At 55.7% G+C, this 47,545-nt stretch carries 30 protein-coding genes and 1 pseudogene (1 of these 31 running past the window's edge); 6 read left to right on the top strand and 25 right to left on the bottom strand.

Annotated elements, in window-relative coordinates; all coding sequences use genetic code 11:
- Positions 1-62: 62 nt before the first annotated feature.
- Positions 63-683: pseudogene (locus KM934_RS02525) on the bottom strand (IS110 family transposase); the annotation flags it as partial.
- A 279-nt stretch (positions 684-962) separates the two neighbouring features.
- Here KM934_RS02525 and KM934_RS02520 point away from each other — a divergent pair.
- From KM934_RS02520 to KM934_RS02505, 4 genes are all read left to right on the top strand, one after another.
- Complete coding sequence (locus KM934_RS02520; RefSeq protein ID WP_215759042.1) at positions 963-1,802, top strand: radical SAM/SPASM domain-containing protein; 840 nt, start codon at positions 963-965, stop codon at positions 1,800-1,802.
- A gap of 89 nt (positions 1,803-1,891) precedes the next feature.
- Positions 1,892-3,031: a helix-turn-helix domain-containing protein gene (locus tag KM934_RS02515; RefSeq protein ID WP_215759041.1), complete on the top strand. Its 1,140-nt coding sequence runs from the start codon at positions 1,892-1,894 to the stop codon at positions 3,029-3,031.
- A 185-nt stretch (positions 3,032-3,216) separates the two neighbouring features.
- Positions 3,217-12,774 carry a LamG domain-containing protein gene (locus KM934_RS02510; RefSeq protein WP_215759040.1) on the top strand — a complete coding sequence of 3,186 codons (9,558 nt, stop codon included), beginning with the start codon at positions 3,217-3,219 and terminating at the stop codon, positions 12,772-12,774.
- Between the two features lie 1,774 nt (positions 12,775-14,548).
- Positions 14,549-15,934: an MATE family efflux transporter gene (locus tag KM934_RS02505; RefSeq protein ID WP_215759039.1), complete on the top strand. Its 1,386-nt coding sequence runs from the start codon at positions 14,549-14,551 to the stop codon at positions 15,932-15,934.
- A gap of 62 nt (positions 15,935-15,996) precedes the next feature.
- Here KM934_RS02505 and KM934_RS02500 read toward each other — a convergent pair whose 3' ends face one another.
- The 4 genes from KM934_RS02500 to KM934_RS02485 form a co-directional block, all read right to left on the bottom strand.
- The gene (locus KM934_RS02500) at positions 15,997-16,353 is read right to left on the bottom strand and encodes a hypothetical protein (RefSeq protein ID WP_215759038.1); all 357 of its coding nucleotides are present in this window, start codon (positions 16,351-16,353) and stop codon (positions 15,997-15,999) included.
- A gap of 104 nt (positions 16,354-16,457) precedes the next feature.
- Entirely contained in the window at positions 16,458-17,135 is a 678-nt protein-coding gene (locus tag KM934_RS02495) for an FKBP-type peptidyl-prolyl cis-trans isomerase (protein WP_252344856.1), read from the bottom strand.
- A gap of 126 nt (positions 17,136-17,261) precedes the next feature.
- Positions 17,262-18,821: a glycine--tRNA ligase gene (locus tag KM934_RS02490; protein ID WP_215759037.1), complete on the bottom strand. Its 1,560-nt coding sequence runs from the start codon at positions 18,819-18,821 to the stop codon at positions 17,262-17,264.
- Positions 18,822-18,989: 168 nt separating this feature from the next.
- Positions 18,990-20,645 carry a ComEC/Rec2 family competence protein gene (locus KM934_RS02485; RefSeq protein WP_215759036.1) on the bottom strand — a complete coding sequence of 552 codons (1,656 nt, stop codon included), beginning with the start codon at positions 20,643-20,645 and terminating at the stop codon, positions 18,990-18,992.
- Positions 20,646-20,714: 69 nt separating this feature from the next.
- Between KM934_RS02485 and KM934_RS02480 the strand changes: the two genes are divergently transcribed.
- Positions 20,715-22,970, top strand: coding sequence for a helix-turn-helix domain-containing protein (locus KM934_RS02480; protein WP_215759035.1), 2,256 nt, complete (start codon positions 20,715-20,717; stop codon positions 22,968-22,970).
- Between the two features lie 481 nt (positions 22,971-23,451).
- Here the strand turns inward: KM934_RS02480 and KM934_RS02475 are convergent, their stop codons facing one another.
- The 7 genes from KM934_RS02475 to KM934_RS02445 all read right to left on the bottom strand — a co-directional run bounded on the left by KM934_RS02475 (position 23,452) and on the right by KM934_RS02445 (position 34,159).
- A complete protein-coding gene (locus KM934_RS02475; RefSeq protein WP_215759034.1) occupies positions 23,452-24,756 on the bottom strand; it encodes a histidine-type phosphatase in 1,305 nt (434 codons plus the stop codon).
- A 57-nt stretch (positions 24,757-24,813) separates the two neighbouring features.
- Positions 24,814-26,949: a Tex family protein gene (locus tag KM934_RS02470; protein WP_215759033.1), complete on the bottom strand. Its 2,136-nt coding sequence runs from the start codon at positions 26,947-26,949 to the stop codon at positions 24,814-24,816.
- A gap of 71 nt (positions 26,950-27,020) precedes the next feature.
- Positions 27,021-28,082 carry a S41 family peptidase gene (locus KM934_RS02465; protein WP_215759032.1) on the bottom strand — a complete coding sequence of 354 codons (1,062 nt, stop codon included), beginning with the start codon at positions 28,080-28,082 and terminating at the stop codon, positions 27,021-27,023.
- 50 nt (positions 28,083-28,132) lie between these two features.
- The gene (locus tag KM934_RS02460; protein ID WP_252344855.1) at positions 28,133-28,900 is read right to left on the bottom strand and encodes a DUF3316 domain-containing protein; all 768 of its coding nucleotides are present in this window, start codon (positions 28,898-28,900) and stop codon (positions 28,133-28,135) included.
- A 70-nt stretch (positions 28,901-28,970) separates the two neighbouring features.
- Entirely contained in the window at positions 28,971-31,703 is a 2,733-nt protein-coding gene (locus tag KM934_RS02455; protein ID WP_215759031.1) for a DNA gyrase/topoisomerase IV subunit A, read from the bottom strand.
- A 787-nt stretch (positions 31,704-32,490) separates the two neighbouring features.
- Positions 32,491-33,768, bottom strand: a complete 1,278-nt coding sequence (dacB, locus tag KM934_RS02450) for a D-alanyl-D-alanine carboxypeptidase/D-alanyl-D-alanine endopeptidase (RefSeq protein WP_215759030.1) — start codon at positions 33,766-33,768, stop codon at positions 32,491-32,493.
- Positions 33,755-34,159 (bottom strand): PH domain-containing protein, encoded by a 405-nt coding sequence (locus KM934_RS02445; RefSeq protein WP_252344854.1) that lies wholly within the window; start codon positions 34,157-34,159, stop codon positions 33,755-33,757. The genes dacB and KM934_RS02445 overlap by 14 nt, the downstream gene beginning before the upstream one ends.
- A gap of 93 nt (positions 34,160-34,252) precedes the next feature.
- Here KM934_RS02445 and nadB point away from each other — a divergent pair, with 93 nt between their 5' ends.
- Entirely contained in the window at positions 34,253-35,836 is a 1,584-nt protein-coding gene (gene nadB, locus KM934_RS02440) for an L-aspartate oxidase (RefSeq protein ID WP_215759029.1), read from the top strand.
- 206 nt (positions 35,837-36,042) lie between these two features.
- Here the strand turns inward: nadB and buk are convergent, their stop codons facing one another.
- From buk to KM934_RS02375, 13 genes are all read right to left on the bottom strand, one after another.
- The gene (buk, locus tag KM934_RS02435) at positions 36,043-37,095 is read right to left on the bottom strand and encodes a butyrate kinase (RefSeq protein WP_215759028.1); all 1,053 of its coding nucleotides are present in this window, start codon (positions 37,093-37,095) and stop codon (positions 36,043-36,045) included.
- Positions 37,074-37,910, bottom strand: a complete 837-nt coding sequence (locus KM934_RS02430) for a phosphate acyltransferase (RefSeq protein ID WP_215759027.1) — start codon at positions 37,908-37,910, stop codon at positions 37,074-37,076. The genes buk and KM934_RS02430 overlap by 22 nt, the downstream gene beginning before the upstream one ends.
- Before the next feature lie 203 nt (positions 37,911-38,113).
- On the bottom strand, positions 38,114-38,554 hold the full coding sequence (locus KM934_RS02425; RefSeq protein ID WP_215759026.1) for a hypothetical protein: 441 nt from the start codon (positions 38,552-38,554) through the stop codon (positions 38,114-38,116).
- Between the two features lie 39 nt (positions 38,555-38,593).
- Positions 38,594-39,805 (bottom strand): L-serine ammonia-lyase, iron-sulfur-dependent, subunit alpha, encoded by a 1,212-nt coding sequence (locus tag KM934_RS02420; RefSeq protein WP_215759025.1) that lies wholly within the window; start codon positions 39,803-39,805, stop codon positions 38,594-38,596.
- 251 nt (positions 39,806-40,056) lie between these two features.
- Complete coding sequence (locus KM934_RS02415; protein WP_215759024.1) at positions 40,057-40,842, bottom strand: carboxylesterase family protein; 786 nt, start codon at positions 40,840-40,842, stop codon at positions 40,057-40,059.
- Between the two features lie 118 nt (positions 40,843-40,960).
- Positions 40,961-41,428, bottom strand: coding sequence for a hypothetical protein (locus KM934_RS02410; RefSeq protein ID WP_215759023.1), 468 nt, complete (start codon positions 41,426-41,428; stop codon positions 40,961-40,963).
- 22 nt (positions 41,429-41,450) lie between these two features.
- Complete coding sequence (locus KM934_RS02405; protein WP_215759022.1) at positions 41,451-41,792, bottom strand: hypothetical protein; 342 nt, start codon at positions 41,790-41,792, stop codon at positions 41,451-41,453.
- Positions 41,793-41,797: 5 nt separating this feature from the next.
- Positions 41,798-42,334: an RNA polymerase sigma factor gene (locus tag KM934_RS02400; protein ID WP_215759021.1), complete on the bottom strand. Its 537-nt coding sequence runs from the start codon at positions 42,332-42,334 to the stop codon at positions 41,798-41,800.
- 135 nt (positions 42,335-42,469) lie between these two features.
- Positions 42,470-44,200, bottom strand: coding sequence for an acyl-CoA dehydrogenase family protein (locus KM934_RS02395; RefSeq protein ID WP_215759020.1), 1,731 nt, complete (start codon positions 44,198-44,200; stop codon positions 42,470-42,472).
- A gap of 63 nt (positions 44,201-44,263) precedes the next feature.
- Positions 44,264-45,286: an electron transfer flavoprotein subunit alpha/FixB family protein gene (locus tag KM934_RS02390; protein ID WP_215759019.1), complete on the bottom strand. Its 1,023-nt coding sequence runs from the start codon at positions 45,284-45,286 to the stop codon at positions 44,264-44,266.
- A 6-nt stretch (positions 45,287-45,292) separates the two neighbouring features.
- Complete coding sequence (locus tag KM934_RS02385; protein WP_215759018.1) at positions 45,293-46,174, bottom strand: electron transfer flavoprotein subunit beta/FixA family protein; 882 nt, start codon at positions 46,172-46,174, stop codon at positions 45,293-45,295.
- A gap of 320 nt (positions 46,175-46,494) precedes the next feature.
- Complete coding sequence (locus KM934_RS02380) at positions 46,495-47,364, bottom strand: hypothetical protein (protein ID WP_215759017.1); 870 nt, start codon at positions 47,362-47,364, stop codon at positions 46,495-46,497.
- A gap of 109 nt (positions 47,365-47,473) precedes the next feature.
- Positions 47,474-47,545 carry the final stretch of a hypothetical protein gene (locus tag KM934_RS02375; protein WP_215759016.1) on the bottom strand. The gene runs 660 nt beyond the window's last position, so the window shows 72 of its 732 coding nt (coding positions 661-732); the start codon falls outside the window, past its right edge; it ends in the stop codon at positions 47,474-47,476.

Below are 47,545 nucleotides of genomic sequence, written 5' to 3'. Positions count from 1 at the left end.
ACAAACTTGTGTTGGATTAGCCTAAGCGGTTGTCTGAATATCGGGGGGTATTATACTGCAAGACTTACCACGCCTTTGAGTGATGCTGTGATGACATCGATGCCGTGGTGGTTGATGATGCGCCCATGTATTAACTTCACCAACTCTTCGGGGGCGGTAATCCCTTGTGAGATGGCTCTCACCACGGCTTTGTAGCTTTTGCTGTCAACATTGGAAACGTAGTTGCTCAGACGTATGTTGCAGCGTTGCAGCACGGCATCAAGTTTGGACAGCTTTCTTACTATCTCCTCGTTGAGGTCGAATATACGGCGGTCGTACTGACGCAGCTGTTGGATTGTCTCAGGAGGTACGAAGCTGCCGCGTATGAGTTCCTTCATCGTACACTCGGCAATCCACTGCGCATCCTTCACGTCACTCTTGCGACCAGGAAGTTGCTTGATGAAATAAGGGTTGGCAAGATTCAGCTTGAAGTGTGGAGACAACACACGCCATATGGGAATCCAGTAGACGCTGGTGCTCTCCATTGACACCTCAATAACATGGTGATGAAGCATCAGGTCACGCATTTCTTCCAACTGATAAGTTAAAACTCCGAAAACTTTTTCAATAAGTTCTCCAAACTCACTCAAAATACAAAGATAAACGCTATCTTTGTGCACGTCAAGACCGCATACTGCTTTCATAGGCTTGCATATTTGGGGTTTAAATCTTCCCAAAAATAAATATAATTTGTGACTTAGAGCACGTTGATGCAAGATTTTAGTATGTCGGTCTTGACATTTCAACGCAAGCAGCGAACACTCGGAGATATTCATTTCTGTTTTTTATCCCAACTGGCTTATAATTCGGAAATTTTATCTAAATTTGCATTGGCTTTGCAACATGTTGTTTATCAGTGGTTATAACTATTATTGCAGCCACTTGGAAGAGCCGGCAACATGTATCATTCTTAACTTTACGACATGATTACCCGATGCTATCTTGAAATAACCAATATTTGTAATCTCAACTGCGTGTTTTGCCCGAAGACGACGCGGGCGAAGCACACCCTGACGATCGATGAATTCGATACACTAACCACACGACTCATGGGCGAGGTTCGGTTTCTCTATTTCCACCTCATGGGCGAGCCTTTTCTTCACCCGTTATTGCCGCAGTTCATACTGATGGCGCGCCAGAAGGGCTTCGTTCCGGTGCTTACCACCAACGGCACCTTGCTCTCGCAACGCACCGACCTGCTCGATGCGCTTCCCCATAAGTTGCAGATATCGCTCCATTCGCACGAGGGTAACGGCAAGGACCATCTCGACCAATACATCGATGAGGTGATGGTGTTTGCCAAGGAGGCCGCCCGGCGCGGGTGTGTCGTGGTGCTGCGCCTGTGGAACGAGGGCGGCCACAACCTCATGAACGAGGCAATCCGCGACCGTATAGCGCTCCATCAGCCACGCCCTTGGGTATCGAGATACGACGGTTGGAAGCTTGGCGAGAACCTGTTTCTTGAGAACGACAACATGTTCGAATGGCCCGACCTCGATCACGACGTGTATGCCGAGGAGGAAGTGTTCTGCTATGCCTTGCGCAATCAGGTTGGCGTGCTGGTCGACGGCACGGTGGTGCCTTGCTGCTTAGACCACAATGGCGACATGAACTTGGGCAACCTGTTTGAGCATAGTTTGGAGCAAATCCTCCAATCGCCACGCGCCCAAGCCATCTACGAGGGTTTTACCCATCATTCCGCTGCCGAGCCCTTGTGTCAGCGTTGTGGCTATTCGGCCGTATCGAAGCGATTCAGAAAGTGAAAAACCTTCATGTTTTTCGAGGCAACTCGGGTGGAATTAGCACTTTTTTATTATTTTTGCACCGTGGCACATAACGCCATGGGGTTTTTATGTTGATATTTCTATATGATCTGGTAACCGTTTACATCATTCCCGGAATGATGCTTGCATTTGGTATATGCCTACTCTTCCTTTCCATTCCCGATAAGGAAGGGCTCAAGAATTATGTGTTTGCGCGCAAGGTGATGGGCGTCACGTTCCTTGTTTATTGTATGGCGCTTATCTGCGAGGCGGTGACGCGCGAGCCTCTTGTGGGCGACTTGCTCAATAGCATGATCGTCATAGCCATTGGCATTACGCAAGCCTTTCTGTTCACCTATTCGCTCATTGCGTTGCTCGACATAGGCTTCCTCACCAAGGCCACGGCGTGTCGCGAGACCTTGGTCATAGCCATCACCACATTGGCGGCGTTTGCCCTGTTCTTTCTCTGCCCACAGAGCAGCAGGGCGCTCATCTTCTATGGCTTTTCGCTTTGGTACATGTTGCTCATGGCGCGTTATGTGGCGCTTTTCCGTCGCTATTACAAACGCTACCTGCAGTTGATGGACAACTATTTTTCCGACGATGAGCGCCAGCGCTTGCATTGGGTTCCCGTGGCTTTCTATAGCGCCTTTGGCGTAGGCGTCATCGCCCTGTTGTTTGCCTTGTTGATCACTCCGTTCACGCAGTTGCTGTTCATGCTCGTCACAACGGTCTATTATTCGGTGTTTGCCATACGCTTCATCAATTATGTGGATATCTTCCCTAAGATCAAGGAGCCTTTGCGAGATACCGTTTGCGAAGCGACCGAGCCCGTAGAGGTGCCTACCGACCCTTCCTCCGACATGATGGTTGTACCGACCGACGACGACCTGCTACTCATGCAAGAGATCGAACGGTTGATGCAGGAGCAAGCCCTCTTCAAAGCGACCGACCTCTCGATAGCCAACCTTGCGGCCTTATGCGGCAAGAGCCATCGTGTGGTGTCGATGGCCATCAACCATTGTCAGGGTGTCAACTTCAAGACCTACATCAACGAGTATCGCGTGGCTGAAGCCGCAAGGCTCATTGAGACGGGATGGCTCAAGCACCACACGCTCGACGCCCTTGCCTTGGAGACCGGGTTTACCGGAAGGGTGAATCTCTATCGTGCGTTCAAGCGCAAGATGGGCGTGTCGCCAACCGATTGGGAGGCGAAGGCGAGGGTCTGAAAACCCGATGGAATGGCGGTTTTTGGTTACACTTTACGCATTGTGTAACCACCATAACGTTTTTTTCGCTTAAGATTTCTTTGTATTCGTTTAAATTTGCAAAGGGTCGAACCAGCATTGCGCTGCAAGTTGGTTGCCCCCATTGCATCAGATAATCCTAACGAAACAAATTCATCTAAGCGATTATGAAAGAAAACTATTACTCACAACCCAACTTCTCACCGCCTCAGGTGGCGAGAGGCAAGCAATGTCAGAGCACGCCGCCTTGGCGTCATAGGCTTTTGACGTTCCTCCTGCTGGTCATGGCCTTGGCCGTGCCGCGGCAGGCGTATGCCGGAGCACACTTCGGCACTGTTTATGCCGGAGACACCTACAACTCGCGCATCTCGCACCATCCCACGGTGGACGAGCCATGGATCACCGTCTATTTTTGGTTCTACGACACGTGGGGCGGCGACGGCTATTTTCTGCACGACGAAACAGAGAGGGGCCACAAAGGTCCCGCCGTTTATGTAGATGGCAAATACATCTGCTCACCCGACTGGGAGTTGGCATGGTCCTCAGGCAATGGCAACGCCTCCGGACTGGATGACCAGCGCGGTAACAACGGATGGTGGGGCAGCACCTACACCAACAGTGTTGACGGCGTGAACTATACCGTACGCTTCTGGGACCCACGAAAACAGAACGGGCAGTTCTGGGTGGAGATGGTCATCTACATGGACAAGATGGCTGTGGCTACCGAGCACGACGTAAAGATTCGCGGTATGTGGAAGCTCAACGGCGATAGTTCCAATCCAGGCGGAAGCATCCAGTTTGAGGAACGCACGTTCCGAACCCAAGCTATCAGGAACATATTTTCGGACAGCCCAAACTACGAACGTACCTATGGCTCGCTGAAGGTGACGAGAAGTTCGCTCAACACGAGCTACGGCCCAACCACCGTGGCTATGACTACCGACGGCTCGTATTACAAAGACTACGGCAACGGCAAGCGCTACTTCGACCCTTCCACAATGAACCAAGCGGTTTACAAGACCTACAGCAAGGGCTCATCCACCTATAATGGACTGACGCTTTCGTATAACGAAACGGATGGGTCTTCATTCTATCTATATAGACAAAAATCAATTACTGTAACTCCCAACGATCGACCCAGTACGATTATATTTGGCTGGCAGATGGATATGCCTTACAGGTACGACGCTCCTTGCAATGTAGATGCAACCACCGACATGTGGAAAAAACAAATATTATTGACATGGCAAGCCTCTGGTGGTCTTTGTTATGCAAATGGCACATGGAGTATCTACCGTTACCCTGACGGGCACCCAGAGGACAAAACGAAAGTAGCAAGCGACATTCCGTATAATACACGAAAATACACGGACGATGTGCCTGATTACGACCAAAAATACGTCTATCAGATTTATTTCGTACCTACCAATTCGCCTTCAGGCAAACTGCTGTCCAGCCTTATGTCCAGCAAAACGCAGTCTGTGCAGCGCTCGTTCCCGATCAACATCACCGACGTGGTGTCTGATAAGAAATCGATCACGGTGAAATGGCAATGCCCTGAGTTTAAGGGCAACGAAAGCTATGCCTTCAAGCTGCTCCGCACCGAGAGCAAGAACGGACAGCCGGGCGACGACTGGACGGAGGTGGCTACCGTCAACGTCACCGACAAGGGCAAGACGCAATACGAATATACCGACACGCGCGACCTGAAGCTCTGTCCCACCTATATATATAAGGTGCAGACCACGATGCTCGAGAACAAGCTCTTCTCAAGCGCCAACATTCTGGAGGGCCGCATCACCGGCAACTCGCAGGTTACGGCGGTCAACGCCACCAAGGGCGACTACAACGGACTGGTGAAGGTGGCATGGGAAGCCGATCAGGTAGGAGCCGACGTGACACGCTACGAGGTGGCACGCCGCGTGAAGGGCACCGACACATGGGCCACCATCTACAAGACCAGCGGCACTGCCTCGTCCTATTACTATGAGGACCAGACGGCACTGCCCGGACAGTATTACGACTACAAGGTGGTGAGCATCACCACATGCGACGGCAGCGACACACGCCTTGAGAAGAACGACGATGGATTCAGTCGCGCCACCGGCATCGTATCGGGTCGCATCACCTACGGCACCGGAACAGCCGTGGCAGGCACCCGCGTGGCATTGGTACGTGGCAACGGCACACAGCAGCAGGGCGGACAGTTCTATGCCCTCCGAGTGTCGGGAGCCGGCGATGGCGTGTTCCTTAGCAAGGACAGCGAGACGCTCAACAAGTATTTCGCCTCCAAGCCCTACACCCTGCAGATGATGATTCGCCCCGACGATTCGCAGACGGGCACCACACCCACCATTCTCGATCTCGGTGGCAAGTTGCAGCTGACCCTTGATTCTGCCGATGCCAACGGCAAGGGCTATCCGCTCACCCTCAAGAGCGCATCTGCTTCGGCGCCTACGGGCATCTATCTGAAGCCTAACGCCTTCACGTCGCTCACCCTCGCCGTTGATGCAGCTGGCGCAGCCACCGTGACGGCAGTCAACGCTGACGATTCTGTTACCGTTGTGCCACTCTCCGACAAGCTCAACGCCAAGGTGCAGTTTGCCAATGCCGACAACACCGGATTGTGTCTCGGCGGCAGCTACCAGTCGTCGGCCGACCGTGCCTTCACGGGCTACATCGACGAGATGCGCGTGTTCAGCGACAAGGCATTGAGCCTTGAGGAAATTCTCGCCAACTACAACCACACCCTCTGCGGAACGGAAGACGCCCTTGTGGCCTACTGGCCCGTCGACGAAGGTTTCAGCGGACAGACCACCGCCTACGACTACTCGAAGACGAGTGGCGTGGCAAACGGCAACCACGCACGCCTCGGCGCCGGCACATTGCCCACGGGCAGCATCATCCCCACATCGCAACAGCTCGGACTGTTTGCCCTGACCGACACACAAGGCAACTTCGTCATACGTGGCGTACCGTTCACGGGCGAAGGCACCAACTATATGGTCATCCCCGCCCTGGGCGTACACGAATTCTCGCCCACCTATTCCACACGCTACATCAGCGCCTCGTCGCTCGTGCATAGCGGAGTAGACTTCACCGACGTATCGTCGTTCCCCGTATCGGGCACCGTCTTCTACGAAGGCACCGATTATCCCGTGGAGGGATGCACGTTCTATGTAGATGGCACGATATGCAGTCGCGACGGCGAACTCATACAGTCGGCCGAGGACGGCACATTCACCATCAGCGTGCCTATTGGCGACCACTTCATCCAAGTGAAGAAGGACGGCCATGTGTTTGCATCCGCCGGACGCTACCCAGCCGACCCGAACGGAGCCGGCGTGAAGATTACGTTCGACCGCGAGATAAAGAACATGGAGTTCATCGACCAGACGCTCGTCAACTTCACGGGCCGTGTGGTAGGTGGAAGCATTGAGGGCGAGAAGCCTGTTGGGTTCGGTGCAAGCCATAACAACATCGGCATCACCGAACTCGTTCTCAGCCCCACCAACGACCGCTATCGCCTCAACGTGGTGAAGAAGGTGAACGGCACGTCGTATAGCTACGAAACCAACACCGCCAAGGCTACCGTACAGTCGGCCACCAGCACCATTGCCAGCCATTCGTGGCGCGGCGCGGGCGATGCCGCCAAGAAGATCTTTATACGCACCGACTCGCTCACGGGTGAGTTCTCTGCCATGGTTCCCCCGCTTATGTATAATGTGGAGAGCATGAAGGTCGTGGCAACCGGCATGAGCGTTGGCGACGCAACCACCGTCGACGCCACCAATCCGCTTGTGGAGTTGACCGACACCATGGTCACAGAGAATGGAGCGCGTCAGGAGTATGCCTACAACTGCAAGCTTCGTCAGACCTATCATAGCGCACCCTCGTTCACTGTCACCCAGCGTGGCCACGACGACGGAGCCTTCGGACTGTCGAAGTATGAGATTGAGGATGCCAGCGGCAAGCTCGCCATCGACGACATCTACACCATCGACACCAACGGCAAGGTGACCTACAACTATGGTGGTGCCATCTTCGAACGTGAGGAGAACTACACCTTCGACCTCAAGGGCTTCGAGGAGTATGTCAACCACGACGTGAAGAACCAGCCCGTGGCATCGCACGTGCCGCTCAGCGGCAATGTGGTGACTATCAACAACGCCCTCTCTGCCTCACAGAAGGTATATCTTGAGAACAACACGGCTGGCAAACCTGCCGGTTCGCTGGTGGAGTTGGAGAGCAACCAGTTGCAACTCGACAGTCTCGGTTGCGCCGTGTACACATGGAAGGCGGGTCTGCCCAACATCACCGCGCCCTACTCGCGCACCCTCTCCATCAGCTACGACATCGACGACCGCACCTACAACTGGGACGGCAGTGGCATGAACGGCATCATCCTCGGTTCGCTGCCTACAGGCAACAACTTCGTGACGAGCGGCCCCGACGTTGTGGAGATGATTCTGCGAGATCCTCCAGGAACCGGCTCAAGCGCCGAGTGGACCAGCGGCAGCGTCACGTCTACATCCACCAGCAGCGGCAGTGTGTGGACTTCTGATAGCGAAGCGCTGACCTCCACCAAGTTTGGTGTGGATGTAACGACGCTTAAAGGAACCTTTGGCTTCGGACTACTCAACAGTGTAGAGAGTAAGAACGAACTGAACGTGGGACTTAATGTCGTCACAGAAGGCGAGAATGCCAACACATGGAACCGCACCATAACCGCCACACGCACCATATCCACATCATCAGCTCCAGAGTATGTGGGTGCCAATGGCGACGTGTTTATCGGTTCGGCTACCAATCTCATCTATGGATTGGCACGCGATGTCAACTTCCGCCGACAAGGAACGAGCGACAAGGCGGCATTGGAACTGAAGGACATCATCACCACGGGACTCAACTTCAAGACCATGTTCAACTACACGGAGAATTACGTGGAGAACGTATTGTTGCCCAACCTGCGCACCATGCGCAACAGCCTGTTGCAGACCGTTGCCAGCACACAGGGCTACAGCAATACGACGGACCATCCCGTATACCTCACTACGCTTGCTGCCGACGACCCACGCTTCGGAAGTTCCAACCACGACAAGAAGGCATGGGGTTCGAAAGCCACCAAGCATGTATCCATCAGCGGACCGTCGTACACCATGATCGCGCCAAGCAATAGCAACCAATGCTATAGCGACTCGGTGGAATGGTGCAACTCGCAAATCCAGATTTGGGAGAATACGCTCGCCGCCAATGAGAAGGAAAAGGTACTTGCCTACGAGAATCGTGACGAAAACCTTGACCAAAACTTCTCGTTCGACTCGGGCAGCAGCATAACAATGAGCCGACAGACAGAAGAAAGCAGTGGAAGCACACACGAATGGACCGTTACTGCGGCTGCCGTATTGTCTGATTCATGGGGAATGAGTTTCGATGGAACAGGTGTGCAATGTACTATCTCTACAAGGACTGGAGGCGGATCGCATCACACTTCAGAGGATACCAAGACTGACATCTCGTCATTCAGCTATACCCTCGCTGAGGAAGGCGACGACGACGCTCTGACTGTGGACGTCTATAAGTATGGTGCTTATTCGCCCATCTTCCGCACACGCGGCGGACAGACCTCTGGTCCGTATGAGGGCGAGGTGAAGACCAAGTATTATCGTCCGGGCACCACCATCATGGAGGCCACCATGCAGATCGAGGTGCCGCAGATCACGGTGGATGTACCTGTGGTAAGCAATGTGCCTACGGGCAGTGCCGCCAACTACACGCTGCGCCTCACCAACGCCTCGGAGATTGACGAGGACGTTTACTACAAACTCCTGATGATCGACGAGAGCAATCCCGACGGTGCAAAGATCACCGTCGACGGCATGCCGCTCACCGACAACCGCATCATCAAGATTCCGGCTGGCGAGACCGTCACCAAGGCCATGCAGCTCTGGCAGACCAACACCAGCGTGCTCGACTACAAGAACATCGGCATCGTGCTCGCCTCGCAATCGCAGTACGACCCGACAAGCACATGGGACCAGATTGCCGACACCGTATACGTATCGGCGCAGTTTGTGCCCTCATCATCGGCAGTGACGATGAAGCTCGACCGCACTACGCTCAACTCGCAGACCGGCGACGACCTGAACATCTCGTTCAGCCAGTTTGACCGCGACTACCACAACCTCAAGGCGTTCCGCATACAGTATCGCAAGCAGGGCGACACCGACTGGACGCTCGTTCGCGAATACGTAATCAATGAGGCCGACAAGACCCAGAACAACGAGCTGCTGCCCGGCACAGCCACGGTGTCGTACAAGTTGCCGATGCACAACTTTAGCGACGGCAACTACACCTTCCGCATACTCTCCGTCAGCGCGTACGGCAATGAGGAGGTGTACAACACCAGTGAGGAGATTGCCCTCGTGAAGGACATGCAGCGCCCGCAACCGCTCGGCATGCCGACACCTACCAACGGCATCCTCTCGCCTGGCGACGACGTGAGCATCGAGTTTAACGAGAACTTCCTCAAGGGCGAACTCACGAAGACCGCCAACTTCATCGTCACCGGTGTGCTCAACGGCGCTGAGGTGTCGCACGCCACTGCTCTCGGCATGACCGGCACCGACAACACCGCCGCTACCGAGGCCGACATCAATTTGGCAGGCAAGAGCTTTGCCATCGACGCTTGGGTGAACCTCAAGGGCGCAGGCACATTGCTCTCACACGGAAAGGGACAGCAGAAGTTCGTAGTAGGCGTGGACGACAACCGCCACCTACAGGTGAAGATCGGCAGCAACGTCTATACGTCGAAGGCTGAGATGCCAACCGACAAGTGGGCATACCTCACGATGAACTATGCCGTTACCGCCAAGGGCTGCACGCTGAAGGCTGCCGTGGCCGAAGACGCCACCACCACCGACCTCTTCACCGACCAAGCGGTGGCGACCTACGACGGCAACGGACCGATCGCCATCGGACAACGCTTGACGGGAGCCATCCACGAGCTCACGCTATGGGATGAGGCTCACGACATGACGGCTGCGCTGATGGAGAAGAACAAGACCAAGAATCCGGCCACACGCCACTTGATTGGCTACTGGAAGATGGACGAGGGCGAAGGCACCGTCGTCACCGACTATGCCCGCAACCGACACCTCCGCCTGACGGGCGAGAACTGGTATCTCAACAACGAGAACAAGGCCATTGCGCTCGACGGCACGTCGCATCTCGACATTCCTACCGCCGACGTATCGCCGCTCGCCGCCGACAACTGCGCCATCGAACTGTGGATGCGCGCCGACAAGCAGAAAGGCGAGACCCAGCTGCTGCAGGCGGGCGAGGTGGAGCTGTGGATGAACGCCGACGGTGTGCTGCAACTCACATCTGGAGACAACACCTTCGCTGCCGGCGCCACATCGCTCCACGATAAGGCTTGGCACCACGTGGCTCTCAACATCCTTCGCAACGGCAATGTGGCCGTGTATGTGGATGGAGAGCGCACCCTGGCCACCAGCGTGGTGGGCATTGGAACAACAGCCAGCGACCGCATGATTGTGGGCGCACGCCGCACACGCACCGCCGACGGAAGCTACCAGTACGACCGTCAGCTTGTGGCTGGCATTGATGAGATCCGCTTGTGGAACGCCACCCTCACGGCCGACATCCTCAAGGCACGCCGCAAGATGCGTCTCACGGGCAAGGAGCAAGGTCTCGTGGCCTACTACCCCTTTGAGACGAAGACGCTCGACGCCTATAATCAGGTGGTGACCGTGGGCAGCGACGACGACCTGCTGCGACCCGACCACAAGGCTGTTTATGCCGATGCCCTCGCCTTCACCGACGACGCTCCCGCCCTGAGGGAGAAACCGTCAGAGACCAACGTCGACTATTCGTTCACGGCAAGCGACAACAAGATTGTCATCACCCTCAACGAGACGCCCGCCGCCATGGCCGCCTGCACGATCCACTTCACCGTGCGCGACCTGCGCGACGCCAACGGCAACCTCTCGCTGCCGGTATGCTGGAGCGCATACATCAATAACAATGAGCTGGCATGGAGCGAGAACACCATGAAGACGACGAAGCGGGTAGGCGAGAGCCACACCTTCGAGGCTACGTTCGCCAACAAGAGCGGAAAGCAGCAGATGTGGACCCTCAGCGGACTGCCGTCGTGGCTCAAGGCAAGCGCGGAGTATGGCACCATCGATCCGCTTACCTCTCAGACGATCGCTTTCGAGGTAACGGAGGCCACGCCAGTGGGCAAGTATGAGGAGACGGTGTATCTCACCGGAAACGATGGCATAGCCACACCGCTCACGCTCGCCATCACCGTTGAGGGCGACAAGCCCAATTGGACGGTCGACAACGCCAACTATGAGAGCACCATGAGCGTCATCGCTACGCTCTCTATCCTTGGCAAGCCGAGCTACGACGCCGACGATGTTGTGGGTGTGTTTGTGGGCGACGAGTGTCGCGGCATGGCCCATCCCACCTACAATGCCCGCTACGACAACAGTTTCGTGCTGCTCGATGTGTATGGCAATGCCGACGACGCTGGCACGCCGCTCACCTTCAAGGTTTACGACGCCAGCACGGGCATCATGTACCCTGTTACCACCACATCGCAACCTGTGGCCTTCAGCGCCAATGTGCTCGTGGGCAAGTATGCCGATCCGCTGCGCATTGAGGCGGCCGACAAGATCGAACAGGCCACCATGCTTGGCGCAGGGTGGAACTGGATGTCGTTCTACGCCAAGGCCGACGACATGGATGTCAGGAGCGTGTTTGCCGATGTGGCCGACGGCGTACAGACGGTCAAGACGCAAAACGTGTTTGTCAATTGCGACAATGGTACGTGGTATGGCAAGAACTTCGATGTAGATAACCGATCGATGTATAAGGTGCGAATGACCAAAGCCCGCATGCTCAAGCTCATTGGCAGTAGTGGAACGCAGGCCGACCGCACCATCACCCTTGTGCCGGGTTGGAACTGGATAGCCTACAACAATACGCAGACGGCATCGGTGGCCGACGCCCTGGCCGGCATGGATCCGCAAGACGGCGACATGATCAAGGGCCAGTATGGGTTCGCCCTCTTCGACGGCTACGAGTGGACTGGTTCGCTTAAGGCGCTCGTTCCCGGACAGGGTTACATGTTGCAGAGTGCAAGTGCGGGCACAAGGACGTTCACCTATCCCGCTTCCCTGGCGCCTTACGCCCCACAGAGGGCTGCGGCGCGCCCGCTGCTCAACTTCTCGCCCATCGACCACCACAAGTATCCGAGCAACATGACCATCACGGCTCGTGTTACGTTCAACGATGAGGTGCAGCAAGGAGCCGAGGTCGGAGTGTTCGCAGGCGACGAGTGTCGCACGGCGGAGGTTACCGATGCCGACGGGTACGCTTACTTCACCGTTCCGGGCGAGGGCAAGTGTAACCTGAGGTTCCTCATGGTCAAGAACGGCGACGTATGGCTTGCAGAGGCAACGGTCGACTTCACCGAGGACGCCATCTGCGGATCTTATAAGCAGCCGCTTGAGCTGACCTTCGGAAAGATCACCTATGTGGACGGCATAGCTGTCGACGACGACGACAACACCCGTTGGTTCGACGTTCATGGCAGGATGCTCAATGGTAAGCCCACCGCTCCCGGTGTGTATGTGCGCAGCACCTACGACGCCAGCACCGGCCTGACTACTACCCGCAAGGTCGTGGTGAGATAAGATCCCTACACCCACCGACAGGCCCAAGGCCTGCGGTGGCAACTAACCAAGGCGCACCATCCCGATAACGCAACGATATCGGGGGTGCGCCTTTTACGATGAGTAACATTTCCTTTTCATTCCACTGACCTATGCCGCCAATCCCTATAAGGGGAATGGATGATATGCAAAAAAATGGCAACAATCTATAGTCCAATCTACACCATCGCAGCGAACAATAGAGAAAATTGGCGGAAATATGCGATTCTTGCGCACTTTTTGTAACCGTCTAACATTCAGTGGTTTACGTATTTATTTCTCTGTTTTATGCCCTGATTTTAACATTCTCCCTTACGGTTAGGCATGTTTCGCACCTCGATACATGCCTAAGGACAAGACGAAACCTGCCCTTCTGTCGCACGAAAGCTTACCTTTCGCAACTCGATAGATGCCTAATGCCCCGAGCCCCGCTTTGCCATCCGTGTTTCGGCTCCATCATTTCGCTTTTTTGCGCGCTATTTGCCCCAAAATTCCGACACAACTTTTGCCCCAATTATTTTAACACAAATGGGTCATTGGGTTTCAAATCTTGTTAGTGGTTGCTTCGAGCAGGTTGCGAAAAGTGTGCTGAAGGCATAACAGGCTATGGCGAAACGCAAAGGGAAGTAAGATGCTCGAAAGAAACGCTGGAAAGAGTTGGAAAGAAACAATAACATCCTACCATTTCCCCTTTTTCGGTCTAATGAGCGATTTGGGTTTATATAAGGTTGCGATTCGGGCATGGCATTTTTGAGGCTGTTCAATCCAGAATAACCCATCCTTTAATGTCTGACAACCGGAAATGGGGTTTCTCGGTTGTCTTCCAAATAGGTTGCATACGTTGGCAGCAGCGTATCTGAAGTTGCCATAAAGTAGCGATGAAAGGAGTGTTGTTAACCTGTGTGCGCACACAACAATTTGATTTATGTCAAAAATGAGCCGTTTTTTGAGGAAAAGGGGGGTGAAAGTGTTGCGGGCTATCGAAAATGGGCTTAACTTTGCAGCGTCAATAAGACAGAAACGACACGTGAGTGCCTAGAGAGATTATAAGAGAATTTGAGAGAGAAAGAATGAGAGGAGAAAGTCATACGGTAGGATTAGTTACCCTAAGGTAAAGGATTTACTACTCAGGCATGAGTTGATCAAGGTAGAAGATTGTAGTTAAGGTGTTAGTTGAAAGGTAGAAGATTGTAGTTAAGGTGTTAGTTGAAAGGTTAGAAGATTGCAGATAACAGGTGTTAGTTGATAGGTTGAAGATTGTTGAATAGGATATAGGATAACAGGAAAGGATAACGTGAGAGTAGCTCCTGACGGGTCGTGACGACCACGTCAGGGCAGGATAACCTCCCCATGAAGGCAATGCCTTTTGGGAGAAAAACAAAACAGTAACTGAAGAAAGAGAGGTATGAAATGAGTTTAACAATGATAATGGCCATGTACGCAACGTTGTTTGCGTCATGGAAATGGTTGAACGACAATGAGGCTGGCGACTGTTGATCCAGTTGGTTCACCAAGAAGAATGAGAGAGAAAACATGCACAAAGCAGAGAAGCATAGATTTTGAGGATTTAATTGTTATATAACGAAGGGCGGTTTCCGATACGGAGGCCGCTTTTCTTTTTGTCCTTGCCGTGGGCAGAGGCGTTGCAGCAAACCTTGCCTCTGGGTGGGTGCTTGGCTATGATGCGGCGAGGCGTTAGGCGAAAAACCCTTGTTTGGCCTTTGCCGATTGTTGTTTTGTGAGTACCTTTGCACCTATGTTCAGCAGTAAGAAAAGCGATACCCTCCTGGCGAAGATCCGTAATGGCGCCCAACTGACAGGCCGCGAGAAGCTCGAGCTTATCGTGGAGTTGAGCATTCCCTCTATGCTCGCGCAAATCACCACGGTGATGATGTTTTTCATCGATGCCGCCATGGTGGGCCATTTGGGTGCGGCCGCCTCAGCGTCGATCGGCCTTGTGGAAACCACCACGTGGCTGATGGGCAGCATTCTGAGTGCCGTGTCGTTGGGGTTTTCTGTTCAGGTGGCCCATTTCATTGGTGCCAACGATTTCACACGCGCCCGGCAGGTGTTTCGCCATGCCTTGGTGTGCGGTGTGGCGTTCAGTGTGCTGATGGCTTTGGTGGGAGCGAGCATTCATCAATCCCTGCCTTATTGGTTGGGCGGCAAGGACGACATTGCCCCAATGTCGTCGGGCTATTTTCTCATTTTTAGCCTAACCTTGCCCGCTGTGCTCCTGTTCCATCTCATGAGCGCCATGCTCAAGAGTGCCGGTGAGATGCGGGTGCCCAGTTTGTTGAGCATCATGATGTGTGGATTGGACGTGGCGTTCAATTACCTTTTTATATATGTCCTCAAGTTGGGGGTGGTAGGTGCGGCTTTGGGCACCATGTCGGCCTATTTCTTCACGGTCATACCCATGGCGTGGCAGGCCATTTGCAAGAATAAGATTATCGCTTTGCGTCTCGACCGCACGCCCTTTGTTTGGATGGGCTCTTATGTGCGCAACGCCGTGAAGATTAGTTTCCCTGTGGCCGTTCAAAACATTCTCATGGGGTCGGCCCAAGTGGTGAGCACTCTCATTGTGGCGCCCTTGGGCAATGTGGCTATCGCCGCCAACTCGTTTGCCATTACCGCTGAGAGCTTGTGTTACATGCCAGGCTATGGCGTGGGCGACGCTGCCACGACGCTTGTGGGCCAAACCTATGGCGCGGGTCGGAGCGATCTCTGTAAGAATTTTGCGCATCTCACGATTGGTGTGGGCATGCTCGTCATGGCCTTCATGGGCGTGGTGATGTTTGTGTTTGCACCCGAGATGATTGGCTTCCTCTCGCCCGTCGAGGAGATTCGCCTGTTGGGCGCAATGGTGCTGCGTATCGAGGCGTTTGCCGAGCCGTTCTTTGCCGCTGCCATTGTGAGCTATGCCGTGTGTGTGGCGTCGGGCGACACGCTGAAACCCGCCGCCATGAGCCTTTTCTCTATGTGGTGTGTGCGCCTTACGTTGGCTTACGTATTGGCTCAGTCCTACGGCCTGCGAGGGGTGTGGGTGGCCATGGCCACCGAGCTCACGTTCCGTGGCACCATCTTCCTCTTGCGTATTCGAAGGGGCAGTTGGCTGAAAGGAATCAAGGCAAAGGCGTGATCGGAAAGGCTATGTTTTGCCTTCCGGCAAGCTGTTGATGGATGGCGTTGCGCTCCGTTGAATCATTTTCTTTTGCGTTGCATGCAAAGGTCGATGAGTTGTAGGGCCATGATAAACAGCCAGAACTTGTATAGGTTTGAGTCGTAGGCGTAGCTTATGATGAGGCCCAACACCGAAATGGCGAGTAGTGAAAGGGTTGTTTCCTTCTCCGTCGCGGCATATTCCTTGAGCGAAACTTTACCCATCAGCACGCAAATGATGCTTGCTATCAAAACGATGAAGCCCACGGCCCCTACGGCCAACATGATGTTTGTGTAAATGTTGGATGTGGCGGCGATGGGTTGAAAGGCGAATAGCAAGGCAATCAGCATGAATGATCTGTTGACGAGAAGGATTTTGTTGTTCGAGTGGATTTTCATGGAGTGGGTGTTGGTTTGTGTTTCGGATAATTGCTGATGATAAATAAAAAGAGGCGCGCCCATGAGGCACGCCTCTTTTTATTTGAGGTTCAATAATTGCTTAGTTACTCGAAGAACCACTTCTTGGCCTGGAAATCGGGCACGTCGGTTCCTGCGCGGTAGTAAGACACCAATTGGACGTCGAACACAAGCACCGAGTATCCAGGAATGGTGCTACCACTTCCGACGCTTCCGTAGCCAAGGTCGGAGGGCACATACACCTGCCATCGGTCTCCGATGTGCATGTGCTGCACGGCCGTGGCGAAGCCATCGGTCATTTGGCTGACGAGGAACTGGGCGGGTGCGGAGTTCTCTGCCGTGGCGCCATTGGTGAGCGACGTGTCAAATTCATAGCCGTCCTTGTAAGAGGTAGATGGCAGCAACTTACCCGTGTAGTGCACGCGGATGGAGTCGGTGTAGAGTGGGCAACCCGTTCCTGTGCCCTCGTTGAGCACGTGTACCACGATATACTGCGTGTTGGCGGTATGCAGCGTGTCGGGCAAGCTCCATTTCTTCAGGATCTTCCAACTGCTGTCGCCGGCCGCTATGCGCTGGCTGGCCTCCGAGTAGAGCGTGTTCCAATAGTCGGTGTTGGTCTTCTCCCAGTTGGGGAATTCCTCCACCTCGTCCGACTCCTCAGAGCACGATGTGGGCAAAAGCAAGAAGGCGAAGAGGAACAGGGGTAGCGCCATGAGTGCCTTGAGCCATTTCCCGCTTGCCGTTGCCATGCTTGATGTTTTCATTTTCATTCAGCCTGTTAAAGGTTTCTAAGTTTGTTCGATGGTGGGCCGCACACCCAGCGTGTAGTGCGAGGTGTGTGCCGCAGGCGCTTGGTGCCCCCGCCCATGGTAGGGTGGGGGCGTATGCGCTTATGCTTGCTTGATAACCTGGTTGAGCTTCTTCAGCACTGAGGTGATGCTCACGCGGTCCTCGATGATCTCGCGCAACTTGTCGACCGACACGCGCTCCTGGTCCATTGAGTCGCGGAAGCGCAGGGTAACCGTGTTGTCCTCCAAGGTCTGACCGTCGACGGTGACGCAGAACGGTGTGCCGATGGCGTCCTGACGGCGATAGCGCTTGCCGATAGAGTCTTTGGCCTCGATGTGTGTGGTGAAGTGGAACTTCAGGTTGTCTACAATCTCTTGTGCCTTCTCGGGCAGGCCATCCTTGTTGACCAGCGGCAGCACGGCGCACTTGATGGGTGCCAGGGGCTCCGGCAGGCTAAGCACCACGCGTGAGGTGCCATTCTCAAGCTTCTCCTCCTTGAAGGCGTGGCAAAGCACGCTGAGGAACATGCGGTCGACACCGATAGAGGTCTCTACGTCGTAAGGCACGTAACTCTCGTTGGTGTCGGGGTCGAAGTAGCGCATCTTGGTGCCTGAGAATTTCTCGTGTTGGCTCAGGTCATAGTTGGTGCGGCTGTGGATACCCTCCACCTCCTTGAAGCCGAACGGCATTTTAAACTCGATGTCGGTGGCGGCGTTGGCGTAGAAAGCCAACTTCTCGTGGTCGTGGTAGCGGTAGTTCTCGTCGCCCATGCCCAAGGCCTCGTGCCAAGCCAGGCGCACCTTCTTCCAATACTCAAACCACTTCATCTCCGTGCCGGGCTGGCAGAAGAACTGCATCTCCATCTGCTCAAACTCGCGCATGCGGAACACGAACTGGCGAGCCACAATCTCGTTGCGGAAAGCCTTACCGATCTGTGCGATACCGAACGGCAACTTCTGACGTGTGGTCTTCTGCACGTTGAGGAAGTTGACGAAGATGCCCTGTGCCGTCTCGGGACGCAGGTACACCTTGTTGGTGGCGCCGGCGGTAGAGCCAAATTCGGTAGAGAACATCAGGTTGAACTGTCTGACGTCGGTCCAGTTCTTTGTGCCGCTGATGGGATCTACGATCTCCTCGTCGATGATGATCTGCTTCAAGGCCTCAAGGTCGGGACCCTGCATGGCCTCTGTGTAACGGGCATGGAGCGCATCGCGTTTCTGCTGGTGCTCGAGCACGCGTGGGTTGGTCTCACGGAATTTGGCCTCGTCGAAGCTGTCGCCAAAACGCTTGGCGGCCTTCTTCACCTCTTTGTCGATTTTCTCCTCATACTTGGCAATCTGGTCCTCGATGAGCACATCGGCACGATAGCGCTTCTTCGAGTCGCGGTTGTCGATGAGGGGGTCGTTGAAGGCGTCGACGTGTCCGCTGGCCTTCCACACCATGGGGTTCATGAAGATGGCGGCGTCGATGCCGACAATGTTGTTGTGGAGCAGCACCATGGAGTCCCACCAATATTTCTTGATGTTGTTTTTCAGTTCTACACCGTTGGGTCCGTAGTCGTACACGGCTGCCAGTCCATCGGGATAAATGTCTGAACTTGGGAATACGAATCCGTATTCCTTACAATGACTTACAATCTTCTTAAAGTTGTCCTCTGCCATTTTCTTCTAATAATGAAATTGATATATATTTTGCAAAGGTACTGAATTCCCGTTGATAAATGGAGACTGTAGGCGTTAAAATAAAAGAAAAATCGACGTCGCGCAGAAAAAGTTTTATGAAATGCTTAGTGATGAGGCCTTTGTTTGGCCCCGATGGCCCTTTTCTGCCTACGGCCTATCATCGTAGAGCGCACCCGGGTCGTTGTCTATCAAGCCCTCCCATGATGCGTCGGACAGGCCGGCAGGATCCTCGTCGGGGTTGAATGCGTCGAGCACTTGCAAGGGTCGCAGTCGCCACGCATAGCTTACCACGACGGTAATCGACAACAGCATGACGTAGAGCGCCACCACTTGCCACAGCGTGAGGTTGATGCCTTCCACACTGGCGCCCGGCCAAGTTGACATGGTGGTCAGCACCTGGTTGAGCGCGCCTGCCTCCATGGCCAAAACCCACGCCACACCTTGTGCGACAACGGCAAACGGCAGGGTGAGCAGCAGCGCCAGGGTAGTGTAAAGAATAAAGAAGGCGGCCAGCACGACAAATAAATTGGTGAGAAGAAAATAACACGAGAACCTACCGAAATAGTAGGCCACCAATGGCGCTGTGGTGAGTTGGGCAGCCAGCGACAAGGTTGTTATTCCCCATGCCCACTGCAACCGTCGCGATGAGGGGTGCCATAGCCGATAGAAGGCGCGCTGGTAGACCAAAATGCCCAGCACGGCCAAGAACGAAAGTTGAAAGCCCACGTCCCACAGGTTCAGCGGATTGGCAATGAGCATCAGTAGGGCAGCCAAGGCGAGTGTGTTGATGGAGACGCGCCTGCGGCGCAGCAACAGGCAAACGGAGCAGACCGTGAGCATCGTGGCAGACCGCACCACACTGGTGGGAAAGCCCACCAACATCACATAGCTCCACACGGCGGTGAGCGTCAGGCCCTGTCCCACCCACAGCCGTCGCCGCCGCATGCCGAACACCCATGTCAGCAAGCCGTAGACAATGCCGAGGTGAAGGCCCGACAAAGCCAACACATGACTGGCACCGCTGATGGCATAACTGTCCTTGGTGGCTTGGCTCAGGCCACTCTTGTCGCCCAAGGCCATGGCCGCCACCACGGCATATTGCTGGTCGTCGAGCCCAAGGGCGTGGAACCGCCGCAACAGGTTCTGGCGAAAGCCCAGCAGTTTCAGACGGGCGCGTTGCATGATGCTGAGCGTGCGAATACTGACCACGGCGGGCTCCCAGTGGCTATAATAAATAAAGGTTTGGGCCTGATAGCCATGCACTTGCGCCCATCTGATATAATCGAAACGACTTCGATGGCCCATCGGTCGCAAGCGTTCAAATCGGGCGTAGGCACGTATTCCACAGCCCACATGCAGCGATTGCCAACGTGCGGTCGCCGTGTCGCGCAAGAGCGAGGCCCTGACGCTGACGGGGCGTGGCAGAGGGCGATTGCCCACACGGGTGACGAGCAGATCCATGCGCGCCGTCTTGCCCTTGGCTTGTGGCTCGCTCGACACCACGGCCTCATACTCCACAGCCTCGTTGGGAACCATTACGCTGAGCCGCTCTTGGGCGCGTCCCTGTAGCGTGGCGCCCAACAGAAATGTGGCTGCCACCAGCAGCAGGCATTGGGGCCACACCCGCCGCTCTTCGTGCAACAGGTAGGTGGATAGCAATAGCCCCACCGTTCCCGCCAAAAGCCATTGCCAACAGTTGGCCGACACACAGTGGGCCAACCCATCGGCGGCAACAATGCCAGCGATGAGCGCCCCGACCCAGCGGAGCATCGGATTGAGTTGAAGGGCCTTGCGTAATTCCATATTGCAAAAATAGGAATTTTATTCATGGGTTCATCGGCTTTATACAAATATTTATCGTATATTTGCGCTATGCAACAAAATAACGAATTACGATTGGCTTGGGACTTCGTGGAGCACACGGGAACCAGCATATTCCTTACGGGAAAGGCCGGAACGGGTAAGACCACGTTCCTGAAGGCCGTGAAAGAACATTCCTCGAAGCGCATGATTGTGGTGGCGCCGACGGGTGTGGCGGCTGTCAACGCCAATGGAATGACCATCCATTCGTTCTTCCAACTGCCCCTCTCGCCCTACATACCGGGCACAACCATACGCGACCGATACGATTTCCGTAAGGAGAAACGGCGCATCATACGCACCCTCGACATGCTCGTCATTGACGAGATATCGATGGTTCGCGCCGACCTGCTCGACGCCATCGATTTCGTGTTGCGCCGTTACCGCGACAGCACGCAGCCCTTTGGCGGTGTGCAACTGCTCATGATTGGCGACCTGCAACAGCTCACCCCTGTGGTGAAACCGCAGGAAGAGGCGCTTCTCGACAACTACTACGACACACCTTATTTCTTTGGCTCGAAGGCGTTGCAACAAATTAGCTACGTCACCATCCAACTGACGCATGTGTTCCGCCAGCAAGACGACACCTTCATCTCCATCCTCAACCACATACGCGACGGCCATCCCACGTCCGACGACATCGCCACGCTGAACACGCGCTACAAGCCTGCGTTCCTGCCCAAGGCCGAGGACGGATACATCCGTCTCACCACCCACAACCGATTGGCCGACAACTACAATGAGACGGCGCTTCTCAAGTTGAAGGGACAGCGCTTTGCGTTCGATGCGGAGGTGGGCGGCGAGTTTCCCGAGAACAACTATCCCGTGGAGGCCCAACTGGTGTTGAAGGTGGGTGCGCAAGTGATGTTTGTGAAGAACGACGCCTCGGGCGCACATCGCTATTACAACGGTCGCATCGGTCATGTGGTCAGTGTCGACGACGAGAGCATAGAGGTGAAATGTCCGGGCGACGACAGCGCCATCAAGGTGGAGCGCGACGTGTGGGAGAACACGCGCTATGTCATCAACGACCAGACCAAGACTATCGACTCGGAGGTGCTCGGCACCTTCAAGCAATATCCGCTGCGGTTGGCATGGGCCATCACCATCCACAAGAGCCAAGGCCTGACCTTCGACCGCGCCATCATCGACGCGGCCCAATCGTTCGCACCCGGACAGGTCTATGTGGCGCTGAGCCGATGCAAGAGCCTGGAAGGACTGGTGCTGGCTTCGCCCATCAATCCGCACAACATCATCAACGACACGCGCGTGGCAGCCTACATTGCCAACCAGCAACAGGCCACGGAGCAGAGCGTGGCGGCACTGCCCAACCTGAAGGAGGAGTATTATCGCTACCAACTGCTCGACATGTTCAATTTTGCGGCCTTGTGGGATGCAGAGCAACTGGTGAACCGCACGTTGGTGGAGTTTTTCCGTGGCTATCCGGAGCTGACGGCTTGTCACAAGACCGTCATTGAGGCGATGAAGGCACAGGTCATGGATGTGGCCTACAAATGGATGGGCCTCATGCGGGGAATGGCCCAGCCTGAGCTCCACAAGGACGTGTTTCTCGAACGTGTGCAGCATAGCGAACTCTATTTTCTTGAGAAGCTCAAGGACCTGATTCCCGGCTTGTTGGAGAAGACCAAGGAGGCGAAGAGCCAAAACAAAAAGGCGCTGGAACTGATGGATGATCGTTACAAGGAACTGATGGTGCAGTATTTTGCCAAGACGAAACTGTTGGAAGCCATGGCCGACGAGACCTTCACCGTGTCGGGATACATGCAGGCCAAGCAGGAGGCCATGCTCGACGCCATGGACCTTGTGATGCCCGACGGCAATCGGAAACGGCGTATACGCAAGCGCAAGACCGACGATTTCCCCGACGGTCTGGGCAGCGAGCCGAAGGCCGATAAGCCCAAAGCGGCACCCAAACCTGCCGATAAGCCCAAGCGACAGAAGGGACAGACCTTCCAAGACACCTACGCCCTTTACTGCAAGGGTATGAGCATCCAAGACATCGCCACCGCCCGCGGACTGGCCGTGAGCACCATCACAGGCCACCTGTTCCATTTTGTGAGAGAAGGCAAGATACGCCTCGAAGCGCTCATCAGTCCCTCGAAGATCAAGGCCGTGCGCCACGCCATGGCCCAGCTCGGCCCAGAGGCCACACGCACCGACATCAAGAACGCCTGCCGGGCTGACATCACATGGGAAGACATCAACCTGGTGATCAGCGCCTCGCAGCTTTCCGAACACAAAGATTGACACCATACGATAACCGAATGGCCTATTTGTGATAAATGTAAATAAGTCAAAGATCGCCGTCGCCCATTGACGGCGTGGTATCTTTGGGTTCTCGAGACCGCCGTGCGACGGATGCAAAGGTTGCAAGATTATTCCGTTGGGTCAAATGCCAACGGGCCACCTTTGAGGACATCTTTGTTTGGACGCCTATTGCGGTTATCTTGCATTAGCTTGAAAATGAGGGCGTGAAGAAAGCCGCTTGGCAGGAATAAATAGATGAGAGCCTATCATAAAAAACTCCTCAAGAAGGTTGGAGGAAAATGGAAAAGCCCGCAAGTGCTCTTATGAGAAAGACAACAGACGGGAGAAATGGTACAAAGACTCCAACACCCCAGGAACTTGAATCTCCCGCCATCTAACGCAAGAAGGGCAAGCACGCCTCGGCCGATCGCCGAGGTATGCTTGCCCTTCTTGTCTTATGGTCTACAGGGACGCTTGTCGCTTACTTGACGTAGTGCGCCTGGTAGTCGTCGAGTTGCTTCATGTAATAGCTGCGCACATCCTTCCAGTGGTAATAGGGAGCCTGGTCTGTGCCGACGGGCAACGTGGCCTCGTCCTCATTGAGCAGCACCTTCACCAACACGTTGTCGGCGTTGGGTGCCTGCTTCTTTGGCTTATAGAAGATAAACTGCACGTTGCAGGCCATGGGAAAGATCTGATAGTTGTTCCATCCGCGGTCGTCGAGGTCCTCCAGATCGTCCACAGGGTCACCATAGTGGTTGAGGTTGAGCAGGCACACCAGCGGCATGACGCACACCTCGTGGCCGAAGCGCAGCGTGGCGCCGGGATGGCTTTTGGTGATGCAGGTGTCGGCCGTGGTGAGAATGTTGCGCAACAGGTTGGCCTGCGTGTACATTCCCGCGCCGTTATTGTTCTTGTTCGGGCCGTAGTAAGAATACCATGTGGCGTTCTCCTTCTGCCAGAAGTCGTAAATCTCGTCCTCGGTGAAGATGTCCCAGAGGCTCAGTTGGTGGCGGAGCTCGGTGCTCTGCACGTTGCTTGTCAACTTGAAAAGGTGGTGCGCCAAGCTGCCAGCGTTGATGGTTTTCACATACTCAGGGTCGGAAAAGAGCACTGTCATGAGATGGCCCCAGTTGTCGTGGCGCTTGCTAAACTCGCTGTTGGCCTTCGAGGCCTCCTTGGTGTCGCGCAAACGGTTGTACGGACTGTGGCTATCGTTGAGATACCACATGTCGTGCACACTGGCGTCGTGGGCAATTTCCAGTTGAGGGTTCATGCTTGCCAACTGCTGCAACTCGTTCTCCATTGAGAGGATGCAGCGTATCACGATGGTCGATCGGGCATCGATGGCCGTCTTTCCCTTGAACACCTCGGGGAAGCGCTCATACATGCGCTTGGCTATTCCGCGGTGTTGCTGGGCGCCGAGGAGCGTCAGCTCGCCGTCGCGCAACTGGGCCTCCTCGCGAATCAGTTTCACCTTGGCCAGCACGTCCTTGCCCTTGGCGGTTAGTTTACCCAACGAGTCGGCCTTCAGCAGCATGTTGTAAGGCTTGTCATAGTCGTTGGTTCCGATGAGGTAACGTGAGCCGTGGCGACCGTAATGGCTGATGTAGTAAGCCTCATAGCCCTTGGGAGCGGCTGTGAGCGCTTTCTTTGGACCAGGGTAGGCCACATAGTTGCTGCCAGCCAATTCCACATGCTGGCGAATGTCGTGCCGTGCCTGCTGGGCGCTCAGGCTAAGCGTCAGCATCGAAGCGATGGCAATCAGGATAACGTTTCGTTTCATGATCATATTCGATTTTTGTTGTTAGTTGTCGGGATATCAGTTCTCAGACGGCTTCGCTTATTTGCGCATGGTCAGCGATATGCGGTGGCGTCGCAGGTCCACCTCAAGCACGCGCACCATGACATGTTGGTGAAGCTTCACCACATCGTTGGGGTCCTTCACGTAAGTGTTGGCCAATTGTGATATGTGTACCAAGCCATCTTGGTGCACGCCGATGTCGACGAAGGCCCCAAAGTTGGTGATGTTGGTTACGATGCCCGGCAGTTCCATACCCGTAACGAGGTCTTCGGGCGTCTTCACGCGTGCGTCGAACTCGAAGGTCTCGGCCTTTCCGCGTGGGTCGCGCCCCGGTTTCTCCAACTCGCTCATGATGTCTTTCAGCGTAGGAAGTCCCACATCGCCCTTCACATAGTTGGCAATGCGTATCTTCTTGCGCTGCTCCGGGTCGCTCATCAGGTCGGCCACTTTGCATCCGCAGTCGTTGGCCATTTGCTGAACGATGCCGTATCGTTCGGGATGAACGCCACTGGCGTCGAGCGGGTTCTTGGCTCCGGGGATGCGGAGGAACCCCGCACACTGCTGGTAAGCCGCCGCACCGAGGCGCGAAACCTTCAGGAGCTGTGTGCGCGAGGTGAACGCGCCATGCTCGCGCCGATAATCCACGATGTTCTGAGCCAAGGCCGGCCCCAGTCCGCTCACGTAGGTGAGCAGGTTCTTGCTGGCCGTGTTCACATCCACACCGACGGTGTTTACGCAGAGCTCTACGGTCTGGTCAAGACTGTGCTTCAGTTTGGCTTGGTCCACATCGTGCTGGTATTGTCCCACGCCAATGCTCTTGGGGTCGATCTTTACCAGTTCGGCCAGTGGATCCATGAGTCGTCTACCGATGCTGACGGCCCCCCTGACGGTGACATCCTCGTTGGGAAACTCCTCACGGGCCACCTCAGAGGCAGAGTAGACGCTGGCCCCATCCTCGCTCACCACGTAGAGGGGCAAGTTGGGGAGCTGCCTCAGGATATCGGCCGTTTCGCGCGACCCTGTTCCGTTTCCGCATGCTATGGCCTCCACTTGGAAGCGCTGGGCTATGTCGGCAAAACGCCTCAAGGGGTCGGCGGCGCGCTGCTCGGCTCGGCCGGGATGGTCGCTTCTTACGGCGAACACCACGTCGTGGTACAACAGGTTGCCCTGCGCGTCGAGCACCACCACCTTACATCCTGTGCGGATGCCTGGGTCGACACCCATCACGCGCTTCTGTCCGAGGGGAGCGGCCAGCAGCAACTGTCGAAGGTTCTCCTTGAAGACATGGATGGCCTCGTCGTCGGCCTTCTCCTTGCTGAGCGCCGCAAACTCGTTCTCGATCGACGGTTGTACGAGCCGTTTGTAGGCGTCGTCGACGGCCTCGCCCACCAATGTTTGGCAAGCGCCATAGCCACGCACGTACTGCCGGCGCAGGCGGTCGGTGCAATTCTCGTCGTCGACGGTGATGCTGACGCGCAGCACGCCCTCGGCCTCGCCGCGGCGGATGGCCAGGAGGCGGTGGGATGAGCAACGGCGGAGCTCCTCGCTGAACGTGAAATAGTCGGAATATTTCTGCGCCTTGTCGTCGTCTTTCATTTTCGCCACCACCCTTGCGCTGATCACCGCCTCACGCCGGAACACGGCGCGTACGGTTTGTCGGGTGCGCTCATCTTCGCTCACCTCCTCGGCAATGATGTCCTTGGCGCCTTTCAGGGCCGCCTCCACATCCTTCACGTCGCCCTTGACGAAGCGTTGCGCCAACTGTTCGGGGTTGCGCTCGCGCTGCAGGCGGATGGCGAGGGCCAACGGCTCCAAGCCCTGTTCGCGTGCGATCTGTGCGCGGGTGCGGCGCCGTGGCTTGTAAGGCAGGTAGAGATCCTCGAGCTCCGTGGCGTTCCAGCAAGTGTTGATGCGCTGTCGGAGTTCGTCGGTGAGCTTACCCTGCGCCTCGATAGTCTTCAGGATGGTGTCTTTTCGCTTCTGCAACTCCTTCAGTTTTCCATTGAGATCGCTGATGGCCGCCACCTGCACCTCATCGAGGTTGCCTGTGGCCTCTTTGCGGTAACGACTGATGAAGGGTATGGTGCAACCCTCATCCAATAGGCCAAGTGTGGCGTCTACTTGCGAGGCGCCTATGCCCAGCCGTTCTGATATAATAGGTGTGAAAATGTTCATTCTAACCAATGATTAAGGCCGTGCTAAACGGTGATGATGGTCGTGCTGACCTATATTGTTGTTCTTTTTCGTTACTTGGTTCTTAAAGCCTTGCGTGCCGCCTCGATGATGGCGTCGCGTCCAGTGGCGATGTCGTTGTCGCCGAGACCCACGTTGATGTCGGGTGCAATGCCATTTTCTGTGCTTTTCCTATTGTGGTCGTACATGGGGCAGGCCGAGAAGCGAACGCTCCAACCGTTGGGCAGTTCCGAAGAGAAGGGAAGGCCGGCTCCACCGCCCGTTTGGTCGCCCACCTGCACCACGTTAGGACAGCATTTCATGTACTTCACAAACTCGTTGGCGGCGGAGAACACCTGTCGATTGGTGAGCACCGCCACGGGCTTTTGCCACCTCAGTCCGCTGGCAGGCTTGAGCCATTGCTCCTGCAGGGACGAGAAATCGCGATGTCCGCGACCTGTCTTGTGCTGCATGTATCCCACCAGCCGCGTCTCGTTGGTGAAGCGCGCGGCCAGTTTTTCGGCCGCCGTGAGCTGTCCGCCGCCATTGTCGCGCAGGTCGATGATCAAGGCGCGGCAGGGCGCCAGGTACAGCAAGATGTCGTCGAGATTGCCCGAACCCGGCACAACCGAAAACGAGGCGCACCGCAGGTAGCCGATGTTGTCGTCGAGGATGCGATAGCGGAGGCCCGCCGCAATCTTGTAATCGGTGCCGAGATACTTGTTGACCAGCGTGTCGCTGAAGTTGCTGGGGTAGTTTTCGTGGAATCCCCAATAGCGCGCCATGTCGAACGAAGCGTAGAGATTGACGTGGCCGTCGCGCAATGTGGCCAGCATGTTGCCCAGCACCTCAAGCAGTTGGCTGTCGGTCATGCCTTTGTCCACCTGCTTGGCGTAGACCGCATGAACCGAGTCCCAGTCGACGCCTTTCTCCTCGAAGAAGCAGTAGTGCTCGTCCATAATCTTCCACAAGGCTTCGAAATTGCCCTTCTGTGTGTCGTCGAACGCATCCTCGGTGACACACGAAGACAACAGGAAGGTGCCTGCGAAAAGCAGCAGGCAGTAAGTGGCGAGCCGTGTTGGCAAGCCGCTGATGGGTCTTGCCAAGAAGCGAAGGAGGGTAGGGTGGGTTTTCATAAGGCGTGCGTGTTGGTGGTTAGTATCTCCATCCGATGAGGATGCCGTGGCTATACTGGTGGTACTTGAGGTCGTTGGCCTCCATCTGCAGAATGTCGCAGAGGTAGCCCACGGTCAGCGTGGTGGGGGGGGGGGGCGCGGCCTGGGTCGCCCCGGGTCGGCGTGGTGCGCCATAGGCGCACGTCGAGCGTAAGCATCTGGTGGAGTTGGGGGCCAGAGAGTGGTGATACGAACACCACGTTGTGGTCGTAATTGCCCCGCGAGAATATCTCATAATAACTCTGTCCGTAGTTGGGCGAGAAGGCTATGCCCACGAGTGGCATGGCGGCGGCGTATGTGAGCTTGAAGGGTCGGTGGGCTATGTGGAAGTCCCATGACAGCGACGCCGCCGGGTCGACCGACAAGGCGAGTCGCGCCTGGGCCGGATTGTTGGAGTTGCGCGTGTCGTAGGCGCCTCCCAGCGTCAGGTCGCCGGCGCCTCCCACCCGCAGGTGCAACCGCTGGGCGGGGAAGGTCCAGTTGTAATGCCAACCGAACCGCAGGTTGTAGAGCGCCGAAAGCAGTGAGTGGTCGTTGCCGCGTGTGCCCGCCATGGTCACCGACGCATGATGGATGAGCTCGCGCGATACGCGACTGCTGTCGCTCATGCGTGTGCGCTGGCTGAGGAAACTGATCTCGGTGCCTGTGAACTTCTCTTGCGAGAGATAGGTGTCGAGGATGTCGGTGTAGGCCACTGACACGGCGGTGAGGCGCTGGGCTGATGCCATCAGCGCGCCGATGCCCACCATTGTGGCAAGAAGAATGGCTCGTTTTATCATGATAGGCAGTAGGGTTCGTTTGGTGAAAGATGTTGTGGGGCGAAGGCCAACGCCCTGGCGAGGCGCTTTTTTACTTCGCCTCGCCGTTACCGTTGTCGATGTCGGAGAAGAGGTTGAGCTGCCCCGTTATCTCGTCGATGACCTGCTGCTGACTCTTGCCAGCGTCGGGGTCGAGGTTGTCGTCTTCGGCGCCAGATGCGCCGTCGCCCTCCGCATCGGTCCCAGCCTCGGGTTCGGGGTGGCGCAGTGGCTCGAGCTCCTCCACCTTCTCCACCTGCCAGGTGGCGATGCGCTTGCCCTTGGCCTTGTAGCCCTTGACGGTGATAAACGTCTCGGCGTCGATCTCGAGTGGCATGCGGTCGGCGTCGGCACCTCCGAAGGTGACGAGCAGGCGTGGGTAAACGGTGTCGGTGAGCAGCATCTCCTTGCTCTCGGCATTGTCGCCAATATAGCTGACGGGCTTCTTGGAGTTCTCCATCAGGAAGCGCTTGAGGTATAGATAGCCATTGTTGTCGGCGTCGAGGATGACAGCCGTCCACACCTTCTCGGCCTTCCACTTCTCGATGATCTTGATGTTGTCGGGGTAGTGGTTGTTGGGATCGAAGTCGGTGGTGAAATACTCTCCACTGTTGAGCACCACGAGTATGCTGTCGCCATCGTTGAACTCGCCAAGCAGTTGGCCATGCTCCTCGTAGTTGATGCGCTTCACGTCGGGGTCGAACCACACCTTTCGTCCACCCAGTGTGGAGTGTCCGTGGCTCTTGAGCGTGATGCGGTGCACGCTCTTCTTGGTGAGCAGGTTGCCACGCGCGGTGCGTCCCTTGATCATCACCTCCGAGAAATCCTTCTCGATGAAGATGTTCTGGCGCTTCTTCGTGGTGTCGGGGTCCATGGTAACCTTGATGATTTCGGCCTCGCCATTGGGATTGGCCGAGAAATACATGACGCGCGACATGGGTGTGCCCCATGTGAGGTCGTACTCGCGGTCGCGTGTGATGCTGGTCACGTTGAAGCGCTTGAGGTAGTAGGGACCCTTCTTTCCGTCGCGGTAGGCCACGTTGTAGATGGTGCGCACGTCGTTCTTCTTGAACACCTGCACCCAGATGACGTTCTTGCCCACGAATATCTTGTCGGCCACGCGCACCACCTTATACTTACCATCGCGGTAGAAGATGATGATGTCGTCGAGGTCGGAACAGTTGCACACAAACTCGTCTTTCTTCAGGCCGGTGCCCACGAAGCCGTCCTGTCGGTTGATGTAGAGCTTCTCGTTGGCCTCCACCACCTTGGCGGCCTCGATGGTGTCGAAGCTGCGTATCTCGGTGAGACGTTGGTGGTCGGCGCCGTAGGTCTGCTTCAGGTGCTCGTACCATGCGATGGTAACGTCGACCATGTGGGCCAGGTCGTGGTCGATGCCTTTCACCTCGGCCTTGATTTTGGCCACAAGTTGGTCGGCCTTGTCCTTGTTGTATTTCAGGATGCGCTGCATCTTGATCTCGAGCAAGCGCAGGTAGTCGTCGTCGGTGATGGTGCGCACCAGTTGCTCCTTGAAGGGCTCGAAGCGCTTGTCGAGGAACTTGAGCACCGCCTTCTGGTCGGGCGCTTGCTCGAACGACTTCTCCTTATACATGCGCTCCTCGATGAAGATGCGCTCGAGCGAGGCGAAGAAGAGCTGTTCCATGAGCTCGTCGCGGCGTATCTGCAGTTCGCGGCGCAGCAGTCCCATGGTGTTGTCGACGCTGTGGCGCAGCACCTCGCTGACGGTGAGAAACTGTGGCTTGCTGTCTTCGATGATGCAGCAGTTGGGTGAGATGCTTATCTCGCAATCGGTAAAGGCGTAGAGGGCGTCGATGGTCTTGTCCGACGAGGTGCCGGGTGCCAGCTGCACCTGTATCTCCACATCGCGTGCGGTGAGGTCGAGCACCTTGCGTGCCTTGATCTTGCCCTTCTCGATGGCCTTGGTGATGGAGTCTTGCAGGGAGTCGGCCGTCTTGGTGAAGGGAATCTCACGGATGACGAGCGTCTTGGAGTCGAGCTTCTCGATCTTCGCGCGGATGCGCACCGAGCCGCCTCGCTGACCGTCGTTGTACTTTGATACGTCGATGGCGCCGCCTGTGGGGAAATCGGGGTAAAGGTGGAACTCTTCGCCGCGCAGGTATTTCACCGCCGCCTCACAAATCTCATTGAAGTTGTGGGGCAGCACACGGCTCGACAGTCCTACGGCGATGCCGTTGGCGCCTTGGGCCAAGAGCAACGGATACTTTACCGGCAGGGTGATGGGTTCCTTGTTTCGGCCATCGTAGCTAAGCTGCCACTCGGTGGTCTTGGGATTGAACACCGTTTCGAGGGCAAATTTCGACAGGCGCGCCTCAATGTATCGGGGAGCGGCCGCCGAGTCGCCGGTGAAGATGTTTCCCCAGTTTCCCTGGGTGTCGATGAGCAGGTCTTTCTGTCCGAGCTGTACCAGAGCGTCGTAGATGGATGCGTCGCCGTGTGGGTGAAACTTCATGGTTTCGCCCACGATGTTGGCCACCTTGTTGTAGCGCCCGTCGTCCATACGCTTCATGGTGTGCAGTATGCGGCGCTGCACAGGCTTCAGTCCGTCGCCACTGTGTGGCACGGCACGCTCCAGGATAACATACGAGGCGTAGTCCAAGAACCAGTTCTTGTACATGCCCGACAGGTGGTGCACGGCCGATGCGTCGAAGCGGTCGGCGGGCTTGTAGTCGCTGTGGGTGTCGGTAGTCAACTCGTCGTCGGCCTGCGGAGTATCGTTGTTGTTGATGATCTTGTCGTCGTCCATATCTGTTGGTTTGTAACCCCAATATGGGGCTAATCTATGCAAAGGTACACAAAAAACGGCAAATAGCCTTTGAGTGTTATCGCTTTTTTACATTTTGTGCTTGTTCATCCCCCATCCGTCGATGGGCCAACGCATCCTTAGCCTCCGACGAGCTACTGCGTCTGAGTGTAAAAACATACGAGTGTCCTTTATGACTCCAAATGTTGGATGATCCTACATGATGGCTTGTTGGTGCTGAAAGAAAACAATTGTTACTCCTCTTCGTCCTTTGCGCAATGTGTTCTGTCGGATATTTTGGTGCAAAAGTTGTGCGGTGTTTTGGCTTGAACCAGCCAACGAAATCGCCGTTTTTCCGTGCTCGCCGTTTCAAATCTGCGTCGCGCGCTCACCGTTAGGCATCTTTCGTCTTGCGATACCTACCTAACCGCACCTCGAAAGGCCATGTTTCGACGCTCGAAAGACCGTGTTTCGTTCCTTGGTTAGGCATGTTTCGCAACGTGGAATGTTAAATGTGGAAGGCTAATATCTCCCTTGTTGCGATAACGTGTTGGTTATCAGCTGGTTATGTAGTTGCGCTGAGAATTGCGTATTTCCGCCCAATTCTTCCGTCGTTGTTACCAACAATGTAGATTTCAGTATAGTTTGTTGCCATAATTCGCATGCCGCCCATCCCCCAATGGGGGTCATCCCATGTTTGTGGTGGTTAGGGTTCCACTTCACCCCTAATCGTTTTGGCCTCAGGCGGAATGGTTGGGCTTTGCTTATTTGGCTCAACGAAAACGCCCTTTTAGAGCGATGGCGAGGCCAGGATGGTGCAAACCTTGTCTTGGAAACGGCGGCCATTCTTGTGGTGCATCACGCCTTGGTTGATGATGGCGAAGCACAGGTGGTGGCCGTTGGCGGCCGTGAGGTAACCGCAGAGGCTGCTGATGCCCGTAACGGTGCCCGTCTTGGCGTGAACGTTGCCGCGTGTGAAGGCACCTGTCATGCGCTTGCGCAGGGTGCCGTCGGTGCCGGCAATAGGCAGGGCGGGCAACAGGTGGTTATAGATGTTCTGGTCGTAGAAGGCGTAGCGCAGCATCTTTACCTCGAGCTCAGCGCTGACATAATTATAAAGCGAGAGCCCCGATCCGTCGGCAAACTTATAGCGCGATCCGTTGAGCCCCACCTTGTTGACCAACTGTTGGATGACCGAGCGCGCGCTCTTCGACGTGGCGGGACGGTTGCCGGTCGACGCGGCGATCTGGTAGAACATCGACTCGGCGTAGAGGTTGTCGCTCTCCTTGAGCATGCGCATGAGCACCTGGTCGATGGTGTGGAACCGTCGGACGATGCAGTTCGACTCCTCTGGCTTGCGTTTCTCGCCCAGCGAGCCCGTGAGGTAGATGCCCGCCTCGCGTAGCTCCGAGTAGAACTTAGGAAGGAACTGGTCTTTGCGCGACAACAGCAATGGTGACAGCGTGGGATTGTCGTCGTCCCAGCACCATCCCTCGCCATAGGGATTGTTGTCCTTCATGGTCTTGTCTCCATAGATGCTGCCGCGTATGGTGTCGATGCCCATGCGCCTGATGCCCTCTACGAAGGCGCGCAGGTCGTCGTTGTTGAAGCGTGGGTCGAAGCCGCCCACACAGTAGACGTCGCCGCGCAGCGTGCAGCTGTCGACCTCGCCCGTGTAGCACAGGTCGGTCTTAAACTGGTAGCTGCCGCCCAGTCGGCTTAGGGCGGTGATGGCGGTGATGACCTTCATGGTGGAGGCAGGGCGCATCAGCTGGCGCTCGTTGTGGCAGAAGATGGCCGAGTCGGCATCGAGGTCGTAGACCATCATGCCGAGTTGAGAGGTGCGGAACATGTCGGTCTGCAGCAACGCGTTGATCTGTGCCTGCACGTTGTGGGGCCATGGCAGTGTGTCGCCTTTGGCGCTCAGCGAGTCGCTCCACAGCGAGTCGGTGGCGAGCGTGTCGTTATCCTCTGTCGATTCGTCGTCGTCGATGATCTCGGTCTGGGCCTGCAAGGGCAGCGCCAGGCCAATCATCAGAATCCATAAGTAAGCTTTAATTGTTCTCATCCTTTCTCTTGATGTTGTGTTTCCGTTCGGTCAAGCACTTCACAAACGCCTGCTCGTTGTCGGGCTGAACCATGAGTATGCGCTCGCCCTTGAGGCCAAGCAGCAAGAAATGGGTCAGACCGAAGGTGGTGGTGACGGGCCTGTAGCCAACGATGTCGGCCAGGGCTACTTCCTTCTTACGCGCAAAACGACCGTGGTAAACGATGAGGCGGTCGCCCCGGAACACATATTCGGAGTGGAGCACGCGCTCGAGGAGCACCACGCACACAAGAGCCATGAGCAGTCCGAGCACTACCCATTTTTGCCAAAACAGCCAAAATGAGATGGCTCCGAAAAGAACGACGCCGCAGATGGCACCCACTGAAAAACGATGATGAAAAGTCCTGTCCATAATTTCAAGGTGCAAAATTACTAAAAATCGAAGAGTTATAGGAAGGCGTTATATATATTTTTAGTAATTTTGCACTGACATAACACATTCATTATGACTTACAAGTACGACTTTCTGGTCATTGGCGCCGGTATAGCAGGCATGAGCTACGCCCTGAAAGTGGCCCAAGCGAAAAAAGGAAAGGTTTGCATCATCTGCAAAACAACGCTCGATGAGGCCAACACGCGCTTCGCGCAGGGTGGCGTGGCGTCGGTGACTAACCTTGAGAAAGACGATTTTGAAAAACACATCAACGACACCATGATTGCCGGCGACTACATCAGCGACCCGGCGGCTGTGCGTCAGGTGGTGACAAAAGCGCCCGAACAGATCCGCCAGTTGGTGGAGTGGGGAACGCAGTTCGACAAGCAGGCCAATGGCCAGTTTGACCTTCACCGTGAGGGAGGACACTCGGAGTTCCGCATATTGCACCATGCCGACGACACAGGAGCTGAGATTCAGCGCGCCCTGATGGCCGCTGTGCGCGCCAATCCCGATATTGACGTCAAGGAGAACCACTTCGCCGTGGAGATCATTACGCAGCACCACTTGGGTGCGAGGGTAACCCGTCGCACGCCATTCATTTACTGCTATGGCGCCTATGTGCTCAACACAGAGAACAGGGTAGACACCTACCTGAGCAAGGTTACCGTGATGTGCACGGGCGGATGTGGCGCCGTGTACCAAACAACCACCAACCCGGTGGTGGCCACGGGCGACGGTGAGGCCATGGTTTACCGCGCCAAGGGAACGGTGAAGGATATGGAGTTTGTGCAGTTTCACCCCACATCGCTCTACCACCCCGGCGAGACCCATCCCGCTTACCTCATCACCGAGGCCATGCGTGGCTACGGCGGCATACTGAAACTGGCCGACGGAACGCCCTTCATGGACCAGTATGACGAGCGTGGGTCGCTGGCTCCGCGCGACATTGTGGCGCGTGCCATCGATAGCGAGATGAAGAAAAATGGTGTGGACCATGTGTATCTCGACGTTACCCACAAGGACGCTGAGGAAACAAAGCACCATTTCCCCAATATCTACAAGAAATGCCTGTCGATCGGTGTCGACATCACGAAGGATATGATACCCGTGAGGCCCGCTGCCCATTACATGTGTGGCGGCATCAAGGTGGACCTCAACGGCTGTTCGAGCATTGAGCGACTTTACGCCCTGGGCGAGTGCTCATGCACAGGTTTGCACGGAGGCAACCGACTGGCCAGCAACTCGCTCATCGAGGCTGTGGTGTATGCCGATGCTGCCGCCAAGCATTCGCTGGAGCATGTTGACGACTACAACTTCAATGATCAGGTGCCTGAGTGGAACGATGAGGGAACGCTTACCAATGAGGAGCACGTGCTCATCACACAGGCTAATAAAGAGGTGGGCGAGATTATGAGCAACTACGTGGGCATCGTGCGCTCTGACCTGCGCCTCAAGCGCGCATGGGATCGCCTCGACCTGCTCTATGAGGAGACGGAGAGCCTGTTCAAACGTGTGAAGATCTCGCGTGACCTCTGCGAGCTCCGCAACATGATCAACACCGGATACCTCATCACCCGCATGGCCATAGAGCGCAAGGAGAGCCGCGGCTTGCACTACACCGTGGATTATCCGAAGCACGCTTACGACAAGTAACCGAGCCGTTGCGCAATTGCCCTGCGCAAGGCAAACCATAAGGCGGGCCACCCACAGCCAAAAATCGTTTGGCTGTGGGTGGCCCGCCTTATGGTTTGGGGGAAGGAAGTCAGAATATGATGCCGAAAGAAACTCTGACAAGAGTTGAAAAGAATCAATAACCTTCTAATAGCTTTCCTATTTCGGTCTAATGGCCGATTGGGGGCTTATTCGGCTCTTTTGCCTTCGAGGGCCGCCAAGGCGTTCTCGGCCAGGGCGCGCATTTCGTCTTGTCCGGGGTAAACAGCCACAGGGGCCAACCAGGCGATGCGGCGTTTGAGACGGTCTACGATGTAGTCGGAATGGGCCATGCCACCCGTGAGGATGATGGCGTCGGGTGGGCCGCAGAGCACAGCGGCTTCCGACACGATGGTCTTGGCCACATGCCAGATCATGGCGTCGACCACGAGGCGGGCATGGTCGTCGCCCTCCTCAATGCGCTTCACTATCTCCTTCATGTTGTTAGAACCTAAGTGCGCAATCAGTCCGCCATGTCCCGCCACTCGTTTCAGCAGCTCGTCCTCGGTGAGCGTGCCACTGAAGCAGAGGCGGATGAGCGCCGCAACAGGAAGCGAACCCGCACGTTCGGGCGAGAAAGGCCCCTCGCCGTCGAGCGCGTTGTTGGCGTCGATGGCCTGCCCGTGGTCGTGGGCGGCGATGGAGATGCCGCCACCCAGGTGGCACATGATGAGGCGAAGGTTCTCATAGTGTGTGTCGTGTTCGCGGGCGTAACGTCGAGCAATGGCCTTCTGGTTGAGCGCATGCCAGATGCAGATGCGCGGCAACAGCGGTGAGCCACTGATGCGAGCCTCGGGCGCCAACTCATCGGTGGTGCCAGGATCGGCGATAAACGCCTGGCAGCCTGGTATCTCCTGGGCAATGGTATAGGCGATGATGCAACCCAAATCGCAGGCGTGCTGATGCTCGCAGGCGCGCTCCTCAGCGATCATGGTGGGCGTAACGGGATAGGAACCGCTCTTCACCGGACGGGCCAATCCACCGCGGCCAACCACAGCGTCGAACTGCAGGGGCACATTGCGTTGCTCCAATTCTTTGATAACCAGTTGGCGACGGAAATCGAACTGGTCCATGACGGTGGGAAACTGGTGCAACTCATTCAAGTCGTGCACGATGTCGGTGACAAACAAGGGCTGCAGGTCGTCGAAGACGGCAATCTTCGTTGAGGTCGACCCAGGGTTTACAACAAGCACGCGAGGCATAGGCTCAGGTATTTGGATTCTGCAGAATCGCCGCGTGAGGGCAGCACTACGGGCACGTCCGGGCCTTGTAGCACGCCAGCCGTGCGCGCCTGGCAGAAGAGGGTTATAGTCTTATAGAAAAGGTTTCCGGCTTCGATGTCGGGGAAGATAAGTGCGTCGGCGTCGCCCGCGATGGGCGAGTCGATATGCTTCACCGCCATGCTCTCCTTCGAGCAGGAGGTCTTGAGGTCGAGCGGTCCGTCGATGATGCAGGGGCCAAAGGCGCCTTGGGCGGCCATCTCCTTGATCTCACCGTAGCCCACCGTGAACGGGAAGTTCTTGGCGTCGACCTTCTCCGAGCAGTGGATGAGCGAGATGCGCGGGCGCTCAATGCCCAATTGCTGGCAATAATGGGTGACGTATTGTATTTGCGCCACACGCTGTTCTTGTGTGGGGTAAGGAATGACGGCGGCGTCGGTGAAGAACAGCAGTTTGTGGTAATCGGCCAATTGGGCAAGGGTAATGTGGGTCATGACCCGGCCCTTGCGCAGAATGCCAGTCTCCTTGTTGAGGATGGCGCGCAGCAACACGTCGGTGTTGACGAAGCCTTTCATGATGACATCGGCCTCGCCACGCCGTACGGCCTCCACGGCCTGGCGGGCTGCCTCTGCGGGATCGTCCGACTGGAATACCAAGGGTGTGATGATGCCGTTGCGCTCAGCGTTGGCAATGGCTTGGTGCGACGACTCGTCGTTGGGACAAACAGCGGCCACTCGTTTTTTCAGATGGTGTGTTTTCAAGTGAGCGATTAGCTCATCAAAAGATTTTATAGGCATAGGATTTTTAGTTCATAACGGTCTCAAAGATAGCGAAAAATCCAATATGTGGGCGCAAGATTTCTGAAAAAATATACTAATAAAAGGTAGAAATCGACTTCCGCTTACCTGTGTTCATGGCCTTGGTGCCATTTTGCTTTCTCGACTTGATAAGTCGGGGAGGTAAGGAAGACGGTTTTTACCTTTCAGTGTTGCGGTATGTGTCAGTGGGCATGCCCTTGTGGCGCATGGCTCACGTTGGCAGCCTCCTGTTTCAGTTCGGTGATGCGAGTAACGATGGTGTCGCCCTTTTCGGTTGTGAAGAACACGGCACGCACCACGTGGCCCACATCGGCATTGCCACGCACCTTGATGCGTCGGCTCTTGTAGTAGAGCGTGGAGTCGCGGCGTGAGGGGTAACTGAGCAGTTGCACCTCATGCTTGGTGGAGGCCGGACCGATGACAAAGATGTCGGCGCTGTCGGTTACGGCCTTGGTCACGGTGGAGTCGTTGGCCGCTGCCTTGCGCAGGGCGGCGGTGTCGGGAGGGTAAAACTCTTTGGCGGCCACAGTGTCGCCATCGTCTTGGCTGGGAGCCATGCGGCACGACACCGTGACGGCTTGTGCGGCGATGAGTAGCAGCGGTATAAAAGCTAATTTGCGCATGGGATGATGGTAAAAATGGGAGTTTGGGTCCGATGGGGATTATTCCAGCGACTGAGCGGCCAGTCCTCCCTCGGCAGTCTCCTTGTAGAGCGAGGGCAGGTCGTGGCCTGTCTGGTTCATTACCTGCACCACGCGGTCGAAGCTCACGCGGTGCTTGCCGTCGCTGAAGGCGGCGTAGAGGTTCGAATCGAGTGCGCGGGTGGCAGCGAAGGCGTTGCGCTCAATGCAGGGTATCTGCACCAGGCCACACACCGGGTCGCATGTCATGCCGAGATGATGCTCAAGGCCCATCTCTGCGGCATACTCGATCTGTGCCGGACTGCCTCCGAAGATTTGGCAGGCGGCGGCAGAAGCCATGGCGCACGCTACGCCCACCTCGCCCTGGCAGCCCACGTCGGCGCCCGAGATGCTGGCGTTTTGTTTCACAATGTTGCCTACAAGACCTCCTGTGGCGAGGGCGTGCAATATCTTGTTGTCGGAGAATTCATGGCCCTTGGCGAGGTGGTAGAGCACGGCGGGCATGATGCCGCATGAGCCACATGTGGGCGCTGTGACGATGGTGCCGCCTGAGGCATTCTCCTCGCTCACAGCCAAGGCATAGGCGTAAACCAAGCCGCGAGTTTGCAGGTTCTTGCGGTAGCCCTTGGCCTTGACATAATAGGTGAAGGCCTTACGCTGCAGGTTGAGTGGGCCAGGCAGGCGCCCCTCACGCTCTATGCCGCGCTCCACGCTGCGCTTCATGGCTTCCCAAATCTCCTGCAGGTAGTCCCAAATGCCTTCGTCCTCATGTTCGGCAACATACTCCCAGTAGGCACGGCCGTTGTCGTAGCACCACTTCTTGATATCGCTGAGCTTGGTCAGCGGGTAGATGTCGGGCGATGGAGGCAGCACACCCGTGGGATGGTCGCCTTCGGAGAGGGCACCGCCACCTACGCTGTAAACGGTCCACGAGGTGTTGGGCCGACCGTTAGCGTGAATGGCGTTGAAAGTCATGGCGTTGGGGTGGAACGAAAGAAACTGATTGGGCTCCCACACAATGGTGGTGGGGGCTATGGGTTGCAGCACCTCCTCAATGGCCACATCTGTCATGTGGCCCTTGCCGGTGGCGGCCAAACTGCCATAGAGCGTTACACTGAATGACACGGCACCCTTGTTTTGGGCAGCAAAGATTTGGGCGGCTTTCTGGGGACCCATGGTATGGCTCGAGGAAGGACCCTTGCCTATTTTGTAAAGTTCGCGTAGTGATTTCATGTTTGCAAAGATAATGCAATTCGCACGGAGAAAGAAATGATTTTGCCCTTTTCTTTTCGCGATGTGCTTTTATTAGGATTATGTCGGAGATTGTGGCAAGGATGCAGTCTTACAAAAAGGTGACAACGGCGTTGCTCTTGCACGGATGTTTAGGGGGAATGGCAAGGGCGACAAATCCGTTGTCACGGGCAACCTGTTATGGCGGAGTATGAGCCATAGCAGGTCTGATATACTAAAGAGTATGAACTAAGCTAATATGAGGTTGGCGCCACGGTCTTGGTGACTTTTGTGGTGCCGTCGGCCAATATATCCCTTCGGATAATGAGTTTGCTGGCGACGGGGTTGCTGAGACGCTTGCCGTCGATAGAGAAGAACTGGGAGGACACCACTTGGCTGACGCTTGTGGGCCGCAAGATGGCCGACGGGGTGCCGCGCCGGTGGCTAAACACCCATTCGAGACGGGCGGTGGTGTAACTCTGTATGCAGGTTGTTTCGTGAGTCCAACCTTCTTCCACATCCATCCTAACATCATCGTCCAAAGCCTTTAACTCCTCCACAAAAGAAGCGGCAGTTTCCACCTTCATGATGGCGTCTGCCGTTCCCATGACGGTGTAGGCCGGTGTGGTGGCAACGTTCTCCACCACTGTTTTCGACGGGTTGGCAGCCACAGGCATGGCGGCGGCGAAGAAGTTGGGGTAGGCGGAGAGCATGCCCCAAGTGCCAGTGCCTCCCATCGACCCTCCGAAGATATAGATGCGGTTGGTGTCGGCTACGCCTTCCGAGGCGTATCGGTCAATCATGGCCTTGAGCATGGTGTTCATGGGGCCACCCCACGACTTGTCGGTTGGGCACTGTGGTATGAGAAAGATGGCGTTTATGCCATGGGTTTCCAAATAGCGCGCTATCGAATCGGTGCCGGGTTCCAATAGTTGCTTCTCGTTATCGTTGCCTTTGCTCGATCCGCCGTGTAGGTAGACCACCAGAATGGGCGCCTCTGTACTGTTCTCGTTAGTGATGACGCATTTGCGATAACCCATTGTGATACCCAACGTAGTGATTTGTTCTTTCGATGCGTTGAAGGCGTGGGCCAGCATGCTGGTCCACACCATAAATAATCCATAAGAATTGTTTCATTCCATTGGTTGTTTGGTTATCCTATCGCATAGATTCGGGACGGCGAGGGCCCTTGCGTTTGCCATTTTGACGGTTCTTCTCAAGGCGCTTCGACATCTGGCGCTCCAACTTGTAGACGCGCTGTATTTGTGCCTGTGAGAGAAACTGAGAGTAGGTTTTGTAGTACTTCTCACGGATGTTGAGTATCTTATGGCTCATCTCAAAGCGCTGCTTGATGGCCTGTTCGTTTTGCTCCTCTGTGTTGTTGGGGGTGCTGCGCAAGCGCGGACCTAAGGCCCATATCTCTTTTTGGCACTGTGTATAGGTGTCTATGAACCGCGCTGTGGTCTTCTCGTCGAACGCCAGAGAGTGTGCGATGTGCTTGGCCTGAACTTCCGCCAACTGTTCGCGTGAGAGGCGCTGACTCTTGCTGTCCTTCTGTGCGGCGGCGCTTGTGGTGAATGCGGTCATGACCAAGGCCATGATCAGCGTTGTCAGAATTGTCTTCATAATAATGTGGTTTGTTTATTATTTAGTTGTTGATGAATACATCGGCCTGGTACACGTCCAAGAGATAGTCTTGGTCGCCTTGCGAGAGGTTGGCGAAGGCTTGGTCGACGGCCTCTATGCCGTTGGTGGATTGGGTGGTGCTGAGGTTTAGGTTTACTATCCATAGGGCGGCCACCGATGCTGCTACAGCCACGGCCGTTATCCACAGTCGTGTGGCTTTTTTGCGGATGGGCTTTTGTGGCAGGTCCATGTGCTCGTCTTTCACCATGTTCATGACGTTCATCTTCATCTCGCGAAATAGACCGTCGGGGGCGGAGTATGGCATGCGTTTGCCCACTTGCTTGAAGTTGAAACCTTGATTCATATTCTTTAATCGTTTTGATTCATGTATTTAATGATTTTCTCCTTGGCTACGTGGTAGCTTTGTCGGATGCTTGTTGGTGTGCTATCGGCCACGCGTGCAATCTCGCTGAAACAGAGTTCGTCGTAGTAACGGAGGTTGAAGGCCAACTGTTGCTTGGGTGACAGGGTGAGTATGGCTCTCTGTAGCTTGGCCGCCAGTTTATCGGCCTCTTCCAGGCTGTTGTCGGCAATGAGCGTAACGCCAGTCGTTTCCGACTCTAACGAAACGGTTTCTTCTTGCCGTTTGCTGAGGCAGCGCAGGGCCTCATTGGTGGCGATGCGGTAAATCCAACTTCTGAACGAGCCGTTACCCTGATACGTCCCCATCGAACGGAAGATTCTCACAAACGTTTCTTGAGTAGCGTCTTGGGCGTCGTCGTGCGACACCACCAACCTGCGGATGTGCCAATAGATGGGCTCTTGGTATTGGTCCATGAGCATCCTGAAACCGGCTTCGGGGCATATCCTCAGTGTGTTGATGAGGCTTTGTTCTGTTGTTGTCATATACTTCTTAGACCCTGAGAAGTGGAAAAGATAAAAACAGGTAAGTTGTTTTTTGTGATTTTTTGCCCGAGCAAACAAAAAGAGAGCGCCAAGTTGCCCTTGACGCTCTCTTTGTTGGGTTATGCTAATGGGATATTATGCCTCAGCCTCGTCGTTGGTTTCCTCAGCAACGAAGTTCTTCAGGTCGTCGCCGTTGAAAGCCATGACGTATGCGGCGTGGCCCACGACTTCCTCCTCAGCGGCGCGCACATACACCTGAGCGCTCTTGGCGAAGAGCTCGGGAGCCTTGGTGGCGTCGGTAAGGATGAGCAACGACATGATGATGTCGCCTGTCATGTTGTAAAGGCGGCGAGCCAAGAAATCGTGCTCGGCCTGGTTGCTGCTGGCTTTCACCTTCTCCACAGCCTCGGCGTAGAGGTCAACCATCTTGGCCACACGCTCCTTCAATGGGCGCAACTCGTCGGCAACGTCGTTGAGCAGCATCTCCTTGATGATGTTGAGATAGGTTCCATTGGTGATGTAGCGCACGGCAGCCACCACCTGCAACTGTGTTGTTCCCTCGTAGATAGAGAAGATACGGGCGTCGCGATACAGGCGCTGGCACTTATACTCCATGATAAAGCCCGAACCGCCATGGATGGAAATGGCGTCGTAGGCGTTCTGGTTGGCATACTCTGAGTTCATGCCCTTGGCCAGCGGAGTGAAGGCGTCGGCCAAGCGGCTGTACTGCTTCATCTCCTTGCGCTCCTCGGGAGTGAGCTTGCGCTCGCGCGAAATGTCCTCGAGAGCCTTATAGATGTCCACGTAGCGGGCGGTCATGTAGAGTAGCGAACGACCGGCGTCGAGCTTGGCCTTCATGCGAGAGAGCATGTCGTAAACGGCGGGGAAGGTAATGATCTTCTTGCCAAACTGCTCGCGTTCCTTGGCGTAGGCCAGACCTTCGTTGTAGGCTTCCTGTTCCACACCCACCGACTGGGCGGCGATTCCCAGGCGTGCGCCGTTCATCAGGCTCATCACATACTTGATGAGGCCTAAGCGACGCTCGCCGCAGAGCTCACACTTGGCGTTCTTGAACACCAGCTCGCAGGTGGGCGAACCGTGGATACCGAGCTTGTGCTCGATGTGGCGCACGGTAACTCCACCGTCGCGCTTGTCGTAGATAAACATTGACAGGCCACGTCCGTCGTGTGTGTCTTCCTCGGAACGAGCCAGCACGAGGTGCAGGTCAGAGTCGCCGTTGGTGATGAAACGCTTCACACCGTTGAGTCGCCAGGTGCCATCTGCGTCTTGGGTAGCCTTCAGCATGACGCGCTGCAGGTCGGAACCAGCGTCGGGCTCGGTGAGGTCCATCGACATGGTCTCGCCCTCAGAGATGCGGGGAATGTACTTCTCCTGCTGCTCCTTGGATCCAAACTCGTAGAGCGTATCGATGCAGCTCTGCAGCGACCACACGTTTTGGAAACCAGCGTCGGCTGCCGCGATGACCTCCGAAAGCATGGAGAACACCGTGTTGGGAACGTTGAGGCCTCCGAAGCGGCGCGGCATGGAAATGCCCCAAAGGCCGGCCTTGCGTGTGGCGTCGAGGTTTTCGTAGGTCTTGCTGGCGTAAATCATGCGACCGTCTTCGAGGTGCGGACCCTCGAGGTCGACGCTCTCCGAGTTGGGCTCGAGAATGTTGGCGGCCACGTCGCCCGTGATGTCGAGCAGGCGCTTGTAGTTCTCAATGGCGTCGTCGTAGTTGACGGGAGCGTCGTCGAACTGGTCCTTGTCGACATACTCTCTCTCCTTCAACTCAACGATGCGCTGCATCAGCGGATGATTGAGATGGAATTCAATCTCAGGATGATCACTATAATAGTTTGCCATAGTTGTATGCTTTGTGACGCCCACCGCCCCTTGGGGTGTGACAGGGCAGTTAGGCTGTGTCTTTTATTTAGAATTCTGTTTGTAGTACTTAATCATCTTCGGTACGACATCTTCCACATTGCCCACGATCACGTAGTCGGCAATCTTGTTGATGGGAGCCTCGGGGTCGTTGTTGATTGAGATGATGATGCCGGCGTCTTGCATACCAGCGATGTGCTGGATCTGTCCAGAGATACCGCAAGCGATGTAAACCTTGGGATGAACGGTGACACCCGTCTGTCCCACCTGACGGTCGTGGTCGACCCATCCGGCGTCGACTGCGGCGCGGCTTGCGCCCACCTCACCGTGGAGCTCCTTGGCAAGCTGGAAGAGCATGTCGAAGTTTTCCTTGCTTCCTACGCCATATCCACCAGCCACAACAATGGGGGCGGCCTTCAGGTTGTTCTTGGCGGCCTCCACCTGGCGGTCGATAACCTTCACTACAAAGTCGGTCTCGGGCACGTATTTGGCCACATCGGGATAAACCACCTCGCCCTTTGCGTTGCCCTCGTAGAGGGCTTTCTGCATGACGCCGCTACGAACGGTGGCCATTTGTGGGCGGTGGTCAGGGTTGACGATGGTTGCCACGATGTTTCCGCCGAATGCGGGGCGGATTTGGTAGAGCAGGTTGTCGTAGTGCTTGCCGCTCTTCTTGTCGTCGAAGTCGCCAATCTCGAGCTGGGTGCAGTCGGCAGTCAGACCGCTGGTCAGCGACGACGACACGCGAGGTCCGAGGTCGCGGCCGATGACGGTAGCGCCAAGCAGGGCGATCTGCGGGTTCTCCTCCTTGAAGAGGTTGACGAGAATGTCGGTGTGGGGAGCCGATGTGTAGGGGAAGAGCCCCTCGGCGTCGAACACAAAGAGCTTGTCGACACCATAGGGAAGGATCTGGTCTTCCACTTTGTTCTTGATTCCTGTTCCTGCCACCACGGCGTTGAGGTCCACGCCCAACTGGTTGGCCAGCTTGCGGCCCTTGGTGAGCAATTCCTGAGATACTTCGGCAACGGTAGTGCCTTCAATCTCGCAATATACAAAAACGTTGTTCATATCTGCTTAGCCAATAATCTTTTCGTCCAACAATTCCTTGATGAGGCTCTCCACGTCAGCGTCGCTGCTGGTGAGCGTCTTGCTCTCTTTGGCCTGGAACACGATGTTTTGCACGGCCTTCACCTTTGTGGGTGAACCTGCCAAACCACACTGCTCGTAGTCGGCTCCGCAGTCGGCGATGCTCCACTGGCCCAGCGTGAGGTAGGGGCGCGAAGCGTAGAGGTCGGTCCAAGGCTCGTCTCCCTTGCGCTCCATGGGGCATGTGGCGTACTTGTATTTCATGACGCGCTTGGCGTTGCAGGGGCGTGCGGGTGCAGCCGTTCCGTTCACGGTGATGAGCACCGGCAGGGGAGCGACAACCGTCTCTACGCCGCCGTCGATGTGGCGACGGATGGTAGCCTTGCCGTCTTCCACCTTGATGACCTCCTCAGCGTAGGTCACCTGGTTGAGTCCGAGCTTCTGTGCCACCTGCGGTCCCACCTGTGCGGTGTCGCCATCGATGGCCTGTCGTCCGCCAATCACGAGGTCCACATGTCCCAGTTCGCGGTCGATCTTGGCAATGGCCTGCGAGAGGAAATACGATGTGGCGAGGGTGTCGGCACCGGCGCTCTTGCGGTCGGTGAGAAGGAATCCGTCGTCGGCGCCTCTGTAGAGTCCTTGGCGGATGATTTCACCGGCTCTTGGAGGACCCATGGTGAGCATGGTTACTGTAGTTCCAGGGTTCAGGTCTTTAATGCGGAGCGCTTGCTCCAAGGCGTTCAAGTCTTCGGGATTGAAGATAGCAGGCAGTGCGGCGCGGTTGACTGTGCCTTCGGCTGTCATGGCATCCTTACCCACATTTCTTGTGTCGGGTACTTGCTTGGCAAGCACAACAATTTTCAATTTCATATAAATGATATATAATTGTGATATTTCCGAAATACGGGCGCAAATATACAAATATTTTACTCCTCCGCCAAACAAATGGCACTAAAACCGCAAGTCTCTGCACAAAACAAAGTGTTTGTGCAGTGTTGTGTTCCCATGCTTTGTGCATGCAAGCGTTTGCACTTGGGTCTGGGGTGAAAAGCGGGTTGTTGATGGTGGCTGTGTTCTCATGGATAGCCCCCACCTATAAATAATAAAAGGAGGGACGTGGCTGTCCTCGCGACAGTTGTGCCCCTCCCGAACCAAATTACAAATGTTTCCTTATTTTAGTATAATCATGCTTAGGGTTTTTTGCGTTTGAAGCTCATGTTGTCTGCGGCTGTGGCGAAGATGTTTCCCACATACTTGTCGTTGGCTGAGGATTGCATGTCCCTTAGCGTACGTTGCACCAGTAGCTTGTCGGGGTTCGACAGCAGGTGGATGTAATTGGCGCAGAGGCTCGATATCTTGTTGGCCACGGCCGTCACCAGCGGCAGCTTGTCGCTCTGCTTGCGTCCCCACGTTTTTCCGTTCCATTCGAGATCTCTGCGGAGCTCGTCGTTTTGCTTGAGGTAGATGGAGCGCAAGGTTCCAAAGGCCTGCATGAACTCCAGGGCGGTCTTGGGCTTTTCGTTCAGTTCCGTGTCCTTTTTGTTGGTCGATGGAGCTTGTGGGTCTTTTCCGTAGATCTTCACCACGTGTCCGACGGCCCGGTCGCCCCTCTTGGCCCATGTGAGCATGTAGGCGTAGCGCATGCTCTCGTCCTTGGGGTCGCGCATGAGTTGCATGTTGTAGTTGTTGTCGACCTCCACGGGGAAGACGTATGTGCTCTTGTTGCCCACGTCGTAGGCCAACCTAATTTCCTTTTTTGAGCCCGACTCGGTGCCGGCAGTTTTTACGAACGACTGAAACGAGGCGCTGCTGCATTCGAGCATGGTGTCGTCGAACTTCTGCAGGACGCTGATGGGTGCATCAAACTGGTATTTGTGGATGTAGCCACCTTCGTACTGGTCGTTCACGACGAGTGTCACCTGCTTGTTTTTCAGCAGTTTCGTGGTGAAGTTGTTGAACGCTTCCGACATCTGGTCGACCGATTTCTGTGCCATGACATGTGTGGAGACCAAGGCCAAGCAGCAGCTTAGTGCCACTTTTTTCAGTATGTTCTTGTTCATGAGATAAGAGTGTTTTAGAGTTTGGGCGCCGCCTTTCGGCATTGCGCCTTGGATGTTTTTATATGTGATGCGATGATTTTTTTCTTCCGTCCGACCATTCGTTGGTGCGTTAGTATATCTCTTCGGTTTCCTCGTCGCTCTCGGTGAGTCCCGCCAGTTGCATCTGCGTGTTGAGCGAGTC

It is taken from the genome of Hallella faecis (assembly GCF_018789675.1).
Classification (GTDB): Bacteria; Bacteroidota; Bacteroidia; order Bacteroidales; family Bacteroidaceae; genus Prevotella; species Prevotella faecis.
The sequence above is the reverse complement of the archived record's forward strand: the minus strand, read 5'-3'. Positions and strand labels throughout refer to the sequence as shown.

Bases quoted from the DNA above. Each gene is read 5' to 3' on its own strand.
- KM934_RS02520 (WP_215759042.1), top strand. From the start codon at position 963: ATGATTACCCGATGCTATCTTGAAATAACCAATATTTGTAATCTCAAC.
- KM934_RS02515 (WP_215759041.1), top strand. From the start codon at position 1,892: ATGTTGATATTTCTATATGATCTGGTAACCGTTTACATCATTCCCGGA.
- KM934_RS02510 (WP_215759040.1), top strand. From the start codon at position 3,217: ATGAAAGAAAACTATTACTCACAACCCAACTTCTCACCGCCTCAGGTG.
- KM934_RS02505 (WP_215759039.1), top strand. From the start codon at position 14,549: ATGTTCAGCAGTAAGAAAAGCGATACCCTCCTGGCGAAGATCCGTAAT.
- KM934_RS02500 (WP_215759038.1), bottom strand. From the start codon at position 16,353: ATGAAAATCCACTCGAACAACAAAATCCTTCTCGTCAACAGATCATTC.
- KM934_RS02495 (WP_252344856.1), bottom strand. From the start codon at position 17,135: ATGAAAACATCAAGCATGGCAACGGCAAGCGGGAAATGGCTCAAGGCA.
- KM934_RS02490 (WP_215759037.1), bottom strand. From the start codon at position 18,821: ATGGCAGAGGACAACTTTAAGAAGATTGTAAGTCATTGTAAGGAATAC.
- KM934_RS02485 (WP_215759036.1), bottom strand. From the start codon at position 20,645: ATGGAATTACGCAAGGCCCTTCAACTCAATCCGATGCTCCGCTGGGTC.
- KM934_RS02480 (WP_215759035.1), top strand. From the start codon at position 20,715: ATGCAACAAAATAACGAATTACGATTGGCTTGGGACTTCGTGGAGCAC.
- KM934_RS02475 (WP_215759034.1), bottom strand. From the start codon at position 24,756: ATGAAACGAAACGTTATCCTGATTGCCATCGCTTCGATGCTGACGCTT.
- KM934_RS02470 (WP_215759033.1), bottom strand. From the start codon at position 26,949: ATGAACATTTTCACACCTATTATATCAGAACGGCTGGGCATAGGCGCC.
- KM934_RS02465 (WP_215759032.1), bottom strand. From the start codon at position 28,082: ATGAAAACCCACCCTACCCTCCTTCGCTTCTTGGCAAGACCCATCAGC.
- KM934_RS02460 (WP_252344855.1), bottom strand. From the start codon at position 28,900: ATGATAAAACGAGCCATTCTTCTTGCCACAATGGTGGGCATCGGCGCG.
- KM934_RS02455 (WP_215759031.1), bottom strand. From the start codon at position 31,703: ATGGACGACGACAAGATCATCAACAACAACGATACTCCGCAGGCCGAC.
- dacB (WP_215759030.1), bottom strand. From the start codon at position 33,768: ATGAGAACAATTAAAGCTTACTTATGGATTCTGATGATTGGCCTGGCG.
- KM934_RS02445 (WP_252344854.1), bottom strand. From the start codon at position 34,159: ATGGACAGGACTTTTCATCATCGTTTTTCAGTGGGTGCCATCTGCGGC.
- nadB (WP_215759029.1), top strand. From the start codon at position 34,253: ATGACTTACAAGTACGACTTTCTGGTCATTGGCGCCGGTATAGCAGGC.
- buk (WP_215759028.1), bottom strand. From the start codon at position 37,095: ATGCCTCGCGTGCTTGTTGTAAACCCTGGGTCGACCTCAACGAAGATT.
- KM934_RS02430 (WP_215759027.1), bottom strand. From the start codon at position 37,910: ATGCCTATAAAATCTTTTGATGAGCTAATCGCTCACTTGAAAACACAC.
- KM934_RS02425 (WP_215759026.1), bottom strand. From the start codon at position 38,554: ATGCGCAAATTAGCTTTTATACCGCTGCTACTCATCGCCGCACAAGCC.
- KM934_RS02420 (WP_215759025.1), bottom strand. From the start codon at position 39,805: ATGAAATCACTACGCGAACTTTACAAAATAGGCAAGGGTCCTTCCTCG.
- KM934_RS02415 (WP_215759024.1), bottom strand. From the start codon at position 40,842: ATGGGTTATCGCAAATGCGTCATCACTAACGAGAACAGTACAGAGGCG.
- KM934_RS02410 (WP_215759023.1), bottom strand. From the start codon at position 41,428: ATGAAGACAATTCTGACAACGCTGATCATGGCCTTGGTCATGACCGCA.
- KM934_RS02405 (WP_215759022.1), bottom strand. From the start codon at position 41,792: ATGAATCAAGGTTTCAACTTCAAGCAAGTGGGCAAACGCATGCCATAC.
- KM934_RS02400 (WP_215759021.1), bottom strand. From the start codon at position 42,334: ATGACAACAACAGAACAAAGCCTCATCAACACACTGAGGATATGCCCC.
- KM934_RS02395 (WP_215759020.1), bottom strand. From the start codon at position 44,200: ATGGCAAACTATTATAGTGATCATCCTGAGATTGAATTCCATCTCAAT.
- KM934_RS02390 (WP_215759019.1), bottom strand. From the start codon at position 45,286: ATGAACAACGTTTTTGTATATTGCGAGATTGAAGGCACTACCGTTGCC.
- KM934_RS02385 (WP_215759018.1), bottom strand. From the start codon at position 46,174: ATGAAATTGAAAATTGTTGTGCTTGCCAAGCAAGTACCCGACACAAGA.
- KM934_RS02380 (WP_215759017.1), bottom strand. From the start codon at position 47,364: ATGAACAAGAACATACTGAAAAAAGTGGCACTAAGCTGCTGCTTGGCC.